Below are 57671 nucleotides of genomic sequence, written 5' to 3'. Positions count from 1 at the left end.
GGCACGGCGGTTGGGCAGGCCGGTCAGGGTATCGGTATCGGCCAACTGCCGCATTTCGTCACGCTGCTGGCGCAGATGGCCCAGGCTGCGGTTCAACGAGTACGCGGACATCATCAGGAACCAGGTTACCGACAGCTGCACGGCCTCGACCCTGAACTCCAGCAACAAGCGGCTGTCCAGCAGGTCGGCAAGCGGCATCAACAGCAATGGCACCAGCGCCACTACCCCATCCACCGCCTGGTAGTTGCCGCGCCGCATCGACAGCAAGCCAATCGCCATCGCCGCCGCGCACAGCAGTGCGAATGCCACATCCAGCCCCACAGACGCCGCCGACAGCAACGGCCGTGGCATCAGCGGAGTCATCGCCGCAATCACCGCAAACCCCACTGCCACCCACACCATCCATCGCCGCGACTGACGCCACACACGGCGACCGCCGCACATGCGCCACAGCACCCAGCTCATCACCGCGTAGCTCAGCGCCGAGATCGCCACCATCCATACCGGCGCTGCCCGCCCCACCGGCAGCCAGGGTTCGGGGTAGCCACTGAGCCCACTCAGCACTGCCTGCCATACCACCAGCAGCGCACACACCAGGGTGTAGATCAGAAAATCGCGGCCACGGGTAGTGATGAAGCCCATCAGTGCGGACAGCGCCAGCGCCAGCGCAATGGCAATGCAGGCGGTGCGGACCAGCAGCCGCGCGGTGTCGATCTGCTGCACCGGGCTGGGTGCGCCCAGGCGCACGGTGGGAATCCACTTCGCCTTCAACGGCGCTTCCCAAGCCACCCTGATCGGGTCCATATCGCCCTGTTTGGGTACCACCACCATGCCGATACCGGCACGGAAGCGGGAGTCGCGCGTGCGCGCATCCTGCATGTGCCCGCACACCATGCGGTCGCCGTGGGTGATCATCACTTCGCCGGCAAAAACGTTGAAGACATCCACCGCCTGCGGGGCACCGGACCAGCCACCCGCGGGTGCAGGGATGTGGACTTCCTCCTGCAGGTGCCGGGCGATGTCCGGCGTGCATTGACGCACCGGCGCCTGCTGATCGGTAGCGGCGCCCACCAACAGGAAATCCCGGTTCAACCGTGGCGACGCAGCGGATGCAAACACGGGCCACAGCAGCAGCAAGACGATCAGCCAGCCCATCGCTGCTGCGCCCCCCGACCTACGTGTCGCCAGTGCGTTCCCCGCCGCTTCCACCATCTTCATCCCTTCGCGTCCCCGACGCGACTTTGAGGATTATCGCAACAACCGAGGGACTAGGACATGTGAAGCACATCGCGGCTTCGGCTTATTGGCCTGCTGTCACCCAAGGACAACAAACAGACAAAAAAGCCCCGGCAGAGCCGGGGCTTTGTTCTGGCAAGGGCTGGATCAGCCGTTGCGCGGGCCGCGCGGCTTGAAGCCGTCACGGCGCGGGCCACCGGGGCGGACCGCCGGCTTGGGGCCTTTCTGGAAGCGCGGCTTGAACGCCGGGGCCGCAGAGCTGCTGCCAACGTCCTCGCCTGCCTCGACCTTGCGCATCTGCAACTGCTGGCCCGACACCCAGACCTTCTTCAGGTGCTGCAGCACGTCGCTGGGCATGTCGGCCGGCAGATCCAGCACCGAGTGACCATCATGGATGTCGATGCGGCCGATATAGCGGCTTTCCAGGCCCGCTTCGTTGGCGATGGCGCCGACGATGTTGGCCGGCTTCACGCCATGGGTGTGGCCCACTTCGATGCGGTAGGTCTCCATGCCGAACTCCGGCGCGCTGCGCGGCGGCATTTCACGACGCGGGCGCGACTCGAACTCACCTTCGCCACGCGGCGGACGCGGTGCGCGCTCGCCATCGTCGTGACGGGGGGCACGCTCGAAGCGCGGCTCGAAGCGCGCCGGACGCTCACCACGCTCACCGCGCTCGTCGCGACGGTGGAAGCCGCCGTCACGGGCCGGACGCTCGTTGCGCCCAGCTGCCGGCACATCACGGCGCTCACGCACCGGCGGGGTCAGCAGGAACGGGGTATCACCCTGCATCAGCTTGGCCAGCGCGGCAGCGATATCGATCGCCGGCACGTTGTTCTCGCCTTCGTAGCGCTGCAGCAGATCGCGGTAAAAATCCATGTCGCCGGCAGCCAGGGTCTGGCTGATACGGTCCATGAACTTGCTGACACGGTGATCATTGACCGCATCGACGGTCGGCAGTTGCATTTCCTCGATCGGCTGGCGGGTAGCGCGCTCAATCTGGCGCAGCATGCCCTTCTCGCGCGGGGTGACGAACAGGATCGCCTCACCGCTGCGGCCGGCACGGCCGGTGCGGCCAATGCGGTGCACATAGCTTTCGGTGTCGTACGGGATGTCGTAGTTCAGCACGTGGCTGATGCGCTCCACGTCCAGACCACGGGCGGCCACGTCGGTGGCAACCAGGATGTCGAGCTTGCCGTCCTTCAGCTGGGCAATGGTGCGCTCGCGCTGTGCCTGCTGCATGTCGCCGTTGATGGCGGCAGCGGCCAGGCCACGCGCCTGCAGCTTGCCAGCCAGCTCTTCGGTGCCAGCCTTGGTACGCGCGAAGATGATCATCGCATCGAAGGTTTCCACCTCCAGGATGCGGGTCAGCGCGTCCAGCTTGTGCATGCCAGCCACCCACCAGTAACGCTGGCGGATATTGGCCGAGGTGGTGGTCTTGGACGCAATGGTCACTTCCACCGGCTCACGCAGGTAGGTCTGCGCGATGCGGCGGATCTGCTGCGGCATGGTGGCCGAGAACAGCGCGACCTGGCGGCTTTCCGGCAGCTTCTTGAGCACGGCTTCAACGTCGTCGATGAAGCCCATGCGCAGCATTTCGTCGGCTTCGTCCAGCACCAGCGTCTTCAGCTCGGACAGGTCCAGGGTGCCGCGATCAAGGTGATCGATCACGCGGCCCGGGGTGCCAACCACGACGTGCACGCCACGGCGCAGGGCCGACAGCTGCTGGCCGTAAGGCTGGCCACCGTAAACCGGCAGCACGCGGAAGCCCGGCATCGAGGCCGAATAGGTCTGGAACGCCTCGGCGACCTGAATGGCCAGCTCGCGGGTCGGCGCCAGCACCAGCACCTGCGGCTTGGTGGCGGAAAGATTGATGTTGGACAGCACCGGCAGCGCGAAGGCGCCGGTCTTGCCGGTGCCGGTCTGCGCCTGGCCGAGCACGTCGCGACCTTCCAGCATGGCCGGAATGGTGGCAGCCTGGATCGGCGACGGGGTCTCGTAACCGACTTCGGCCACTGCCTTCATCACAGGCTCGGACAGGCCGAGATCTGCAAACAGCAGCGGCGCGGGGGTATCTTGGGACATGGGTAACTCCGGGGGCACCGCCGCGAACGGGCGGGCGAAAAGACGGATATTGTGCGCTCTAAAGCCCCCTGCTGTCGCGGGGTGCGTGTTTTCCGTTCAGCTGGCGAACACGGCAACAGCTCCGCCGGGCAGCCTGTTGCCCCCCGGGCAGCTACCATTTGGCGCACAATAGTGCCCGTTTTTACCGGCAATCACCATGCAAACCATCGATTTTGAGTTGGACCGCGAATACGTGGAACTGAAGCAGTTGCTGAAGCTGACCGACCTGGTCTCCAGCGGCGGCGAGGCCAAGATGATCATTGGCGAGGGCCATGTCACGGTCGACGGCGAGGTCGAACTGCGCAAGGCCTGCAAAATCCGCGCCGGCCAGCAGGTCGAACTGGGCGACGTGCGCATCCGCGTCCTGGCCGACTCCGCCGCCTGAGCCGGTTCGGCCCCCGCCACGCCGGCTAGGGCGTGGCCTGGGTCAGGTGGCCCGCAATCACTTTTCTGAACGGGGCAACGCTTTGGGCGACGCGCAACGCGGCGTCCCGTAGCAGGCGGGCCGGCCCGCGCCCATCGTTGTACAGGGCGGCAATGGCGTTGGTGGCCTCATACAACGGCCGGGTCGCCAGCCGGTGACCGCGCTGGTAGCGCGCCAGCAACGACTCGCCGCCGATATCCAGGCCCTTGCCTGCGGCCTCGCGCAGCAGTTGCGCCAACCGTTGCTGGCTCTGCAGGCCGAAGTTGAAGCCATGTGCGGTGACCGGGTGCATGCCTACGGCGGCATCGCCGATCAGCGCATAGCGGCTGGCCACGAAGCGATGGGCATAGACGCCTACCAGGGGATAGACGTGGCGGCTGCTGGCCGGCCGCATCTGCCCCAGGCGGCGTTCGAACATCGCCGTGACCTTGTCCCCGAACGCAGCCTCGTCCAGCGCAGCCAATGCCTGCGCCTGCTGCGGCGGCAAGGTGATCACCGCCGACGCCTGCTTGCCGGGCAAGGGCAACATCGCCAGCGTGCGCCCGTAGCCGAACCACTCCCAGGCCTCATTGTTGTGGGGGTGCTCGCACTGCATCCGGCAGACCAGCATCGACTTGCCGAAGTCGCGCATCTGCGCGCCTATGCCCATCATGCGGCGGGTGGCCGAGAAGCGGCTGTCCGCCGCCGCCACCAGCCGCGCCTGCAGGCAGCTCCCATCGCTCAGCGTGACCACGCTGGAGGCCGCCCCCGCCTCGATGGCAGTGACGCTGCTACCGTCGATGAGCTCCAGATTGGCCTGCCCCTGCACCGCTTCCCAGGCCGCACGGCGGATAAGGTGATTGGGCACCAGCCAACCCAACTCGGCAACGTTCTCGCGCTCGGCGGCAAAGCCCAGCGCAAAGGGCGAACTGCCATTCATGACCCTGGCGCTGCGCAACGAGGAAATCTCGGCCACAGGCAACTGCTGCCACAAGCCGATGCCCTGCATGATCTGGCGCGAGGCATGGGTCAAGGCAATCTCGCGCCCGTCAAACGCAGGATCGGCCAAGGCGGCACGCGGCTGCTGTTCCACCAGCGCCAGCGACAAGCCCGTGTCAGCCAGACTGCGGGCGAAACTGAGCCCCGCCGGCCCCGCCCCAACCACCACCACATCAACCTTGCGCATGCCTGCTCACTCCTGCCAGTTGCCGGGCAGCGTAGAGGGGCGCCAGTAAGGTTTCATTGATCCTGATCAGGCGCAGCGCAAATAAAAAAAGGCGCCTGACGGCGCCTTTCGTTCCCGTACGTGGGCGGGCTCAGTTGCCGGCGGCCGCCCGCAGGCTGTAGCCCGAGGCGCGCCAGACCTTGTCCTCATCCAGCCGGAACGAAACCAGCTCACGTACCGGCTGGGCGTTGTTGGCGAAGCGGGTGGGGAAACTGACGTTCAGATAGATGCCTTCAGGCACCGCCGCACCCGCCGGGTACTGCACACGGGTAATGGAAGGTTTGCCACGCGACACCAGCGCACCGAGCTTGGCGCGATCGGCGTTGACGTTGCTGGCGAACTGGTCACGGGTGACGGCCTTGCGGGCCACCGCCGATGCGCCGTCCCATACCGAAGCCGCCTGGTTGCCATCGACCAGCTGCGCCACGCGCTGCGCCGCCGCCGTCATTTCTGCGTCCTGACGCGCAACCTGCGCCTGCTGGGCGGCGCTCAGGGCTGGCGCCGCCGGACGGGCGGCAGCCGCTGGCGCGGCAGCGGGCGCCGGCGCCGGCGCGGGTGCAGGCTGCGCAGTGGCCTGCGCCATCACGGCACCGGCAGGCAGGCCCAGGGACAACATCAGCAACAGACAACTGGATCGCATGACTCACTCCGTGACGCTTTCAGTTGGTGGAGCCCAATCCAATCACGGATTTACGTGAATTGCATCACCTCTCGCGATCAATGTTTGGCGGCTGGCGCATTCAGCTGTGCGGCCGTCGAGGCGGCAGCGGCCGGTGCCGCAGCCGGCGCATTGCCGGCGGTTGCAGACGGCTCAGGCACCAGCATGGCGGTATCGATTTCGGACAACGGGCTTTCGTCCGGGCAGGTCTCGTCCGGGAAGCCAAATCGCTCCTTCAAGGCCTGGCCACAGCTGTTGACCGCTTCCAGATCGGCCCCTTCCACCTTGCAGTCACGGTCGAAGGCGATCAGGAAGGCGTCCTTGCGACGCACGAAATCATCGCCGCATTTGCGCATCTGCTTGATCCGCTCCAGATCGTCCTGCACGGCGTTGGTGCCGTCCAGGCCGTACTGCTTCAACTCGTCATTGGTCAGCACCCGCAAGCTGCGATTGGGCACGGTCATCATCAAATCAGCCACACCCACCGCCACGCCATTGCGCTGCAGGTAGTCCTTCACGTTGTCGTAGACCTCGTGCAGTTCCTTGTTCAACTCCGCGCGCGAGGTGGCGGTGGAACTGATGCGCATCATCCGATGGATGCCAACCTTGCCCGAGATCAAGCGGTTGTCGCCGGCCGCCAGCACGAACACGCAGGCGCTGTGGCAGATCGAGCCTTCACGCACCCAGATGGTCCAGCCGGATTCACCGATGTCATCACCGGCCACGATCGCCGCTTCGACCTGGCCGCCACTGGAATCCAGATCCAGGATCCGCTTGCTGATCTTCATCGCATCGGCCACCACCCCCAGCCGCGACACCAGCGCCGCAAAGGACGGGTTGATCTTGCCGGCGTAGCGCACCCGAACCAGGCCACGCTCCTTGCAAGGCTCCAGCGCGGCATCCAGGCTGGCGCGGTCCAGCGTGGTCAGCTCTTCGCCGTCGCCGTTCTCAGCAGCGTAATCGGTGCCACAACTGACCCAGGCCTTGCCGTTCTCCAGCACCAGCTCGGGCCAGGGCTTGTCCTTGGCGGGCAGCACCGGCGGCGGTGCCGGCGCATCGATCACATTGATCGACACCATGTGGTCGCCATCGGCCGCCAACGCCACGGCCGGATCGGCGGCCGGCTTGCTGGTCTGTTCCTGTGGATTGCAGGCAAGCAGCCCGACACATAACAACGGCGACCACCAGAACTTGGGCAACATGGAGAAAGATCAGGTCCGTGCAACGGCGCAGCGCCGGAAAGATGCACAGTCTAGTGCGCTGGACCAATGGCATCGCAACCTTTCCTGAACTAACCATTGGTTATCAGCATTGCTGTCCGAAAATGGCCAGTACCCACCCCGCACCGGGCCTAGACTTGGCACCATGCACAGCCTCCTGATGCCAGCACAGTCCCAATGCGAACAGGCCCGCCTGGCCCGCGACGCGCGCTTTGACGGCCTGTTCTTCACCGCCGTGCGCAGCACCGGCATCTACTGCCGCCCCGTCTGCCCGGCACCGCCGCCAAAGCCCGAAAACGTCAGCTACTACCCCAGTGCAGCAGCCGCCAGCGCCGCGGGCTACCGCCCGTGCCTGCGCTGCCGGCCCGAGCTGTCACCGGACGATGCCAACCTGCTGCATGACGAAACCCTGCACCGCGCGCTGGCCCTGCTCAACGAAGGCCTGCTGCAGGAGCAACCGGTCACCGCCCTCGCGGACGCGGTGGGACTGAGCGCGCGCCAGCTGCAGCGCTTGTTCGTCGCCCGGCTGGGCGCCACCCCGGCCCAACTGCACACCACCCGGCGTCTGCTGCTGGCCAAGCAACTGCTGACTGAAACCGCGCTGCCAGTGACCCAGATCGCCTTGGCAGCAGGTTTCAACAGCCTGCGCCGTTTCAACAGCGCCTTCCTGGACGGCTGTGGCATGCCCCCCAGCGCGCTGCGCAAGCAACACGGCGCGGTAGCCGGCGGCGAACCGGTACTGCGCCTGGCCTACCGGCCACCGCTGGATTTCCCCCTGATGCTGGCCTTCCTGCGCCGACGCTCGCTGCCGGGTATCGAATACATCGACGAACGCAGCTACCAGCGCGTGGTCCTGGCTAACGGCGTGGCCAGCCTGATCCGGGTCACCGCCGACCCCAAACGCCCGGAACTGCGCCTGCAACTGGGCACTACCGACCCACGCGCCATCCCCGGCATTGTTGCCAAGGTCCGGCGCGTGTTTGACCTGGACGCCGATCTCCGCACCGTCCATGCCACATTGGCGGCGGAGCCGCTGCTGGCTGCCGGCATCCAGCAACGGCCGGGATTGCGCATCCCCGGCGGCTGGGACGGTTTCGAGGTCGCCGCGCGCGCCGTGCTCGGCCAGCAGGTCAGCGTCGCTGCCGCCACCACCTTGGCCCGACGCCTGGTTGACCGTTTTGGCGAGCACCTGCCCGGCCTGCCGGACGGCCTGGACCGGCAGTTCCCGGCACCGGCAATCGTGGCCGAGGCCCCTCTGGAAAGTATCGGTCTGCCACGCACCCGTGCTGCAACGCTACGTGCGATCGCCCGCGCCTGCGCCGATGACCGATTGGATTTCAGCCGTGCGCAGACGCTGGAAAGCTTCGTGCAAAAAGCCACTGCCCTGCCCGGCATAGGCCCGTGGACGGCGCATTACATGGCCTTGCGAGCGATGGGCATGCCCGATGCCTTCCCCGCCGGTGACCTGGTCCTGCAACAGGTACTGGGCCAAGGCCAGCGCCTGAGCGAGCGCGAGACCGAGCGTCGCTCACAAGCCTGGCGCCCATGGCGCGCGTACGCCGTGCTGCACTTATGGCACCTTGCAGTGCCGGCGGAAAAGAAGAACCCCAAGATTGCAACGGAGGCCAGCGCATGAACACCCTGTACTACGACCGCTTTGACAGCCCCATCGGCACGCTGACCGTGGCCGCCGACGATAGCGGCGTGCGCCACATCCTGTTCGCCGAGAATCGCCACGACGCCAAGGGCCGCGAACACTGGCAACGTGACCCCGATGCGGTGGCCGAGCCCCGCCGCCAGTTGCTGCAATACCTGCGCGGCGAACGCCAGGATTTCCAGCTTGAGCTGGCCCCGGTCGGCACTGATTTCCAGCTGCAGGTCTGGCACACGCTGGCGCAGATTCCATTCGGCGCGACCTGGAGCTACCGGCAGCTCGCCGAGCGCATCGGCCGGCCGACCGCGACGCGTGCCGTAGGCGCCGCCAACGGTCGCAATCCCCTGCCGATCGTGCTGCCCTGCCACCGCGTCATAGGCAACAACGGCACGCTTACCGGTTTTGGTGGTGGGCTGCCGACCAAGGCCGCGTTGCTGAAGCTGGAAGGCGTGCCTACCGAAGGTGAGCGGGTAGCCGATCTGTTTGGCTGATCTGCCCAGCCTCCCGTCTGCGCATTGCTTGACCGGGCTACTGGGTCGATCAGCCCCGGGCAACATGCCGAAGGTTGTATTTGTACGGTCACCGGTGCGGCCTATCATGGCGCAATGACTTTCCTACGCATTTCGGCCACTGCACTGGCCTGCGCACTGCTTGCCGCCTGCGCCACGACGCCCTCCTCGCCAACCACTACCCAGGAAGTACCGCCCACGGTACTGATGATCTCCATCGACGGCCTGCGCGCGGACAAGCTCAGCCAGGCCGACAGCCCCAACCTGATGCGCCTGGCCCGCGAAGGCGTACGCAGCATCGGCATGCGCCCGTCCTACCCCGCGCTCACCTTCCCCAACCACTACACCCTGGTCACCGGTCTGCGCCCGGACCACCATGGCCTGGTGCACAACGCCATGAGCGCCGACGCCTTGGGCGAGTTCAAGGTCAGCGACCGTGCCGCCGTGCAGAACGCCGCCTGGTGGGACGGCGGCGAGCCGATCTGGGTGAGCGTACGCAAGGCTGGCTTCAAGAGCGCCACGTGGTCCTGGCCGGGCAGCGAGGCGCCGGTACGTGGCCTGCACGCCAACCAGTGGCGCATGTATGACGAAAGCGTGCCCTTGCCCGAACGCATGAACCAGGTACTTGCCTGGCTGCATGGCGAGCCGGACGCAATCAAGCCGCGTTTCGTCGCCACCTACATGGAGCAGGTCGACAAGGCCGGTCATGCGCACGGCCCGGACTCGGCCGAGTACACCGCAGCGGTGCAGCAGGTGGATGCAGCGGTAGGCCAATTGATCGATGGCATGCGCCGTGATGGGCTGCTTGATCGCACCAATGTGATCGTGGTTTCCGATCACGGCATGGCAACGGTGAAAGACGGCAATGCGGTCGCCATCGAGGACATGGTGTCGCCGGATGTCGCCAAGGTGGTGTCCGTCGGCCAGTCGGTGGGCTTCACGCCCTTGCCCGGCAAGCAAGCCGAAGCCGAGCGCGCCCTGCTGGGCGAGCATCCGCATTACCAGTGCTGGAACAAGGCTCAGCTGCCGCCGCGCTGGCACTATGGCAGCAACCCGCGTGTGCCGGCCATCGTCTGCCAGATGCAGGAAGGCTGGGATGCCATCACCCGCGACAACATCGCCAAGCGCCCGCCAGGCGATCGCGGCTCGCATGGCTATGACCCGGCCCTGCCGTCGATGCAGGCGGTGTTCGTGGCGCGCGGCCCGGCCTTTGCGCGGGGCAAGCAACTCAGCGCCTTCGACAATGTGGATGTCTACCCCTTGCTGACCCGCCTGATCGGCATCCCGGCCCAGCCCAACGATGGCGATCCGCAGGCCCTGCAACAGGCATTGCGCAGCGCCAAGTGAGTGCAGGAACGCTGTAGCCCGGGTAAGCGAAGCGCACCCGGGATTCCGCACCCGGGAATCCCGCGCACCCGGATCAAGACACAAAAAAAAGCGGCGCAATGCGCCGCTTTTTTCTTGCCACTGCCTGGCTGGATCAGCCGGCCTTGGCGACGGTCTTCTTGGCAACGGCCTTCTTGGCCGGGGCCTTGGCGACAGTCTTCTTGGCGACCGGCGCAGCTGCACCCACGGCCACCTTGCTCACGTGCGAACGCGAATTGCCGTAGCTGGCGTTGTAGCGCTTGCCCTTGGCGGTCTTACGGTCACCCTTACCCATGTCGTCAACTCCTTGGTTTGTAATCAGTTACCCCGTGCATGCACGGGTTTGGCGAGGCCGCAACAAGCGCCCTCGCACATGGACAGGAAGCCTACCATGCGCCCCTCAATGTGCGCAGCTGGCGTCATGCACATGCACATGGTTCAGCCGCAGGTTGACCACATGCGCCAACCCGACCAGCACACCGCCCACCGTCATCACCACGGCATGCGGGATACGCGAATGGTGCAGTTCCGGATGCAGCAGCCCGGCCCATAGCAGCAGCAGCCCCGGCACCAGCAGCAGCAGCGCAAACAACGCGCGGTGGCGCAGATAGCCCCAGATCAGGCTGAACAGGCCCAGCACGGTGACGAAGATGACGATGGTGGCTTCCACCCCCTCGCTCATCCAGAACGACAGGCCCAAGGCTGGCGCAACCGCCAACAAGGCCGGCAACAACGCGCAATGCACCGCACAGATCAAGGATCCGGTCGCACCAAAGCGATCGAGGAATTTGGGTAGTCCGGTGGATGGGGTGGGCATGACTTCCAGCAGGGGCGACGGAACGTTATGGAATAATATAACATAATCCTCGTCCCCGCCCGAACTGTCTGCGTCATTCCCCTTGCCGCCAACGGTTCAGCCTGCAACCTCAGTGATACACAGTAACAGAGAGACCATCATGCCCCTTCCCCGTCGCACCCAGCACCACCTGCTGTTCCTCGCCCTTGCCGCCGCCCTGCCTGCCGTCGCCAGTGCCGCCGATGACGACGCCGGGCAGAGCCACCACCTCACCGAACTGACCGCCGTAAAGGTCACCGCCTCGCCGCTGCAAGGTTCGGCCGACTCCCTGGCCCGGCCGGTGGAAGTGCTGGCCGGCACCGATCTGGACGAACACAAATCCGGCACCCTGGGCGATACCGTGGCCAAGTTGCCGGGCGTGCAGAGCACCTTCTTCGGTCCCGGCGTGGGCCGGCCGATCATCCGCGGCCAGGAAGGCCCGCGCGTGGCAGTGGTTTCCAATGGCGTCGGCAATATGGATGCCTCCACGGTCAGCGCCGACCACGCCACCAGCATCGAACCGTTCCTGGCTGATCAGATCGAAGTCCTGAAGGGGCCGGCCACCCTGTTGTTCGGCAGCGGCGCGATTGGCGGCGCGGTCAACGTAGTGGATGGCCGCATTGCCAGCGAGGTGCCGGACCGCCCGCTCAGCGGCCGCGCCGAGCTGCGTGGCAATTCGGTCAATGAAGAACGCAGCGGCATGTTCCGCCTGGATGGGGTCAGCGGCGACAATCTGGTCCTGCATGTCGATGGCCTGATCCGCAACGGCGATGACTACCGCATCCCCGGTTATGCGATCGACCCGCATGCACTGGACGCCGACGGCCATGGTGGCCATGACGCCGACAGCGACGAGCTCGGCACCCGCGGCCGCCTGGACAACAGCTCGGTGCGCACGCGTGCCGGCGGCGTCGGCGCGACCTGGTTCGGCGAAAGCGGCTACCTCGGCGCATCGCTGGGCACCTACCGCAGCAACTACGGCATCCCCAATGGCGCCCACGTGCATGCCGACGACGACCATGGCCACGATCATGGCGACGATGACCACGACCACGCGCATGAAGAAGAAGAAGGCGAAGAACACGACGTGCGCATCGACATGGTGCAGAACCGCTTCGACCTGAAGGGCGGCCTGTACAACCCGACCTCGTTCCTGAAGAGCGTGACCCTGCGCGGCGGCTACACCGACTACGAGCACACCGAACTGGAAGCCGGCACGCCCTCCACCCGCTTCACCAACAAGGGTTTTGAAGGCCGCCTGGAAGCGGTGCAGCAACCACTGGCCGGTTGGGACGGTGCCTTCGGCCTGCAGTTCGGCAATAGCGATTTTGGTGCGATCGGTGAGGAAGCCTTCGTGCCCGGCACCACTACCGACACGTTGGGTGCGTTCGTGCTGCAGGAGAAGCAGTTCGGCCCGTTCAAGCTGGAACTGGGCGCCCGCCATGACAGGGTCAAGCTGGATACTGACGATGCCCAGCGCAACCGCAGCTTTGGCGCGACCAACCTGTCCGCCTCGGGCATCTGGACCTTGAACGACACCTTCGACCTGCGCTTCGGCGTGGATGCGTCCGAGCGTGCACCGACCAATGAGGAGCTGTACGCCGCCGGCGCGCATATCGCCACGCGCTCGCTGGAAATCGGCAACGCCAACATGGACACCGAGCGCGGCCAACGCGTCGAGCTGGGGCTGCACGCGCACAACGAGCGTATCGATGTGCAGGCGGCGATCTACCAGACCAAGTTCAAGGATTTCATCTACCTCGCCGACACCGGCGTGGCCGAAGGTGGCCTTCCGGTACGCGCCTGGACCCAGAACGACGCCACCTTCAAGGGCGCCGAAGCCGAGGCAACCTGGCACATGATCGAAGGCCTGTCCGGTGACTGGGACCTGCGCGTGTTTGGTGACTATGTGAAGGCAGAGCTGGATGGGAGCGGCAGCCGCAACGTCGATATCGCCGTACCGCACGGTGATCATGCGCACCACTACAACGTCGAGCTGGCCAATGGTGGCTACCTGCCACGTATCGCACCTGCCCGCGTTGGCGCCGACCTGCACTGGTCGCTGGGCGGCTGGCGTGCCTCGCTGGGCGCGGTGCGCTATGGCAGCCAGAAGGATGTCGCGCTGAACGAAGAGCCCAGCAGCAGCTATACGTTGGTCGATGCCCACCTCGCTTACCGTTGGGATCGCAGCGGCGACAACAGCTATGAAGTATTCCTCGATGGCAGCAACCTGACCAACCGCGAAGCGCGTCCGCATACCTCGTTGCTACGTGACTATTCGCCGTTGCCGGGGCGAGGCGTGGCGTTTGGTATCCGCGCCTGGTTCTAAGCGGTGGCTGGCGACAACAATCAGGGCTGTTGCTTTGAGCTGTTGCTTTGAGCTGTTGCTTTGAGCTGTTGCTTTGAGCTGTTGCTTCGCTTTGAGCTTCAGCCTTTGCTGTCCCCTCTCCCGCCTGCGGGAGAGGGGTAGGGGTGAGGGCAAGCTTCTGCTTCCGCTCTTTGTTTCTGCTCTTTGTTTCTGCCCTTTAGCCTCTGCCCCCTACAAGCCGAGCACAGATGAAAGCCACCGCAAGGTGGCTTTTTTCGCTGACCAACTTGCGGAGAAGCGCATTTAAAAGTGCAAGAAGGGTGGATCAAAAGCGCCCCCCATCCGCCCTCCGGGCACCTTCCCCCGCAAGCGGGAGAAGGGACAGCCGAAGCCAAAGCCAAAGCCAAAGCAAGAGCAAGAGCCAAAGCAAGGGCCAGAGCAAGAGCAAAGACAAAGGCAAAGGCAAAAGCAAAAGCAAAAGCAGCAACAGCAACAGCAACAGCAATAGCAATAGCAACCGCATCAAAACCTGGCAGTCGCCACTCGCAATTACGTGCATATACACATAAACTCCGGCCATCGCCCTGCCGACGACGCCAATGCACACCCCCAGCCCCTGCACCTGCTTTCAACTGCGCCGCGCCGCGCGCCGTGTGTCCCAGGTCTATGACCGGCACCTGGCCGCCGCCGAGCTGAGCCTCAACGCCTATTCCATCCTGCGCCGCTCCAGCCAGCCCCGCCCGCTGGGCGAGCTGGCCGATGCGCTGGGCATGGATCGCACCACCCTCACCCGCAACCTCAAGCCGTTGCTGGAAGCAGGCCTGCTCAGCTCCGGGCCCGGCGAAGATGCGCGCCGCCGCGAGCTGCACATCACCGCCAGCGGCAAGCGTCGGCTGCAGAAGGCCTTCCCGCTCTGGCAACAAGCGCAGGAAGAAATCGAGACGCTGTTCGGCAGCACGCGTACGGCAGCGCTCAACCAGCAACTGGAAGCCCTGAACAATGTGCTGGAACAAGGGCTGCACGCATGAACAACACATCCCCCACACGGACGCCCTGGCTGCTCTTGCTGGCCGCCTCCAGCATCCTGATGGTGACCATGGGCGTGCGCCAGACCAGCGGCCTGCTGATCGACCCCATCCATGTTTCCACCGGCCTGGGCATCGCCCAGATCAGTTTTTCGCTGGCCATTGGCCAGTTCGTCTGGGGTGCGGTGCAACCCTTGTTCGGGGCGATGGCCGATCAACGTGGCCCGTTGCCGGTACTCATCGGCGGCGGCCTGCTGCTGGCGGTCGGGCTGGTGGCGGCTCCCCTGCTGCCCGGCGCCTGGGGGCTCAATCTCAGCTTCGGCCTGTTGCTCGCCGCAGGTGCCGGTGCCGGCAGCTTCTCGGTGCTGATCGGCGCCACCGCCTGGCGCATCCCCGCGCAGAAGCGCTCGATGGCAGCCGGCATCATCAACGCGGGCGGCTCGCTGGGACAGTTCCTGTTCGCACCACTGGTGCAGTTGTTGCTGAGCGCCTTCGGCTGGATCAAGACCGTGTATGCGCTGGCCTTCATCGTGGTGCTGTCGCTGCCGCTGGCCTGGCCGCTACGCAAGCGCGCCCCACGCAACAACGGGGCCGTCGACGGCGAGGCGCTGCGCCCGCAATTGCAGCGCGCGCTGCGCGACCGCAGCTACTGGTGCCTGCACCTGGGTTTTTTCACCTGTGGCGTGCATATCGCCTTCCTGGTGACTCACCTTCCGGGTGAAATCGCGCTGTGCGGGCTCTCCCCCAATGTGGCTTCGATCTCGATCGCGCTGATCGGCCTGTTCAACGTCGCCGGCAGCCTGATCATCGGCGCGCTCGGTGAGCGCTTCCGCATGAAGTGGCTGCTGTTCTGGATGTACCTCAGCCGCGCCGTGCTGATAGGCGTCTATCTGGTTTCGCCGCCCACGCCGATGACGTTCTATGTGTTCGCCGCTGCGCTCGGCTTTACCTGGCTGGCCACGGTGCCGCCGACGGCCGGTTTGGTCGGCAAGCTGTTCGGGCCTCGGCATATGGGCACCTTGTTCGGCCTGACCCTGCTCTCGCACCAGATCGGCGCATTCTTCGGCGCCTGGCTGGGCGGCGTGGCGTTGGAATATGGCGGCGACTTCAGCTGGATGTGGTACGCGGACATGCTGCTGGCCGTCGCGGCAGCGCTGGTCAACCTGCCCATCCGCGAGGCGCCGCTGCAGCGCAGGCTCGCCACCAGCTGAACCAAACGGCGCGCTGCAACGTGCTGTTTGATGCCGCCCATTGAAACCGGACACTTTTGTCCGGATCATATGCCGCATGACTTCCATTCGTTCCGATGCCGCCGCGCGTCGCGCCTTGCTATTGGACGCGGCCGACGCCGTGTTCGGCGAGCACGGCATCACCGCCCCGCTTGATCTGGTGGTGGAACGCGCCGGCGTCGGCCGCGCCACCCTGTACCGCAACTTCCCCGACCGCACTGCGCTGGTTGAAGCGCTGCTGCAACGAACCGTGGAGAAAATCGAGGCCCACCTGCAGGAACTGGGCGATCGCGACGACGCCTTGTTCGAGCTGATCAAGGGCATGGCACGGCGCATCGTGCATTCCCCCGCCCTGGCCGACTACTGGCGTGCGGTGGACCGCGACGACCCCGCCATCAAGGCGGCGCGCGAGCATATCCTCAAACTGTCGGCTCCGGCCCTGCAGCGCGCCAAGGCCGCCGGCCTGTGCCGGCCGGACCTGGAACTGGCCGATATCTCACTGATCTCCAGCATGCTGGGCGCGGCCCTGCGCGGGCGTACCGCCGAAGATCGCGCCACCCTCGCACGGCGTGCGATTGAATTGCTGCGTCCCGGCCTGTCCGCGCCGGTTTCGCCGGAAGCCAAATGAAACCGCTCAAACCCATTCCGGATTGGGAGGAACACGAAAAGCCCACCCTGCCCGGCTCGGCCTCGATGCCTTGGCACCCACCCTACCGGCGCGCGGCCTATGCCGCAGTAGCGGTGCTGGTTGCCATCACCGGCGGCCTGGGCAACGCGCTGATCAGCGCCAACCTGCCGTGGATCACCGGCCAGATGGGCCTGCAGGCCAGCGAGGCAAACTGGCTGGTCGCCGCCTATCTGATGGTCAACGTCAGTGCCAACCTGCTGGTGTTCAAGTTCCGCCAGGAGTACGGCATCCGTCTATTCGCCGAGATCGGCCTGGGCACATACGCTGCGCTGGCCGTGCTGCACCTGTTTGTCGGCAATACCACCACCACGCTGCTGGTACGTGCCGGCAGCGGCTTTGCCGGCGCTGCCTGCACTACCCTTGGCACGCTGTACATGCTGCAGGCACTGCCGCGCAAATATGTCGGCAACCTGCTGGTGATCGGCGTGGGCCTGTCGCAGCTGGCGGTGCCACTGGCCTGGCTGCTGTCGCCCAGCCTGCTCGACCATGGCGAGTGGCAGAACCTGTATCTGTTCGAAGCCGGCCTGGCGCTGTGTTCGTTCGCGGCGGTGGTGGTGCTGAAGCTGCCGCCCGGCATCCAGATCAAGGTATTCGAACGCAAGGATTTCCTCACCTTCGCCCTGCTCGCGCCCGGGCTGGCCTTGCTGGTGGTGGTGCTGAGCCAGGGCTATCTGCATTGGTGGTTCGATTCTCCCTGGCTGGGCTGGGCGTTGGCCACCGCCGTGGTGCTGATCACCGCTGGCCTGTGCATCGAGCACCAGCGCCGCAGCCCGCTGCTGCAGGTGCGCTGGCTGATGGGTCCGGTGATGCTGCGCTTCATCGTCGGCGCCTTCCTGATCCGCTTCCTGACCAACGAGCAGTCCTACGGGATGATCACGATGATGCGCACGCTGGGCATGGGGCCGGATCAAATGGCGCCCTTGTTCGGGGTGATCCTGATCGGCGTGCTGGTCGGCATCGCCGCCGGTGCGCTGACTTTCGGCCCCAAGGCGCTGATCCCCCAGCTGCTGACCTCGATCATCCTGCTGGGCACTGCTGCCTTCCTCGACCAGCACCGCACCAGCCTGGACCGGCCGATGGACTTTGCCCTCAGCCAGTTCTTCGCGGCGGTGGGCAGCGGCATGTTCATGGGCCCGCTGATGCTGATGGGTATCCGCCAGGCGATGGCGCGCGGGCTGGACCACATCGTGTCCTTCATCGTGATCCTGTCGCTGACCCAGAGCTTTGGCAGCCTGGCCGGCTCGGCCCTGCTCAGCAGCTACCAGTTGCACCGCGAGCACATCTATTCGACGGCGCTGGTGAGCCAGCTCAACCCCGCCGACCCGCAGGTGGCGCGCCGCCTGCAACTGCAGCAACAAGCCTACGCCCGCGTCATCACCGACCCGGTACAACTCAAGGCACAGGCCAGTGCCGCGCTGGCGGCGACCGCCAAACGCGAGGCCAATGTGCGGGCATTCAACGACGTCTTCGCACTCAGTGGCTGGGTGGCGATCTGCTTCCTGAGCTGGTTGTTGCTGGAAGTGACGTTGCGCAATCCACGTGTGAAACAGGTGATCCGGCGTGACCGCGCCGGCACCCAGAACCAACGGGCACAAACATGAGCAACAAGACCGAAACCGCTGCATCCACACCGGCACCGCCCCCGGTATCCAAGTACAACCGGCCCAGCCGCACCAGCGTGGTGGTGATGATCGCCGTCGCCCTGGTCGGGCTGACCCTGATCCTGCGTGCCTGGCAGCTGTGGCCATTCAACAGCCCGCGCATGCACACCGACGATGCCTATGTGCGTGGCCAGGTGACGGTGCTGGCGCCGCAGGTAAACGGCTATGTCACCGAAGTACTGGTCAGTGACTTCGACCACGTGAAGAAAGACCAGCCGCTGCTGCGCATCGACGACCGCATCTACCGGCAGAAGGTGGATCAGGCCCAGGCGTCGCTGGAAGACGCCCGCGCACAGTTGGCCAACTCCGACCAGAGCCAGGCGCAGAACCGCGCGCAGATCAGCTCGGCACGCGCCAACTACGCCGCCGAACAGGCCGAGCAGCAGCGCAGCCGCACCGAACTGCGGCGCTACGAAACCCTGGCTTCGCAGCAGCTGGTGTCCAACAGCGACCGCGACAAGCTGCGCTCGTCGGCGCAGGCGGCAACGGCAGGTGTGGCGCAATCGCAGGCCGCCATCCATATCGCCGAGGAGACCCTCACCTCCACCCAGGTCGCGCGCAAGGGCCTGGAAGCCAAGGTCGCCATGGCCGAAGCGGCGCTGGAGCTGGCCAGGATTGACCTGGACAACACCGTGATCAAAGCCCCGCGCGATGGCCAGGTATCGGAAGCCAGCGTGCGCCTGGGCCAATACGTGACCGCCGGCAGCCAGTTGCTGTTCCTGGTGCCGGACACGCTATGGGTCGTTGCCAACTACAAGGAAGGCCAGACCTGGAACATGGCCATCGGCCAACCGGCAACTTTCAGCGTGGATGCGTTCCAGGGCAAGAAGCTGACCGGCCACATCGAGCAGATCGCCCCGGCCACCGGTTCGGAGTTCTCGGTGCTCAAGCCCGACAACGCCAGCGGCAACTTCACCAAGGTGGTGCAACGACTGCCGATCCGCATCGCCATCGATCCCGACCAGCCGCTCGCCGCGCGCCTGCGCCCCGGCATGTCGGTGGTGGTTGAAGTAGATACGGCAGCAACACCCGCGCAGCAGCGATAAGCGCTAGGCGGTAGTGCCGAGCCATGCTCGGCAGAGGCTTTCCCAGCAAAAGCTGCCCTCACCCCAACCCCTCTCCCGTATGCGGGAGAGGGGCTAAAGACAAAAACTACCCCTCCCCAACCCTCCCCTTTGCTACGCAAAAGGGAGGGGGTGAAAACTGTAGTGCCGAGCCATGCTCGGCAGAGGCTTTCCCAGCAAAAGCTGCCCTCACCCCAACCCCTCTCCCGTATGCGGGAGAGGGGCTAAAGACAAAAACTACCCCTCCCCAACCCTCCCCTTTGCTACGCAAAAGGGATCGGGTGAAAACTGTAGTGCCGAGCCGTGCTCGGCAGAGGCTTTCCCGGTGAAGCCCTCGAACCACCCGCACATCCATCGCAGTAAAAGCCCGCCACGCGGCACAAGTACGGCCCAGAAACAACCGCATCCCAGCCAACCCCCGATTCAAAACGGACCACGCCGTCCTTCAACACAACGGCAAGGACTAACGCGCTAGGCTGTACCCAGTTCCCAGCCAGGAGAACCCGCGATGAAATCGATTCTGACCGCCGCCGTCCTGGCCGCGCTCACGGCCACCACCGCCAATGCCGCCGACACGCTGTACGCCGGTGGCCCCATCGTCACCGTCGACGACAAGCAGCCCAGCGCCGAAGCAATCGTGGTCCGTGATGGCCGCATCGCCTTTGTCGGCAGCCGCAGCGCGGCACGCGACTTCAGCCCGAACGCGCGGCAGATCGACCTGCAAGGACACACGCTGGTGCCGGGCTTTCTGGATGCCCACGGCCACGTCTCGGGCGTCGGCCTGCAGGCACTAGCCGCCAACCTGTTGCCCGCCCCCGATGGCGAAGGCAACTCGATTCCGGCGCTGCAGAAGATCATGCGCGAGTTCCGCGCACACCCCACCACACCCGAGGGCTACAAGGTGCTGATCGGCTTCGGCTACGACGATTCGCAGCTGACCGAACAGCGGCATCCAACCCGCCAAGATCTGGATGCGATTGCTACCGATGTCCCCATCATCCTGATGCACCAATCCGGCCATCTCGGCGCCTACAACAGCAAGGCTCTGGAGTTGGCCGGCATCACCGCCGACACGCCCAACCCGCCGGGTGGCGTGATTCGCCGCGAAGCCGGCGGCAACGTTCCCGATGGCGTGCTTGAAGAAAGCGCACACAGCCTGGCCTTGGCCAAGCTGATGCCAGCCATGACCGCTGAGCAATCGCTGGCCATGCTCGAGGCCGGGCAGGCCTTGTACATGAAGTACGGTTACACCACCGCGCAGGATGGCAAGACCGATGCCGGCACCTTGCAGCTGCTGCCCATGGCGGCGAAGGCCGGCAAGCTGAAGATCGACGTGGTGGCCTATCCCGATATCGAAGTGGCGCTGCACAACCCGGCCATGCAGGGCCCGTTCTATGGCCTGAACTACACCGATCACTACCGCATCGGCGGGGTGAAGATCAGCCTGGATGGTTCACCACAGGGCAAGACCGCGTGGCTGAGCAAGCCCTACTACAAGGTTCCCGCAGGCGAGAAGCCGGACTATGCCGGCTACCCCGCCTTCCCCGACGCCAAGGTCGACGATCTCATCAGCCAGGCTTGGGGCCATGGCTGGCAGGTGCTGGCGCATGCCAATGGCGATGCCGCCATCGACCAGCTGATCCATGCCGTGTCCGTCGCTGAAGCGAAGTACCCGGACAAGCATCTCGTGCCAGTACTGATCCACGGCCAGACGCTACGCAAGGATCAGGTCGGCGAACTGCGCCGCCTGGGCATTTTCCCGTCGCTGTTCCCGATGCACACCTATTACTGGGGCGACTGGCACCGCGACTCGGTGTTGGGGCCGGAACGCGCCGAAAACATTTCGCCGACGCAATGGGTACTGGATGCCGGCATGGTATTCACCTCGCACCACGACGCGCCGGTGGTGTTCCCGGATTCGATGCGGGTGCTGGATGCCACGGTCAACCGCGTGACCCGCAGCGGCCGTGTGCTTGGCCCCGAGCAGCGCGTATCGCCGGAAATTGCGCTGAAGTCCATCACCTTGTGGGCGGCGCGGCAATATGGCGAAGAGAGCAGCAAGGGCTCGATCGAAGTCGGCAAGCGCGCGGATCTGGCCCTGTTGTCGGACAACCCGCTGAGCATCGAGCGCAGCCAACTGCATACCATCAAGGTGCTGCAGACCATCAAGGATGGCGAAGTGGTTTACGAGGCAACGCCGACACCTTGAGCAGACTGGTTGGAGCCCAGGGCGTGAAGCTTACCCCCCCACCCCTCCCCTTTGCGGCGCAAAAGGGAGGAAACGTAGTGCCGAGCCATGCTCGGCAGGGGCTTTACCCTTAGCACTTAACGTCTTGGCAGCGGCCCGAGCCGCGAAGCCACGGCGATACCCGAAATGGACGGCGCATTGAGCTGGCCGAAGCAGGCACGGTGAGGGCTATCGGCTAACGGCTACCCTCACCCCAACCCCTCTCCCGGCGGGAGAGGGACTTTGACCATCAGCCTGGGCTTTGAGCTTCAGCCTGCGCAGTTCGCGCACAGGCCGTGCACTTCCAGCGTCTGCGCCTGCGGCTTGAAACCCAGTTCCTTGGCACGGGCTTCCAGTTGTCGGACGATGTCGCGGTCCTCCAGCTCCACCGCGCTATGGCAGCGGTCGCAGATCAGGAACGGCACCGAGTGCTGGTTGCTGCTGGGGTGATGGCAGGCGACAAACGAGTTGACCGAGGCCAGCTTGTGCACGAAGCCATTGGCCATCAGGAAATCCAGCGCGCGGTACACGGTAGGCGGGGCATCGGCGCCCACGCCCTTGCCTTCGCGCACCCATTCCAGCAGCTCGTAGGCTTTGACCGGCTTGCCTGCCTCGGCGATGAGGCGCAGCACGTTGGCGCGGATCGGCGTCAGCCGCAGGCCGCGCTCGCGGCACACCCGCTCGACCACCGCAACAAAATCCGCCGCGTCTTCAACGTGGTGGTGCGGGGCGGTACAGGAGTGTGCGTCGGTCATGGCTACCTCGTCGGAATCAGGCCGTTGGGATCTTGATGAGTGCGGCGTCGATGCGTTTCAAGGCCTCGTCGCGGCCGGCCAGGTACACGGTATGGGAAATGTCAGGGCTCACCTGGGTGCCGGTGATGGCCACGCGCAGCGGCTGGGCAACCTTGCCCATGCCGATTTCCAACTGCGCGGCCACGTCGTGCAGCGCCGCCGACACGCCTTCGGCGGTCCATTCAGCTGCGGCCAGCAACTCGCGCGCTTTGCCCAGCGGAACCTCGGCGCCGGCCTTGAAATGCTTGGCCACCGCGGCTTCGTCGTACTCGGTCAGCGGGGTGTACCAGACCACGGCCTTCTCGGCCATTTCCTTCAGGGTCTGCACGCGCTCACGCAGGGCGATGACCACGTCCACCGGTGCAGGGCCCTTTGCCAGGTCCAGGCCCAGCTTTTCCAACTGGTAGACCAGGTGTGGCGCAATGGATTCAGGCGTTTCGGTCTTCAGGAAGTGCTGGTTGACCCAGCCCAGCTTGGCCATGTCCAGGCGCGCGGCCTTGGAGTTGCAGTTGGTGACGTCGAACAGGTCGATCAGTTCCTGGCGGGTGAATATCTCCTGGTCGCCGTGCGACCAGCCCAAGCGGGCCAGGTAGCTCAGCAGCGCCTCGGGCAGGTAACCGGCGTCCTTGTACTGCATGACATCGGCCGCGCCGGTGCGCTTGGACAGCTTGGCGCCCTGCTCGTCCAGGATCATCGGCATGTGGCCGAACTTCGGCACCGGCGCACCGATGGCCTGGTACAGGTTGATCTGGCGCGGGGTGTTGTTGATGTGGTCATCACCGCGGATGACCTCATTGATGTTCATGTCCCAATCGTCGACCACCACCGCGAAGTTGTAGGTGGGGTAGCCATCCGGACGGAAGATGACCATGTCATCCAACTCGCTGTTGGCGATTTCGATGTTGCCCTTGATCAGGTCATCGAACAGCACGGTGCCGTCGAGCGGGTTCTTGAAGCGGATGACGCGGTTCGGGTCGTCCTTGTACGGCAGCTTGAGCTCGCGGGCGGCGCCGTTGTAACGCGGCTTCTCCTGCTTGGCCATGGCGGCTTCGCGCATGGCGTCCAGCTCTTCCTTGGTCTCGTAGGCGTAGTAGGCCTTGCCGTCGGCGATCAGCTGCTCGGCCACTTCCTTGTAACGGGCGACGCGGTCGGTCTGGTAGATCGGGCCCTCGTCATAGCCCAGGCCCAGCCAATCCATCGCCTCGAGAATGGCGTCGATGGCCGCCTGGGTTGAGCGCTCGCGGTCGGTATCTTCAATGCGCAGCACGAACTCACCGCCACGGTGGCGCGCCTCCAGCCAGCAATACAGCGCGGTGCGGGCGCCACCAATATGCAGGTAGCCGGTGGGACTGGGGGCAAAGCGGGTACGGACGGTCATGACGGGCGCAGAAGTGAGAATCGGGGCATTTTACCTCTTCCCCTGCTCCGGTGCCTTGAACCGGCTTCAGCCCTTGGCGCGCGGACCACAAGACACAGCAAGCGCCAGCGACCTGCAGCTCTAAGCCCCTCTCCCGTTCACGGGAGAGGGGTTGGGGTGAGGGCAGCTTCGGCTTCGGCTTCGGCTTCGGCCGTTGCCCTTGCTCCAGCCGTTGACTTACCGGGCCCCTTCCGCAGCGACGGAGCTGGCAGACAGGACCCCGCAGGGGCGACGCACAGGAATGTGCGTCGTTTTTCGACGAGACAGGGATGTCTCGTCGAAAAATCCTGCCAGTGCAGTGGACCCGCGCCGCGCAGCGGCGTGGGCGCGGAGGCAGGGTGTGCTTTCTTTTGGTTATCTTTTCTTTGCACAAGCAAAGAAGTGCTCTTCAACAGCCGAACGGCTGGTCAAAGTAACTCGCTCCCCGAAGGGGAGTGAAAGCTCTTGATCTTGCTGTTGCAACTGCTGTGAATAAGAGACTAGAGAGCCATCAATAGCCAGAGCCAAAGCTCCCCCCATCCGCCCCCCGCCTTCGCGGGGGCAGGCTCTTCGGGCACCTTCCCCCGCAAGCGGGAGAAGGGAGACATCGAGCATTGCTTGCTCTGCCCCAAAAGCAGAAGGGCCGCAATGCGGCCCTTCCTTCAAGCAAACCCAGCTAACTCAATTCTCCAACAACGGCTTGCGCGGGAAACGCTCCTCGCGCATCGCAGCGTTGTAGACAAACGACGCCACGATCGCCGCTGCCTGCTTCAGATCCTCCGCCTCGGCGTGGTCCCAGGTATCCAGATGGCTGTGATGCACATTGCTGAAATAGTCCAGACGATCCTGCACGAACTGGAAGCCCGGCAGGCCCACCCGGTCATAACTGATGTGGTCCGTGCTGCCGGTGTTGCGCGACACCACCGTGGTTGCACCCACATCGTTGAACGGCTTCAGCCACGCCTCGAAGATCGGCATCGCCGCCATGTTTTCCTGTGCATAGATGCCACGGAACCGGCCCGAACCATTGTCCATGTTGAAGTAGACCTGGAACTTGTCGTAATCACGCATCTTCTGCAACGGCCCGGTCGGCTCACGCAGCGATGCCGGCAATGCCTTCTGCGCCGCATCGGTCGGCTCCGGATAACGTGCGAAGTGCTGCGCCACATAGGCCTGCGAACCGATCAGGCCCTGCTCCTCACCACTCCACAAGGCCACACGGATGGTGCGCTTGGGCTTGGCACCCACCGCCTTGAGGATGCGCATCGCCTCCATCATCACCGCCACGCCTGCGGCGTTGTCGGCCGCGCCGGTGCCGGTGTGCCAGGAATCCATGTGTGCCCCCAGCATCACGATCTCGTCAGCCTTGCTGCTGCCGCGGATCTCGGCCAGCGTGTTGTGGCCCGGCTGGTTACTGTCATCGGTGAAACGCGCCTGCACGTCCACACGCAACTTGACGCTCTGCTTGTCCTTCAAGGCACGCACCAGCGGATTGAAATGCTCGGCAATCATCGCCAGCTCAGGAATGCCCACCGATTCACCGGCCTTGCGCGAGCCACCACCGGCCACGCGGATGATGCCGTTGTCCCAGCCGCTGATACTGATCGCTGCCAGTGCGCCCTCTTCGACGAAGAATGCATTGACTGCCTTGGCCAGCTCCTGCCGCTCGTTGTATTCCTTCACCCGCTTTGCCCGATCTTCATCGGCACTCTTGGGGATGGTGAACTGCTGCAGGCCTTCCAGCGAGGTGGCATCGTGCCGATGCGAGTCGGACTCGACTCCGCGCTTGTACTCGCGCGCATCGCCCAGCAGCAGGATCTTGCCGCGCAGCTTGCCCCGGTACTGATCCATATCCGACAGCTTCTTGATGTCGACCTGGATCAATTCGCCTTCCACCGGGCCATTGGTGCCTGGCGTCCACGCCTTTGGCAGCGCATGCAAGGGCTGTACGCGCTGGCCGAGCATCTCGACGCTGGCCGAGGTGAACTCCCAGCCACGGCCGAAATCATCGAACGCCTCGTCGTGCACGTTTACCAGGCCCCAATCGTTGAACCTGCTGCGGGTCCAGGCATTGGCCTGGGCCATGGCCGGCGAATTGGTCAGGCGTGGGCCGATGGATTCGGTCAGGTGACTGAAGGTGTCCATCACCTGCGAACGATGGAAGGCTTCCTGGCGGATCTTGCCCACCATGTCCAGATCCACCTGCTCAGCCGCCTGCGCTGTCGCGCCCACCGCCAAGCCCATGCACAACGCCAGCAAACCGCGCTTGATCACCACGTACCCCGGCCTTCGGCCAATCACGACAAAGCACCGAGTCTAGCCAGCCCGGCCCAGCCACCGAGCCCGCCAATGGTCATGGTTGGCCGGCACCGGCACACGATTCAATCGGCGCGCAGCACCACCGCCTGGGCCAAGGCCGGCTGCTGCTGGGCTGGCCAATCGCGGTCATTGGCCACCTGCGCCCGCCCGCGGCTGGCCTCAAACGCTGCAAAATCGAGGTCCGCGTAGGCCCAGAGCTGCGCTTCGCGGGTCTGCGCCAATACACCATCGGCAGGGAATCCCACGTCCATCGGCGCATAGATCGCTGCCTCGCCGGTGTTCACATCCAAGGCCGGGCTCCACTCGGCCAGCCCGGCGGTGACTGCCTGGGCAACGAACATGCGGTTCTCCAGCGCGCGCGCAAGACAGCCGATCCGTACCCGGGTTGCACCGGCCACGGTATCGGTGCAACTGGGCACCACCAGCAAGCGCGCGCCCGCCTCGTACTGGCGCCGTACCGGCAGCGGAAATTCGCTGTCGTAGCAGATCGCCACCGCCACCCGCACTCCGTCGATCTCGAATACCTTCAAGGCATCACCGGGATCGATCAGCCCGGTCTTTTTCTCGAAACCGGTCAGCTGCAGCTTGTCCTGCCACAGCTGCGTACCTTGCGGGGTGAACCAATCGCTGCGGTTGCGGTAGCGGCCATTGCCGGTGTCCAGCAGGAAGCTGCCGGCAACAACGTGCATGTCCAGCTCGCGCGCCAACCTTGAGAACAGCGCCAACCACGCTTGGCGGTACTGCTGGATGGCTGCCAACGACGCCGCAAGGTCACTGAATACAGGACGGCCAAAGCTGGCCGCCAATTCCAGCGACAGGTACTCGGGCAAGACCGCAATGCGTGCGCCCTGCGCTGCCGCTTCACCCAACACCTCGGCCTGGCGGGCGGCAAACGCATCAAAACTGGCGGGCGAACCGACGGGATAGCGGGCAACGGCAATTTTCATGCGACAGGCTCCAAACGGCGCGTCCAGAACGTCAGCGGATGCACGACATTGCCGTGGCCCACCTCGTCCCAGTTCAGCTGCATTGTCATACCTGGCTGGCGCAGATAGCCGCGCTTGTGCCAGAACACCGCATTGTCACGATGTCCGGCAGGCATGCGGGGGTCATCGCTGGTTCGGTCTACCGAGCAGAATGCCGTCAGCGCGAATCGCCCCAGCGCGCGCGCGTGGGCTTCGCGTGCATCGAAGAAAGCGTGGCCGATGCCGTGCCCGCGATAGTCGGGCAGCAGGACGGATTCGCCGAAGTAGAACACCTGCGCCGGGTCAATGCCTGCCAGCTCAAACGGCTTGCGGAAAGCAGGGCCGTCATCGAGCAAGGGCAAGCCTGTCGATGCCCCTACCACCGCGTCACCGGCGCGGGCGATTACGCAGACCGCATTCGGGGTGTTTGCGTAAGCCGCAAGATAATCGCGCTCGTAATCAAGGCTGCCTTGGTAGAGATAGGGCCAATCCTTGAACACCTGGATACGCAGGCGTGCAATGTCGTCCAGGTGCGGCAGCAATTGGCGGCCGCGCAGGGAGCGGGTGGTGAGGGTAGCGTGCATGGGCGCATTCTAGAGGTTGTTGGGCGGTGCCCCCTCTCCCCAACCCCTCTCCCGCAAGGGGAGAGGGGCAGAACCTGCAATTGCATCCTTCAGCATCCAGGGAACTTCGGTCGGTTGGCTGGGGAACCGCCAGGCACGCAACCCCAACTCACCGCCACCATCCATAGATCACCAACCTCTCCACCGGCAGCAGCACCAGCCAGGATCGACCATCCGCAGCCACCGCCGAATACCCACCAGCATGCCTCGCCGGCAATGCGTCCTGTCCAGGCGCCACAACGCCTGCATCATGCTGCACCGGCCCAAGCGCGGCAGCGAACGCAGAGAACTGCCAGGGCCCCTGCTCGAAATACCGCAGTCCTTTGCGCCGGATTGCCAACGCGGTGGACAAGGACAGGCGCAACGCCACCATCCCCTGCCCTGCTTCATCCCCGAACACGCTGCCCAGCAATACCTGCTCCACCTGCCCAGGCGACATGCCGAAATGCAGCAGCCCGCAGGTTTCGATACCCGCAGGCAACAAGCGCTGGGCGCGACGGTGGATCAATGCACGATTCATTGTTCGCTCCTCGCAGGGGCCGGGATGGAAAACCATCCCGCCCCTGCCGCCATTGATGCACTCAGCCCTGCCGCGCCACGGCACGGTTGCCCAGTTCGTACCAGTCCACCTTGCGGGTGATCCACATGATCGCGGCCAGGATGCCGAACAGCAGCAGCGAGCCCATCAGCAGCGCGTTGTTCTCCGAGATCAACAGCATGTACAGCACCCCGTACAACAAGGTCAGCATCGTCGCGAAGCCTGCGCCCCGCTTCCAACTGTGCAGCACGCCGCTGAGGTAGAAGCCCTGCAAGCCGATGCAGGCCGCAGCGGCAATCAGATAGGCCTGCCAGAACGCGATCTGCTCGGACAAGCTCAACAACAGCAGGAAGAACATGGCCAATGCCAAACCGACCAGCAGATACTGCAGCGGGTGGATCTTCAGCTGCTTGATCAACTCGAACAGTGCGAACCCAACGAACGTCAGCAACACAAACAAGATGCCGTACTTGCTGGCACGGTCCACCTGCGTATAAGTGTCCACCGGATCAACCAGCGTCACATTGAGCGCTTCCACGTTGGTTCCTTCTGTGCGGATCGCTTGGGTCAATTGCGCCTGCGCCGCCGAAGCCAACGAGGACACCGCCCACTCGGCCTGAAAGCCGCTGGCGTCGATATTGCGCTCGGGCAGGAAGCTGCCGCCAAACAAAGGGCTCTGCCAGCTCGAAGAGAGGTTGACGCGGGTGTCATCGCCAATCGGCGCGATGGCCAGCGTGCGGGTACCACCGAGCACCAGTTCCAGTTCGACCTTGCCCCCCTCACGCAATACGCCTTCGTTGGAATTCTGCAGCGGCGCCAGGTCCGCATGCAGGCCCTTGGAGGTTCCTTCCATTACCCCGGTCCCGGGCAGCAACTGCACTGCCCTGCCGTCTACCCGCAGGTTGGGGGTACCAACCAGGCCACGCACGTCGGAAATACCCAACGCCAGATAGGGGCGACCATAAACACGCCCTGCCACCGGAGCATAGGTGGCAACGGTGAACTCGGCCTGCAGCTTGCCCTCCCATTTGTAGACGGGCACCTTGAACAAACCCACCGACCGTTCGGACGGACGCATCACGCCCTGCACGTTCAAGCTCGCAGGCATCTGCAGGTCATAGCCATGCTCGGTACGCCATTCTGTCCGGCGCGGGCTATTGCCTTCCGCCGCCAGCTCGACCTCACGCTGCTGGGTCCACGGCAAGACCCGCACCGGACCGATCAGCGATTGCGCGCCAGCCCAGCTTTGCGATACCCGCTCCACCGCTTCGTTGCGGTAGCGCTCGCGCTCATTGATGGTGCTGCGGATAAGCAGCAAGGGAACCAGCAGAAGCAACACCAGCCCGCCGACAATGGCGAAGCGCAACAGCAGTTTGAGGGAAGTCATGTCCCGTTCTCGTGTGGAAACGGGAGCAGCTTGGCCCCGCCCCATGAGCAGGGTTTGTCGTCAGTTTGAAGCGAATGTGAAGTCAGCCGGGGGGCAGCAACAGCACGGCTTCGGCGCCGCCTTCTGGCCGGTTGTGCAGTTGCGCCTGACCACCGTGCAGGCGCGCGACCTCGGCCACGAACGGCAGGCCCAAACCTGAACTGCGCGGGCCATTGCCTGGCCGGCCCAGCGAATAAAAGCGCTCAAAAACCCGTTCCCGTGCGTACTCCGGCACGCCCGGCCCCTGATCGCGCAGGCGTACCTGCCACCCCTGTGCCTGCGGCGTTACCGCGATCTGGATGCGCCCACCCTTGGGCGAAAAAGCGATCGCATTGTCCAACAGGTTGGACAGCGCCTGCCGCAGCAGGAAGGGGTCGCCCTGCACGGCCGCATGTGGCGGCGAGACAACATCCAGTGCCAGTTCCGCAGCCTGCAGGCGCGGCGAGGCGTCCTCGGCCAGGGCAGCACACAGCTGCGCCAGGTCCACCTCGGTACGCCGCTGCAGCCAGCCGTGCTGCTCCACTTCAGCCAGGCGCAGCAATTGATCGATGGTTTCCGTCAGTCGCTTCTCCTGCTGCACGATGTTGCCGGCAAAGCGCTGCCGCTCGGCCTCGGGCAAGGGCTCCTGCAACAACTCGGCTGCACCGCGGATCGCCGCCAGCGGGCTCTTCATTTCGTGCGTCAGGGACTGCACGTACTGCTCCACGTAGGCCTTGCCTTCGAGCTTGCGGCGCATGGTTTCCAGCGCCTGGCCGAGCTCGCCGATCTCGTCACGCCGGCGCCGCGGCGGCGGCACCGGCTCGCCAGCGCTGACGGCCTTGGCATAGCGGCTCAAGCCACTGATGCCGCGTGACAACCACCAGGTCATCAGCAACCCGATCAATGCCGACAGGCCGATCAGCCATGCACCGCGGGCGACAATGGCGCGCTGGCTGGCAACGATGAAGGGGTCGATCGTGTCGTTGGGTTGCGCCAGCGTCAGTACCCCAATCAGGGTGCGCCCATCGGCAGGGTCGTAGACCGGGGCCGCCACGTGCATCACGGTCTTCTCCTGGTCACCCGGCGTCAGCGGACTGGAGCGCGCGCCATAGCGTCCCTGCAAGGTCAGGTGCACGTCGTTCCAGCGCGAGTTGTCGCGCCCCACATCCTGCCCGCGGGAATCGTAGATGACGATGCCCTTGGCATTGGTCACCGTCACCCGGTAATCGATGCTGCGCTTGGGAAAGCGCCAGACCATCGCCTTGGGATCGCGCCGCTGCGCGGTGGCCATCTGGCTGGCGAATGCGCCATCGGCAATACGCCCGGCCTTCAGATCCGGCGCCGCCATCACTGCCAGCACATTGGCCGCGTCCACCAGCGTGGATTCCATGGCCTGGCGCACGCCCGGCTTTACCTCGTTGACGAACACCCGCATCACGAAGAACGCAGCGATGCCGACGATCAGGAAAAAACCCAGGAACAGCTTGAGCCCGAGACGCATCAGGCCTCCAGCGCGTAGCCCAGGCCACGATGGGTGCGGATGGGGTCTTCCAGCGCGCCGGCCGCACGCAGCTTGGCGCGCAGGGTTTTGACATGGGTATCGATGGTGCGATCGGCGCTGTCGCTGGCGTGGTCCCAACCACGCTCCATCAACTGGGCGCGGCTGAGGATGGCACCGGGCCGTTGCAACAATGCCGCCAGCAACATGTACTCGTAACGTGTCAGGTCCAGCAACACGTCCTGGTAGCGGATGCGCAGGCCTTCACTGTCGACGGCAAACGCGCCGTGGACTTTCCAACCGCCCTCGCCCACAGGTGCTGCCTGGGTCTGCTGCGGTACACGGCGCAGCCTGGCCCGTACCCGTGCCACCATTTCGCGCGGCGAGAACGGCTTGGTCACGTAGTCGTCAGCACCAAGCTCCAGGCCGAGCACGCGATCGAATTCATCGTTGCGCGCGGTCAGGAAAATCACCGGCACCTGGCTGAAGGTACGCAACTGGCGGCAAACCTCGAAGCCACCCAGGTCGGGCAGGCCGACGTCCAGCACCACGACGTCGGCCTCCTGGGCACGCAGCAGGGCCAGCGCCTCGCGCCCGAGGGCGCAATGGCTGGCCTCGTAACCTTCGCTGCGCAGCGCATACAGCAAGGTGTCGGCAATGGCGGTTTCGTCCTCGACCACGAGGACCCGGGCGGGCTGTTCTGACATGGCGCCAGCATAGCGGGCCAAGGGCACATTCTGTGCGCTGGAACCGGGCCAGCACGTGCTCTGGCAACGCAAAGCCGCCGGGAACTGCGCGCACGCCTTACACTTCGCGCATGAACTATCGCCACGCCTTCCACGCCGGCAACCATGCCGACGTCCTCAAGCACATCGTCATGCTGGCGATGATCGACGCCCTCAAGCGCAAGGAATCCCCGTTCTTCGTGCTGGACACGCATGCCGGCCGCGGCCGCTACCTGCTGTCCTCCGAAGAAAGCAGCAAGACCACCGAAGCCGACGAGGGCATCCTGCAGCTGATGGCTACGCCGTCGCAGCCCGAGGTGGTGGAGCAGTACCTGCGCGCGGTGCAGGCCGACAACCCGGTCGGCGCCCTGCTGTCCTATCCCGGCTCGCCGTTGCTGGCTGCGCGCGCCCTGCGCGAACAGGACCGCATGGCCGCCTGCGAGCTGCAGAAGGACGAAGCGGCGGCCCTGAAGGAACTGTTCGCGCACGATCGCCGGGTACAGGTAGTCAACGGCAACGGCTATGAGTCCATCCGTGCCTTCCTGCCGCCGAAGTCGGGCGCGGACAAGATCGGCCGCGCCCTGGTGCTGATCGATCCGCCCTACGAGGCCCAGGACGCGGAGTACCCCCAGATCATCTCAACGGCCCGCGAGATCCTCACCCGGATGCCGCAGGCCCAATGCGCGATCTGGTACCCCATCAAGCAGCGCCGCACCCTGCAACCGTTCTTCCGCAAGGCTGCTGCCCTGCCGGCCAAGTCAGTGCTGGTTGCTGAACTGATGGTGCGGTCCGACGACTCGCCGCTGCGTCTTAATGGCAGCGGGATGCTGCTGCTGAACCCGCCCTGGCAGTTTGAACAGGTCCTGGCCCCGGCCTTGCCCGTCCTCAAGAAGCATATGGGCGAAACCGGGGCGTCGACCCGGTTGGAGTGGCTGAAAACCCCAGAGTGACGGTTTTCCGCCCTATTCAGCCACCGCTTTTGACCGCGTTCACAGAACCTATCACGCGCGGTGACAGAATCAGGCGACTTTGGAGGAAACGTAGTCATGGCTACCCGCAATCGCATGCCCCCGTGGCATGAAAACTTCAAGGCCCCGAGTGGCCGTGAATTGCTTATCCGCCCGATCCGTCCCGAGGATGGACCGCCGTTGCAGGGCGCCTTCGCTCTGTTCGGGCCGGAAGAGGTGCGTGACAAGTTTCTGCAGTCGGTTGAATCGCTGTCGGACGAGACGGCACAGCGCCTGACCCACCCCAACCCGAAGACCGAGATTGCCTTGGTCGCCGCCGAACCCCTGCCGCCGGGCGAGGCTGTTGTGGGGGCGGTGGCCCGCGCCTCGATCATCAGCGGCACGCGTGATGCTGAATACGCCATCCTGGTCAGCCGTTTCCTGGCCGGCCAGGGCTTGGGGCGCCAGCTGATGCGCAAGCTGGTGAAGTGGGCGCGCGGCAAGTACCTGGACCGCCTGTACGGTGACATCGCCCAGGACAATGAGCCGATGCTGCAGTTGGCTGCCTCGTTGGGCTTCAAGCAGGTTCCGCACCCGACCGGTGCACCGGGCCTGGTGCGCATGGTGCTGGAACTGGCGACCTGAGTGCGGGCTGCGGGAGCAATAGTGGAAAAGTGAAGATGCGTTGAAGAACGCACTCCCCTCTCCCCCGCGTATCCCGTTTCGTCCCGATCCTGCGCTATCGAACAAGAGCAGAAGCTGTCGCGGCTTCTGCTCTTGTCCTTTCTGCGCTCCGCCGAACATCCCGCACCTGCGCCAGCAACTTTCCCAACAACGGCGAGTAAAGCGCATCTGGTAAAATCGGCGGTTCATGGCGTCCATTACCTATCCCATTCCGCCGCTGCCGCGTAGCGGCCAGCTCCGCGCCTGGTGGCGCGCCCCGGCCTCCAGCAGCGCCCTTGCCTGGCACGTGGCCTGTGCCGCGCAGGCGCACGGCAAACCATTGCTGCTGGTCACCCGCGACAACCAGACCGCCAACCAGGCGGTGGCCGATCTGCAGACCTTGCTGGGGCCTGACAGTGCGCTGCCGGTGGTGCCGTTCCCGGATTGGGAAACCCTGCCCTACGATCAGTTCAGCCCGCACCCGGACATCATTTCGCAGCGTCTTGCAGCGTTGCACCGGCTGCCACAGCTGAGCTGCGGCATCGTCGTCGTGCCGGTGCAGACCCTGCTGCAACGCTTGGCACCGCTGAGTTACATCGTCGGCAGCAGCTTCGACCTCAAGGTCGGCCAACGCTTGGACATGGACGCGGAGAAGCGGCGGCTGGAAAGCGCCGGCTACCGCAACGTGGCGCAGGTGATGGACCCGGGCGATTTCGCCGTGCGCGGCGGCCTGCTGGATGTCTACCCGATGGGTGCGGATGCGCCCCTGCGGATCGAACTGCTGGATGAGGACATCGACTCCATCCGCGAGTTCGACCCCGAATCGCAACGGTCGCTGGACAAGGTGCAGGCCGTGAAGATGCTGCCGGGCCGCGAAGTGCCGATGGATGAGGCCAGCCTCAACAAGGTGCTGGGCACCCTGCGCGAGCGCTTCGACGTCGACACCCGCCGCAGTCCGCTGTACCAGGACCTGAAAGCTGGCGTACTGCCATCGGGCATCGAGTACATGCTGCCGCTGTTTTTCAGCAAGACGGCGACGCTGTTCGACTATCTGCCGGATGGTTTCCTGACCGTGGTGGGCACAGGCGTGGCCGAGGCCTCCGATGCGTTCTGGCTGCAGACCAACAGCCGTTACGAACAACGCCGCCACGATATCGAGCGACCGTTGTTGCCGCCGGATGAGATCTACCAGTCACCGGACAGCCTGCGCGAGCAGTTCAACAAGCAGCCGCGCGTGGAGATATGGGCTGCCGATCATCCGCGCATTGCCGAGGCGCAGGCGCTGGGTGACCAGCCGCTGCCGCCATTGCCGGTGGCCGCCAAGGATGCGCCAGCGGGACAGGCGTTGAAATCCTTCATCGCGCACTACCCCGGCCGCGTCTTGATCGCGGCCGATTCGCCGGGTCGGCGTGAGGCCTTGTTGGAGGTATTGCAGGCTGCCGAGTTGCGGCCCGAAGTTGTGGCCAGCTTCAACGACTTCCTCCCTGCCCCCCTTGGAGGAAGCAAGACCGCCCTCCCCCATGTACTCCGGGAGGGAGAGGGGCTTTCACGCTTCGCCATTACTGTCGCACCGCTGGATGACGGCTTTGCGCTCAGCGAACCGGCGCTGGCCGTGCTTACCGAGCGCCAGCTGTTCCCCGAGCGCGCCGGCCAGGCACGGCGCACGCGGTGTGCCGGGCGTGAGCCCGAGGCGATCATCCGTGACCTTGGCGAACTGACCGAAGGCGCGCCCATCGTCCATGAAGACCATGGCGTCGGCCGCTACCGCGGCTTGATCGCGATGGATGTGGGCGGCATGCCCGGCGAATTCCTGGAGATCGAATACGCCAAGGGCGACCGCCTGTACGTGCCGGTCGCGCAGCTGCACCTGATCAGCCGCTATTCCGGTGCCTCGGCGGAGACCGCGCCCCTGCATTCGCTCGGTGGCGAGCAGTGGGCCAAGGCCAAACGCAAGGCCGCCGAAAAAGTCCGCGACGTTGCGGCCGAGCTGCTGGAAATCCAGGCCCGTCGGCGCGCCCGTGCCGGCTTGGCGCTGGATATCGACCGCGTGATGTACGAGCCGTTCGCCGCCGGCTTCCCGTTTGAAGAAACCCCCGACCAGCAAGCCGCGATCGAAGCCACGCTACGCGACCTGCAATCGAGCCAACCAATGGACCGCGTGGTCTGCGGCGACGTGGGCTTCGGCAAGACCGAAGTCGCGGTGCGCGCGGCCTTTGCGGCCGCCAGCGGCGGCAAGCAGGTTGCCGTACTGGTGCCCACCACGTTGCTGGCCGAACAGCATTACCGCAACTTCCGTGATCGTTTCGCCGATTACCCGCTGCGCGTGGAAGTGCTGTCGCGCTTCAAGAGCACCAAGGAAATCAAGGCAGAACTGGACAAGGTGGCCGAAGGCACCATCGATGTGATCATCGGCACCCACCGCCTGCTGCAGCCGGACGTGAAGTTCAAGGACCTGGGCCTGGTCATCGTCGATGAAGAGCAGCGTTTTGGCGTGCGCCAGAAGGAAGCCCTCAAGGCGATGCGCGCCAACGTGCATCTGCTCACGCTCACCGCCACACCGATTCCACGCACCTTGAACATGGCCATGGCTGGCCTGCGCGACCTGTCCATCATCGCCACGCCGCCACCGAATCGTCTGGCGGTGAAGACCTTTGTCACCGCCTGGGACAACGCTCAGCTGCGCGAAGCCTTCCAGCGCGAACTTTCGCGCGGCGGCCAGTTGTACTTCCTGCACAATGACGTGGAAAGCATGGGCCGGATGCAGCGCGAGCTGTCCGAGCTGGTGCCCGAGGCCCGCATCGGCATGGCCCACGGGCAGATGCCCGAGCGCGAGCTGGAGCGGGTGATGCTGGACTTCCAGAAGCAGCGTTTCAACGTGCTGCTGGCCAGTACCATCATCGAATCGGGCATCGACATCCCGAACGCCAATACCATCATCATCAACCGCGCCGACCGCTTCGGTTTGGCGCAGTTGCATCAGCTGCGCGGTCGTGTCGGTCGTTCGCATCACCGCGCCTACGCCTACCTGCTGGTGCCGGACAAGCGCTCGATCACGCCCGATGCGCAGAAGCGCCTGGATGCGATCGCATCGATGGACGAACTGGGCGCCGGTTTTACGCTGGCAACCCACGATCTGGAAATCCGCGGTGCCGGCGAGTTGCTCGGCGAGGACCAGAGCGGGCAGATGGCCGAAGTCGGCTTCAGCCTGTACACCGAGCTGCTGGAGCGCGCGGTGCGCTCGATCAAGTCCGGCAAGCTGCCCGACCTGGATGCCGGCGAGGAAGCCCGCGGTGCCGAGGTCGAACTGCATGTGCCGGCGTTGATACCGGAAGACTACCTGCCCGACGTGCATACCCGCCTCACCCTGTACAAGCGCATCTCCAGCGCCCGCGACAGCGAGGCGTTGCGCGAACTGCAGGTGGAAATGATCGACCGCTTCGGCCTGCTGCCGGACCCGGTCAAGCATCTGTTCGCCATTGCCGAGCTCAAGCTGCAAGCCAATGTGCTGGGCATCCGCAAGCTGGAGCTGGGCGAGAACGGTGGCCGCATCGTGTTCGACTCCAAGCCCAACATCGACCCGATGGCGGTGATCCAGCTGATCCAGAAGCAGCCCAAGCTCTATCAGATGGATGGCCCGGACAAGCTGCGCATCAAGCATCCGCTGCCGGAAAGCGCTGATCGATTCAATGCAGCGCGTGCGTTGCTGACCACCTTGCATCCGGGTCGCGCCTGAAGTTAGCCATGTGAAATTTGCGTGAAACGGGCAAGCCGGGGAAAATGGCCGCCCCTAAGGAACGCAGCCGCCCCCACGGCTCCGTCAGCATGCAATCCATAAGCACCCCCGTAGGCCTGTCGCTCCCACCGAGCGACAGCTCCTGCGCCATTGACGTCCTGGCTGCCGCGCTGGACCAGCGCGACAGCTATACCGACCACCATTGCGACCGCGTTTCGCAGCTGGCCCTGGCAATGGGCCAACGCTGTGACCTGGACGAAAGCCGCTTGAACCACCTGGTGCTGGCTGCGCGTTTCCACGACGTCGGCAAGATCGGCATCCGCGATGACGTCCTGCTGCACCCCGGCAAGCTGGACGACACCAAGATGGCGGCCATGCGTAGCCATCCCGAACGCGGCGCGCGCCTGTTCGCCGCTACCGGCCGCAGCGACGCACTGGCCGTTGCCAAACTGATCCGCCACCACCATGAAGCATGGAACGGCAGCGGCTACCCGCACGGCCTGCAGGGCGAGGAAATCCCGCTTGAATCGAGGATCCTGACCCTCGTCGACGGCTATGACGCGATGACCTCCCAACGCCCCTACCGCGGTCCCATGTCGACCCAACGATCAATCGAGATACTTGCCTCCGAGTGCGGCAAGCTGATCGACCCGCGTCTGTTCGGCGAGTTCATGGGGCTGCTGCGCGGCGGCAGCAGCGCCGCTTAAAGCACCGGCGACATCATCGCCACCGCGTTCTGGGTCAAGCGGCTGTAGAACGGCCACGCCTGCACCTGCTGCAGTTCCAGCAAGCGCGATGCATCGAGGTAGCGTTGCTGGCGGTGCCGCACGTCGCCCACAACCTGCGGATCAGCGATCAGCAGGTTGTTCTCGAAGTTCAGCTCCAAGCTGCGTCGGTCCATGTTGGCCGAGCCCACCAGCGCTACCTCGCCATCCACGGTCAGCGACTTGGCATGCAGCAATCCCAGCGGATACTCGTATACCTGCACGCCACACTGCAGCAGGTCAGCGTAGGTACTGCGACTGCTCTGGCCGACCAGCCAGGAATCATTGCGCGCCGGGAAAATGATCCGCGTCAGCACGCCCCGCCGCGGTGCCGCGCACAGTGCACGCAGGATCGACTCGTCGGGTACGAAGTACGGCGTGGTAATCACCAGCTCGCGCCGCGCGGCATAGATGCAGGCCACAAACATATCGGCCATCGCATTGTGACGGGTGATTGGGCCGGTCTCGAATGCCATGGCGGTGGTAGTGCCCTCGCCTTGCAATGCACCACCCGCTGCGGCATAGCCATCCAATCCTGCCTCGCCCGACTCGGGTATCCAACCACTAAGGAACAGGTACTGCACCTGTCGCACCAGTGGGCCTTCGCAGCGCAGCAGCAGGTCGATCCAGGGCGCATAAGCCGGTTTTGGTTGGAACTCGGGATCGGCACAGTTCTGGCTGCCGCAAAAGGCGATGCGATTGTCGATCACCACGATCTTGCGGTGGTCACGCAGGTCCATGCGGCTGAACGCCATGTGCTGCAATCGATTGATATCGTCCAAGGTCTTGAGTTGGCGGACGCCGGCCTGCTGCAACTGCTGCCAGCGACGCCCCTTGATGAAGGCACGCGAACCCAGCGCATCCACCATCACCCGACAGTCCACGCCGCGTCGCGCTGCCGCAGCCACCGCATCGGCGACCTGCCCGCCTGCGCCGTCATCGAGCCAGATGTAGAAGGCAATATGCACACTTTCCGATGCCCGCTCGATATCCGCGACCAATGCCGCCATCGACGCGCGGCAATCATCCGCAGGATTGTCGCTCTCACCCATCACACCCAACAGCGCGATGCGGTTGCCCGACGTCGGATGGAAGCCATTGATCGACTGCGCCAGTGCGAACAAGGATGCGACATTGTCTTCCAGCACCGCCGCAGAAGGGTCCGACGAGCTGGCCTGTTCGATCAGCGTCATGTTCTGCCGCACACGCTGCAGGCGCCGTAGACGCGAGCGACCGATGCTGGTTTCGCCCAGCAGCAGATAGGCGATCACGCCGACAACGGGCGCAAGCATGATCACCGCCACCCACGCCGCGCGTGATGCCGGCGCCCGGTTGGGCCGGGTCAGGGCACGCGCTGCGGTCAACAGGTGCGCCACGAATATCACGACTGCGGTACCTGCCTGCAAGGGAGCGTGTACCCACGCCACATCAAATGACATGCCCATGTTTTCCACTCTGCCGGGAACACCCCATCCATAGCACGGTGATCGTTCACTGGGCGTGGGAGTGGCGATGCCTTCGCGTTCGGCTGGCCCCACCTCTTTGCCGTCATTCCCGCGAAGGCGGGAATCGCTCTGGCTTTGGCTCCATCTCTTTGCCGTCATTCCCGCGAAGGCGGGAATCGCTCTGGCTCTGGCCCCACCTCTTTGCCGTCATTCCCGCGAAGGCGGGAATCGCTCCGGCTCTGGCCCCACCTCTTTGCCGTCATTCCCGCGAAGGCGGGAATCGCTCCGGGTCTGGCTCCGCCTCTTTGCCGTCATTCCCGCGAAGGCGGGAATCGCTCCGGCTCTGGCTCTGGCTCCCCCCTTTGCCGTCATTCCCGCGAAGGCGGGAATCGCTCCGGCTCTGGCTTTGGCTCTGACTCCGGGCTATGCCCTGACTTCACAGCTTCCACGCCTCCGCCGTTGCTTCCGCTGAGCTGGGGCATTCAAACGATGCATACCGCGATATCGCTTCAATTTTTTGATCTATCGCAGGTGTTTACGACGGTTGGATCCGACATCGAACCGGGCAGCAAGATCAAGAACAACAACCAGAGCGATTCCCGCCTTCGCGGGAATGACGGCAGAAAGGCGGAGCCAGGGCCAAAACTAGAGCTAGAGCCAAAGCCGAAGCCAGAGCCAATGCCAGAGCGATTTCCGCCTTCGCGGGAATGACGGCATGAAGCAAGCCGCAAAGACTCAGGGCAAAAGCCAACGCAGGAACACAAGCCAAAGCAAAAGCAAAAGCCAAAACAAGAGCAAAAGCCAAAGCCAAAGCCAAAGCAAAAGCAAAAGCAAAAGCAAAGTAAGAGTAACAGCCTCCAAAACTCAAACTAAAACAAGCAAAAACCAAAAACCACAACCAAACAAAAACCAAAAGAAAAGCCCGGCGATGCCGGGCTTTTCTTCACAACCAATCAAACAGCAATCACACAAGCACAATCACCAGATAACAACCCGCTTGTCATCGGCGCGCACCATCGCATCACCGGCCTTGCACTGGAACGCGGCGGCATAGGCCGGCATGTTCGACGGCGTGCCGTTGGCACGGAAGTTGGCCGGCGCATGCGGATCGGTGTTCAGACGCACGCGCAGCTCGCCGTCAGTGAAATTGCGGCGCCATACCGTGGCCCAGTTCATGAAGAAGCGCTGGTCCTGGGTGTAGCCATCCACCGACACGTTGGCCTTCGGGTCTTCCTTCAATGCCATCTGCAGCGCGTCATAGGCAACGGTCAAACCACCAAGGTCGCCGATGTTCTCGCCCAGGGTCAGCTTGCCCTTGACGTTGACGCCCGGCAGCGACTCGTAGCCATCAAACTGCGCGACCAGCTTGTCGGTACGGCTGTTGAACGCGCTGCGGTCGGCATCGGTCCACCAGTTGTCGAAGTTGCCATTGGCAGCGAACTGGCTGCCGGAGTCATCGTAGCCGTGCATCATCTCGTGGCCGATGACCGCACCGATGCCGCCATAGTTCAGGGCCGGATCGGCCTTGGCGTCGAAGAACGGCGGCTGCAGGATGGCGGCCGGGAATACGATTTCGTTCTTGGTCGCGTTGTAATAGGCATTCACCGTCTGCGGGGTCATGCCCCACTCGGTCTTGTCCACCGGCTTGCCGATCTTGCCCAGCACGTAGCGGTAGTTGAACGCCTGCGCGGCCTTCACGTTGCCCAGGTAGCTGTCGCTGCTCGTGGTCAGGCCCGAGAAGTCACGCCACTTGTCCGGGTAACCAATCTTGGGAGTGAAGCTGGCCCACTTCTCCAGCGCCTTCTTCTTGGTGTCCTCACCCATCCACGGCAGGGTTTCCAGGCGGGCCTTCAGCGCCACCGACAGGTTTTCCACCAGGTGCTGCATGGCCACCTTGGATTCGGCCGGGAACACCGCGTCCACGTACAGCTGGCCCAGTGCTTCACCCATCGAACCGTTGACCGTCTCCAGCACGCGCTTCCAGCGCGGCTGCATTTCCTGCTGACCACGCAGGGTCTTGCTGAAGAAGTCGAAGTTGGCCTGTTCGAAGTTCTTGCTCAGGTACGGTGCGGCGTTGTCCACGGTGTGGAAACGCAGGTAGGCCTGCCAGGTGGAGGCCGGCACGTCGGCCAACATGGTGTTCAGCTCGTTGAAGAAGCCCGGCTGCGCCAGCGAGAACTTGTCCTTGGCCGGCACCTGCAAGGTATCGAACAGCGCGGTCCAGCTGAAATTCGGGGTCTGCTTGTCGGCATCGGCGGCGCTGACCGGGTTGTAGCGCTTAGCCGGGTCACGCAGTTCGATGCGCGACAGCGAGGCCTTGGCCAGACGGGTTTCAAACTCCATCACCGCCTTGGCCTGGTCCTTGGCCTGCGCGGCATCGACGCCGGACAGGGTCAGCAGCTGCTCGATATAGGCAACGTAGGCGTCGCGGATCTTGGCCTGTGATGCATCGAAGTAATAGCCCTTCTCCGGCAGGCCCAGGCCACCCTGGCCAACATAGGCAATGACATTGCCCGAGTCCTTGAAGTCCGGGCTGGCGTTCAGCGAGAACAGGAAACCATTGCCCTGCGCATAGGCATCACGCAGATAGCCAGAGATGGCGGCGGTGTCGTTCAGTGCGGCAATCTTGTCCAGCTCCGGCTGCAGCGGCTTGATGCCGGCGGCCTCGATGGCAGCCTCGTCCGAGCCGGTCTTCCAGATGTCGCCGATCTTGGCTTCGTTGGAACCGGCCGCAGCCTTGCCGGCGGCAGCCTGTTCGACCAGCGCATGCTGCACTTCCAGCGAGCGCTCGCGCAGTATCTCGAAGCTGCCCCAGGTGGTCTGATCGCCCGGCACCGGGTTGGCCTTGAGCCACTTGCTGTTGACGAAGCCGTTCAGGTCGGCACAGGCCTGCACCGACGGGTCCACATCCGCCGCGTTGAGCGAAATCAGCTGGGTCTTCAGCTGCGACTGGTCGAAGGCGACCTTGGCTTCGGCAGCAGGTGCCGCAGGGGCATCGGTCTTGCCGCAGGCGGCCAACGACGCAGCGATGGCAACCGTCAGGGACAAGGGGACAAGCTTGTTGAACGACATGGATATCTCCGACCAAACAGGAAAAGGGCGCACGCAATTGGCGACCCAACCCTGGAGACTAATACATCAATGGATACCGGCGGACCCGCCGAAGGTCACGTTGCCACGGCGCACTCGCCACCCCGCTGCCGAACGAGGCATCCTCGAATATGTGATGCTGCGCGCACATCCTGCCGCAGCCATGGCAACGACAACCGCTAAGGTGAAGCATGTGCAACGGCCGGGGGGGCCGTAGATGAAGTCACTTGCCGATATCCAGTTGCTGTCCATCGTCAGCGCCGTCGTCTGCATCGGCATTTCCGTTGGGTTTTCACTGCTTCTGCTGGTGCTTCCACGCCGACCGGCCCTGTGGGCGTGGTCTACCAGCCTGTGGCTCACCGCAGCGGCCATGGTGTTGTTGTGCTTTTTCCAGGATGCCTCGGACGGCGTGGTGTTCGCCGCCCTCAGCCTGCTGGCGCTCTTGGGATCGGTGCTGCTGCTCAAAGGCACCGCCCTGCACATCGAACGCCCGCTCCCGGTATGGCAACCGCTGCTGGTGATGGGCACGTTCATGTCCCTGATCACCGCCGACGTATTGCTATGGCATACCAGCACACTGCGCATCATGTTGTTCAGCTGGGCAACCATGGTCCTCAACGGATGGATCGTGCTGATGCTGTTGCGGCGTACCCCACCGGAGTTGAAGCTCAGCTATCGCCTGGCGGCCGCCGTATTCCTGGTCAATCTGCTGTTGGCCCTGCCGGGCATGCTTGGCGGCGACGCAGATGCCCCTGTCGATGGGCAGGGCAATATCGCGCAACTGGTGATCATCTGCCTCGGCCTGATCCTCGCGTTGGCACAGTGCTTTGCCCTGATGCTGCTTGTCGTCGAAAAGATGCTTGTGGAGTTGCATCACAAGGCCACCCGCGATGGACTGACCGGGCTGCTCAACCGGGCAACGCTGATTGATCGCGGTTTACGTGCATTGACCAACTGCACGCGCGAAGGCAATGCCTTCAGCGTACTCATCATCGACCTGGATCATTTCAAGAAGATCAATGACGGCTGGGGACATCTGTCCGGTGATGCCGTACTCAGGCACTTTGCGGCCGCCGCGCAGCACGTTGCTCCTGCCGCCAACAATCTGATCGGACGCTATGGCGGCGAAGAGTTCGTGCTGATGCTGCCTGCCGCCGATACCGCCGAAGCACAGGCAATCGCCGAACAACTACTGACCGCTGCGCGCACGGCACGCGTGTGCGCGACCACCGGTGAACTGGGCTATACGATCAGCATCGGTATCAGCGGTACCGCAGGTGGCGCCACGCTGGAACAATTACTGCTGCAAGCCGATAGCGCCCTCTATCAGGCCAAGGCCGCCGGCCGCGACCAGGCACGACTGGCAGCCTGAGCGGAAACTCACAGCGGCGCCGCTCAATCCACCCGCAACCGCGAACCAATCACCGCTACGCAGGCCAACAATGCCGCAGCGATCAGGAAGGCAACCGAGAGCGACCAGTGCTGGGCGATGAAGCCGATGGCGGCCGGGCCCAGCAACACCCCCGCATAGCCCAACGTGGTGACGGCGGGAATGGCGGCACTGGCCGGCATGCGCGTCTGTCGGCCGGCCAGGCTGAACATCACCGGCACGATATTGGCGCAGCCGATGCCGACCAATGCATAACCCATCATCGCCACGGCAAAACTGGGCACCAGGGTGGCCAGAACAAAGCCGCCGCAGGCCAACAGCCCGCCGGCCAACACCGCCTTGCTCGAACCCAACCGATTGACCACGCTGTCACCGAACAGCCGGGCGCAGGTCATGGCGATATTGAACGCCACAAATCCCCACCCCGCATGCGCGAGCGCAACGCCGCGCACCTCATGCAGGAACACCGCACTCCAATCCAGCATCGAGCCTTCGGCCAGAAAACTGATGAAGCACACCGCGCCAATCACCACTACCACGCCACGTGGCAAGGCGAAACTGGATTCTTCATGCGGGGCACGCTCACTGCGCCACCAGCGGGCCGATCCTGCCGTGATCACAATCACGCCGGTCGCGACCACCAAGGACGCCAGCAATGCACTGGCCCCTGACGACAGCAGCAGTGCGACCAGCGCCGCGCCGCTCAGGGCGCCAATGCTGTAGAAGGCGTGGAAGCCGGACATCATCGCGCGGCCGGATTCCTTCTCCACCACCACGGCCTGGATGTTCATCACGCAATCCATCGCACCAATGCCGGCGCCGAACACCAGCAATGCGATACCGATGCCCAGCGGTGTGGACGCGGTCGCCAGCACCGGCAGCATGACCACCATCATCACCACGGTCAGCAGCATCACCGGCCGGCAACCACGTCGCGCGGCCAGCATGCCCGCCAGGGGCATCGACAGCAGCGACCCCAACCCCAAGCATAGCAACAGCACGCCCAATAACGCATCGTCCAGCCCTGCCCTGGCCTTGGCGAACGGCACCAGCGGTGCCCAGCAGGCGATGGCAAAGCCCGGTATGAAAAACGCCGCGCGCGTGGAGATTTGCTCGCGTGTCTGCAACATCGTCGAATCAGGCATCAGTGCGGCTTAGGTAAACGCAATCGAGGCAACAGCCTATGCGGCAGGCGCGTGGACGCCAAGCGCCACGCGCACATACGCGACTCAATGTACCGTCGCGCGCGGGTTGGGCAGCAAGGCAGCAACGATGCCCAGCAGCGGCAGGAACGAAATCACCTTGTAGACCCAGATGATGCTGGTGTGGTCAGCCAGCACACCCAGCACCGCAGCACCCAGCCCACCCATGCCAAATGCGAAGCCGAAGAACAGCCCCGACACCGTACCGATACGACTGGGCATCAGCTCCTGTGCGTACACCAGGATCGCCGAGAACGCAGAGGACAATACGAAGCCGATGATCAAGGTCAGCACCGTGGTCCATTGCAGGTTGGCGTAAGGCAACATCAGCGCGAACGGTGCCACGCCCAGGATTGAAGCCCAGATCACCGGCTTGCGCCCGATGCGGTCACCCAGTGGGCCGCCGATCAAGGTGCCCGCCGCCGACGCCGCCAGGAAGCCGAACAGATGCAACTGCGCGCTCTGCACCGACAACTCGAACTTCTGGATCAGGTAGAAGGTGTAATAGCTGCTCAGCCCGGCGATGTAAAAATACTTGCTGAAGATCAGCACCAGCAGCACCGCAATCACCCAGGCCACGGTCTTGGGCGGCAACAGGTTTGCCGGTTTGGCGGCCGCCCTGGGCTGCGCGGCGCTGGCCAGCAGATGCTGCTGATACCAGCGGCTCACATAGGTCAGCAGGCCGATGCCCAGCAAGGCGGCGCAGGCAAACCAGGCCACGCTGCGCTGGCCGTTCGGCACGATCACCGCTGCCGCCAACAGCGGACCAATCGCGGTACCGGCGTTGCCACCGAGCTGGAATACCGACTGCGACATCCCGTGCCGACCACCGGAAGCCAAGCGCGCGATGCGCGAGGATTCCGGATGGAAAACCGCCGAGCCGATACCCACCAGCATCGCCGCCACCAGCACCGTGGCGAAGTTGGGCGCAAATGCCAGCAACAACAGCCCGCACAAGGTGGATGTCATACCCATCGGCAGTGAATACGGCGCCGGACGTTTGTCGGTACGCAAGCCGATCAGCGGCTGGAACAGGGAGGCCGTCAGCTGATAGGTCAAGGTGATCAGGCCAACCTGGGCAAAGCTCAGATGGAACTGCCCTTTGAAGATCGGGTACAGCGCCAGAATCAGCGACTGCATCATGTCGTTGACCAGATGCGAACTGCTGATGGCAGCAAGCACGCCAACGGCTACCGGGCGACGCTGTGGGGACGGTGCAGCAGTGATCTCAGGAGCCGTGGATGACATGGGGGGAACCGGCGAATCGTGGGGACGGTAGGCATGGTAGATTCAAGCACCCCGCCCATCCTGCGCGATATGGTCATGCATCTGCTCGAAAAGGACATTGCCAGCCGCAAGGGCCGACGCCTGCCCTTGCCCGCCGGGCCAGACACCGCCGTGTACTGCAAGGCGCGCGACTACACCGCCACCACGCTGATCCCCCTGCACCATCACCCCGACCGTCACCAGCTGGTCTATGCCGAAACCGGCGTGCTGGTAGTGCGCGCCGGCATGGGCCGCTGGGTGGTGCCCAGCACGCGCGCGATCTGGATGCCTGCCGGTGTCGGCCATCAGGTGCATTGCATCGGTACGGTGCAGATGCGCAGCCTCTACATCCTGCCCCGCTACATGCCGCAGGCACCGGCAGCACCGTCGGCAGTGTCCATCACCCCGCTGCTGGCCGCCTTGATCCGCGCCGCCGCGGTGATCGCTCCGTCCTATCAACCCGACTCCCGCGATGGACGCTTGATGCGCCTGATCCTGGACGAAGTGCAGACCCTGCCGGTACTGCCGCTGCACCTGCCCGAGCCCACTGACCCGCGCCTGCGGCAGATCGGCCGCAAGCTGGAACGGCATCCCGATGATGCCTCCACCTTGCAGGACTGGGCCACGCGCCTGCAGGTCGACGTCAAGACCATCCAGCGCCTGTGTGCGCGCGAGTTGGGCATGACCTTCGGCCAGTGGCGCCAGCAGGCACGGCTGCTGCGCGCATTGGAGCGGCTGGCGGTCGGCGAGAAGGTGATCGATGTGGCCATGGCGCTGGGTTATGAAAGCCCCAGCGCTTTCGCCACCATGTTCAAGCGTCGCTTCGGCCTGAGCCCCAGCCAGTTTTTCCGCTAGCCCCGCACCTCCTGTACAAGCGCCAGGCCTGATCTTGCTGGCGGGTACTGCGTCATTTTCGCTATGCTCATTGCCAGCCCGTTCGGGAGTACTCCCAGCGGGCTTTTTTGTTGTCGCAACGATACTTCTGGAAGGGAAATGGCTGGAAACGTAAAGCTTGACGATTTGAGTGAGATCGCCGGTTTCATCGGCGCAGCGCTTGTGGATGGTGACAGCGGCATGGCCTTGGGCGTACTCGGCGGAGGCCCGATCAACATGGAGGTTGCCGCCGCAGGCAACGCCGACGTGGTCCGCGCCAAGCGCCGCGTCGCCAACGCGCTTGGCCTGACCGAGGTGGTGGAGGACATCCTTCTCACCCTGTCCAAGCAGTACCACCTGATCCGCCCGCTGGAGGGCAACAAGGATCTGTTCCTGTACGTGGTACTGGACCGCAACCGCGCCAACCTGGCGATGGCACGCCACGAACTGAAGAGCTTCGAGAAGACGCTGGACTTCAAGTAAGCCCGGACGCATTGCGCTGCTCAGGAAGCCCGGCAAGATGCCGGGCTTCTGCGTTGTGCAACCGCGCGCCAGCCATGCGTACCTGTTTGGGGCGGTGTCAGGCCCGGGGCTGGGAATGCGGAGCTCGCGTTACCTTCCCGTTTGGCGTGCGACGCACTTCACGGCTTACGTCGCTCCTGCACACGAAGCCTGCCACCTGCAGCCTGGTCGTTCGAGGCTCGCAGATAGCGCTGCCCATCGAACTCGAACCCAAGCACCCCACCCAGCCCGTCACCCAGGAACTGCAGTGGCTCAGGTGCTGCCAACGGGCCGTCCTGGGCAGCGAATAGATCCGGCGCGGCGGGTTTCAAGGTCCGCTCCAGTGCCCCCAGCCGGAGCGCCAGTCCGCCATCGGCTGCGATCACCTGCGCTGTCACCGGCAGCTGCGCCGCTCGGTAGTGGCCGATATAGGCCGCCGTACTGGCCGGTTGCCAATGCCACCCCTGCCAACGCGGATCCTCTTGCGCCTTGCGCTGCCGTGCCTGTGCGCCAGACAGCTGCTCGGCAACGCGCTGCGGGTACACCTGCTGCCGCGTCGCAGCCCATTTACCGGCATCCGGATGGTCGACCAGGTACTGGAAGAACTGCACGACGGTGCGCGAGGTCAGCCAGCCAGTGGCATTGTCCGAATTGGAAAACACGCCGATCCCCACACCCAGGTCCGGCGAGAACGCCATCATGCTGCGTGCGCCGGTATAGCTGCCGCCATGGATATAAAGCGTATGTCCTTCGAAGTCACATACGTTCCAGCCGTAGGCGTAGCCGTTGCATGGCAGCTCGTAGGCATTGCGCGCCTTTGGGTCTACCTGCGCGCCGATGCGGTGCGCGGCCTGCAAGCCGGTGGCCAGCAGTTGTGACGACAACGCTGCGCCCAGCTGCAGACGCAGCCAACGCCCCATGTCGCGTGGCGAAGTCATCATGCCGCCGGCCGCATGCATGATCCCGTCGGGTTTGGGCGCGACAAGCCGCCAACCCTGCGCGTCCCCCAGCCATTGATGGTTGAACACCACCTGCCCCGGCTCGAAGCGGGAAGTACGGGTCGAGGTTTCGTGCAGCTGCAACGGTGTGAACACAAGCGCCTGCAACCAGTCCTGCCATGCGCGACCGGTGCGCTGCTGCAGGATCGCGGCATAGATGTTGTAGCCAAGGTTGTCGTAGTCGAAACCCTCAGCACGCCTGCTCGCGAATTGCTGCAGCAGCTGCGGATACAGCGCCGGATCAGGACTGCCGATATACGCCTCCAGCGTGGTAATCGCATCGGCACTCAAGGGAACGCGGTGATTGAGCAGGTCCGCCAAGGTCCATGCCGCGGGATCGACGCCCGCTGGCAACTGCAGCTGCGGCCAGTGGTCGGCCAGGGTGCTGTCCAGGCGCAGCACGCCTTGTTGGTCCAGAAGCTGGGCCAGCAGCCCCATATAGGATTTCGTTTGTGATGCGATATACATCGGGGTGGACATTGTCAGCGGCGCTGCCGTGGCCGCATTGCGTTGCCCACGCGTGTAGCCGAGCAGTTGCTGCTCGCGATCGACGACCACCACGGCATAGCCGGGGCCCAGCTCCGGAATACCATCCAGGAACGCAGCCAGCTCGCGCGCCGCCTGTTCCGGGGTTGCCGCGGATGCCGTTGCCGCGGCGCCCATGCAGGCGGGCAGCAATAGCAGCGACAGGATGTTGCGTAGATACATGGGCTGACTCCGTGACTGACCGCTTGCACGATGCGTCAACGCTGCCCGGCAAGTCTTGAACGGATTGAACCTGCTCATGCCTGCAGCAGCGCGCGCAACCGGGCTGGGGTCAAGCCACTGTGCGCCCGGGCAATGCGACTGAGATGGGATTGGTCGGCAAACCCGGCACGCTGTGCCACATCGGCCAGCGCGTGACCCTTTGCCAACAGTGGCAATGCCCGCTGCAACTGTGCACGTGCACGAAACACCGACGGCGCGCAGCCCATCCAGCGTGCAAAAGCACGCGCAAAATACACCGGATGCACGCCAACCTCGCTGGCCAGTTCGGCCAAGGGCAGGGTCTGCTCCTGCAGGCGCTGGCAACTGCGTGCAAGCCACCGTGGCGCCACGCCTGCCGGGCGCTCGCTGCTGGCCGCCATGCTGGCCAGCAGCTCCCACAGCCGGCTATCGATCTCGCTCTGGCCCAGCTCGCCGGCAAACAACTCCGACAACAGTGTTCGTCCACTGCGCAGCGCCGGCTGCAGGTCACCGCCACGCCATTGCCACGCCTGACCGATGCCGAGGTTCTTCTGCAGGTCGAACGCGGCCGGCAAGTCGACACCCAGCATCAACGCACCGGCGGGGCCGTAGTCATTGGCATGCATCAGCCCGGCGTGTTTCACGCCCAGTGCCGGGACGGCCAGGCGCTCCTCGCCGCGCGACGTCTGCTCCTGCAATGTGCCCAGCAGCAGCAATGAAAGTTGATGGCAGTGATGTGCATGCCGTTGCATGTGCTCGCCAGGCGCGTACCAACTTACCCGCGCAGACAGACGCTCACCATCGAACACCCGACGCCGGACTGGCGCCTGTGTTGCGTCACTGCGATATCGGGCTGACGGCAAGGGCATGAATTGGCGCAGGCACGGAACTGACCGAAGTCTAGACACATCACGCGGCAGCGCACCTGCCGTTGGTCGGGGTGCCGCATACCGGGAACGGACGCTGCCAGCGCCCCATTCCCGGCCCTGTACAAGGCCTTGTTCAGCCCTTTGGCGCGGCCAACAGGTACTTCAGCCCATGCATGAAGCCACGTGGTGCAACGCTGAGATGGTCCTCGTCATTGAGCACATCCAATTTCAGCGCCAGTGCCTGGCCACCACGCGCGCCCAGCAAACCGATCATGCGCTGCGCATCGGCCACCATGTCGGCTTCGCCGCCATGCTGCACCGATTCGTACTCCCCCACATACATGTAGGCCCGCACTGGCTGCTCGGCCGGCTTGGCGGCCGCGGCCAGGCGGCGCTCCATCTCGTGCTTGTCAAACCAGTACGACGGACTGCCGAGGATATAGCCGCTGAACAACTGCGGCCGCTCCAGCAGCACCTGGGTACCCAGCAAGGCCCCATAGGAATGGCCCAGGAACATACGACGGGTTTCGTCCGTGCGGTAGCGCGTGGCCACGAATGGCAGCGCCTGGGTCTCCAGATAGGCGATGTAGTCGCTGGCGCCACCGTGCACGGCGTCGGCTGGCGAACCGCTGGGGCCCTTGCTTGTTGGGGTGTAGTCACGGCGGCGACTCTGCATGCCGCCCTCGCCCTTGGCATAGGACAGGCCAACCAGGATGAAGTCGTCGATCTTGCGCCCTTCGACATTCAGGCGCCGCGCCATCTGCCAGACCAGCGGGAAGGCATAGTCGGCATCGGTGACATAAAGGACCGGGTAGCGCTTGTCGGGGTTATCGGCGTAGCCGGCCGGCAAGGCCACAAACACCTGGTAGCCGCGGCCACTGACCGGATCAGGTACGTCCCAGACTTCACTGCCCAGCACTTCATAAGGGCTGCCTTCGCCGCGCTGCACGCTTGCGGCTACAGGCTTTGCAGCAGCCGCTTCTGGTGTGGCGTTGGGTGCAGCCTCGGGAGCGGCACTACAGGCGCTCAGTACCACCATTGCCATCACCGACATCATCCATTTGCTCAAGCAGACACTCCAGTCATCGTGATCAGTCCCCGATGATGGCACGGCCCAGCACGCATCCGAAGACTGCTTCTCCCAATTGCATGCACGCTGTGGAGCAGTTCAGTCGCCGCCGTCGAAGCGCGCAAACCGTTGATTCCTTTAGGACGACACACTACTGTCGGCTTTCTGTCGTGTCGTCGATCGAGGTTGTCCGGCAGCCTGCTCGCTAGGCTAACATCGTCAGGAACGCGCCATGGAAGATGAAACAGTGAAGATCGACGGAAAGCGGATCAGGCAACTGCGCGAAGTCCGCGGCTGGTCGCAGGAGCACCTGGCCACGCTCTGCGGCTTGAGCGTGCGCACCGTCCAGCGTCTGGAAGCCGAGGGGAGTGCCTCGCTTGAGTCGCGGATGGCAGTTGCGTCGGCGCTGGGGGTTTCGGCAGGGGACCTGCTTGCTGCCCCCGCTGCCGACACTCCGCTTGCAGTCGCCGCGGCGCCCATCGCGCGTGGCAGGCGTAGCGAGAACCTTGCATTGGGCTTCGCGTTGCTGGTGATTGCGCTGTTGTACGGCGGCTACAACGTCGGCAAGGATCTGGCGGTGCGTGACAACGCACGCTGCGCCGCCACCCCCGCCCAATGCCAACGCTGAGCGTGCGGCCGAGACGCGGTTCACCTCACCGATGATTCCCGTAGCCCGGGTAAGCCCAGCGCACCCGGGGCTGTTGCCGTGCGATCCTAAAGCTGTCGATCCCTGCTCCCGGGTGCGCTGCGCTTACCCGGGCTACATTGACGGCGCTGAACCGGCTTCTTCCTGATCAGCTTGCAGCGTTGCCAGGGACTGGCGCAATCGCCGTTTTGCGGCGCATGCCGCTGCTACAAAAAATCCGATGCCAGTATTCCGGCATCGGATTCGGATTGTCTGGCGGCTTGAACAGCCCCCATCAGCGCGTACGCTGTTTACAGCGAATTACTTACTTGGCCTTGCCCTGGTTGGCCACGGCCTCGGCCGCCTTCTTTGCCGCTTCCGGGTCGCCCAAGTAGCGGAACGACTTGACGGTCAGGTCGTCGTTCAACTCGAACAGCAGCGGAATGCCGGTCGGGATGTTGAGCTCAAGGATTTCTTCCTTGCTCACGTTGTTGAGGTACTTGTACAGCGCGCGCAGCGAGTTGCCGTGGGCGGTGACCAGCACGGTCTTGCCGTCCTTCAACTGCGGGGCGATGGCGTCGTGCCAGTACGGCAGCACACGGTCCAGCGTGGTCGCCAGCGACTCGGTGGCCGGCAGCGCGTTGCGGTCCAGGCCGGCATAGCGACGGTCGTGGATCGGGTGGCCCGGATCGGCAAGGTCCATCGGCGGCGGCGGGATGTCGTAGGAACGACGCCATACCTTGACCTGCTCCTCGCCGTGCTTGGCGGCGGTCTCGGCCTTGTCCAGGCCCTGCAGGCCACCGTAATGACGCTCATTCAGGCGCCACGACTTGTTGACCGGCAGCCAATCCTGGCCCAGCTCGGCCAAGGCCCCCTGCAAGGTGTGGATGGCACGCTTGAGTACCGAGGTGTGGGCCACATCGAACTGCAGGCCTTCTTCCTTCATCAAGCGGCCAGCGGTAGCAGCTTCCTGGCGGCCCTGTTCGGTGAGGTCCACGTCCACCCAGCCGGTGAAGCGGTTATCGAGGTTCCACTGGCTCTGGCCATGGCGCAACAGCACGAGTTTGCGGGTCACTGCGGAGTTCTCCGGGTGTGGGGAAGGAAGACGGCGATTGTATCCCCTTCACGTCGTTTGCCGACCTTTGGGGCAGCCCACTCTGCCGGCAGATTGGTTGCAGGCGCGACCGTCCTGCCCCGGGATGGCGGTACAGCGCGCTACCCGCACCGGAACAACAATCCATTCTTCCGCTGGTCACTTCATCGATGCAGCGGGCATGTCATCCTTGAACCCTGAGCCACGCAACCAGGAGCACCGCCCCATGACCACGATCATCAGCCCACGCGTCCACGACCTTGGCGGCTTCCAGGTACGGCGTGCGGTACCCACGCTGCAGGCGCGCAGCGTAGGCTCGTTCGTGTTCGTGGACCACATGGGCCCGGCCATCTTCAGCCCCGGCCAGGGCATCGATGTGCGTCCGCATCCGCATATCGGCCTGGCGACCGTTACCTTCCTGTGGTCAGGGCAGATCGGTCATCGCGACACGCTGGGCTCGGAGCAGATCATCCGCCCGGGTGACGTCAACTGGATGACCGCAGGGCGTGGCATCGCCCATTCCGAGCGCACCCCGGCTGCCGCACGCGAGCATGACCAGAGCCTGCACGGCATGCAGACCTGGGTGGCGCTGCCCAAAAGTCACGAAGAGACCGATCCGGCCTTTTTCCACTTCGGCGCGGACCAGTTGCCGCAACAGCGCCGCGATGGCGCATGGCTGCGGGTGATCGCCGGCCGTGCCTACGGTGAGGAATCGCCCGTGCAGGTATTCGCCGACACCTTGAATGTAGCGATCGACCTTGCGCCCGGCGCCGAGATCGACCTGGATACCTCGCACGTGGAGCGCGCGCTCTACATCCTGGAGGGCGATGCGCAGCTCGATGGCACCGACATCCCTACCCAGCACCTGGTCATCCCTGACGCCGGGGCCCGTGGGCGTCTGCGCGCCAAGACACCGGTCAAGGCGATGCTGATGGGCGGCGAACCGCTGGATGCACCGCGCCACCTGTGGTGGAACTTCGTATCCAGTTCCAAGGAGCGCATCGAGCAGGCGAAGGACGATTGGGAAAACGGCCGTTTCGGAACCATCCCCGGCGATGACAAGGAGTTCATCCCGTTGCCGCGTTGAAGTCGGGCTGTACCTATTGCCAGACATGCTGTCTGCGCACCGGTTAACGATTTAAATACGCACTTGCCAGTGTTCTGAGTGTATTTTCCCCACACCCGTTTCGGGGTAATTCTGGGGTAATAGATCATGAGCATGGGAAAGCGCCTGGCTGCCGAGTTCCTCGGCACCTTCTGGCTGGTACTGGGTGGTTGCGGCAGCGCAGTGCTGGCTGCGAATTTCGGCGGTGACGGCAACCCGCTGGGCATCGGTTTCGTGGGTGTCTCGCTGGCCTTCGGCCTGACCGTGCTGACCGGCGCTTATGCGTTCGGCCATATTTCCGGTGCGCACTTCAACCCGGCGGTGAGCATCGGCCTGTGGGCCGGCGGTCGCTTCTCCGGCAAGGATCTTGTGCCCTACATCGTGGCGCAGGTGCTGGGCGGCTTGTTCGCCGGCTTCATCCTGCTGCAGATCGCGCAGGGCAATGCCAACTTCCTGATCGACGGCAGCAAGGCCGGCGCCTTCGCCAGCAATGGCTACGGCGCGCTGTCACCGGGCGACTACACCGTCGCGGCGGCGTTCCTGTGCGAGGTGGTGCTGACCGCGGTGTTCCTGATCGTGATCATGGGCGCCACCCACGGCCGCGCCCCGGCCGGCTTCGCACCGATCGCCATCGGCCTGGCCCTGACCCTGATCCACCTGATCAGCATCCCGGTCACCAACACCTCGGTAAACCCGGCACGCTCCACTGCCGTGGCCGTGTTTGCTGGCGCGGGCGCCCTCAGCCAGCTGTGGCTGTTCTGGGTTGCCCCGATCCTGGGCGCGCTGATCGGTGGCGTCGCCTACAAGTGGTTGGGCAGCGACAAGTAAGCTCCGCTGTGAAGCCATTGCGAAAACGGCCCCTCCCGGGGCCGTTTTTTTTGTGACTGCGCCTACGCTTTGCATCTGTGGCGGCTTTTGTAATACCGTCAGCGGGTGGCCAGGCGCATGGGGATATGCGCACCCGGGCAAGGAGCCTCAGCAACCACCTGCCACAAACAACGTTCAGAACTCGAATTCGACTGCCATCGTGCCGCCCTGCGGACGATGCTTCATGGGGATTACGTAGTGAAGACTGTCCGTAGCGTTTCCGCAGCCGTGCTGCTCGCCATCAGCAGCGCCGTCCTGGCCCAACAGGCCGAGCAGTGCCCCACCTTGCCCGCTGACGCCGGCCTGCATTGGGAACAACAGACCCAAAGCGACTTCATTGTCTGCAAGGCCGCCACCAGTGACGGACGCACGGTCCTGAACATGATGCTGACCGCCCGCGACCCCGATATGTCGTTCAACCGCTCCCTGCGTGCGGAAAAAGGCAGCTTCGGTGGCGAAGCCATGTACTGGTACAAGCTGGACATGGGTGGCCGCGACCTGCCCGGGCTGGAGTCGCGCCGCATCACCGTGGTCAAACTGGACAAGAACCGCTTTGCCCAGATCTGGATCGACGCCGCCGACACCGGCGAACTGGGCAATCTTCAGAACCTGACCCAGGCACTGAACCTGTCTTCGTCCGCGCTGGCCGGGGGCCGCTGACCCCACCGCCCGTCCTGATTACGGGACGACGCGGATGGAATTGGCTGGATCAGATCGACGGCGTCTTATGGGTCGCTTTCAAAAGCGACCTTCCTGATAGTCGATGAAAGCCTGCATCAATTCCTGCCGGGTGTTCATCACGAAAGGCCCGTGGCGCACCACCGGCTCACGCAGCGGGCGCCCGGCCACCAGGATCAGGCGTGCGCCCTGCGCGCCAGCTTGCAGCGGCAGCGTATCGCCGGCACCCAGCACCGCCAACTCATGCTGGCCGACGCTGCGCGCGTCCTCCGCATCGCCCAACAATGCCTGGCCCTCGAAGACGTAGGCAAAAGCGCTATGTCCTTCCGGCAATGCCACCTGCCACTGGGTACCGGGCTGTAGCGCCACGTCCAGATACAGCGGTTCGGTGGCGGGCTGTTGGATCGGCCCCTGCACCTGCCCAACCGTGCCGGCGATGACCTTCACCTGCACGCCCGGTACCGGTTTGATCAGCGGAATGCGCTCAGGTGCGAACTCCTGATAGCGCGGCGCAACCATCTTGTCGCGCGCCGGCAGGTTCACCCACAGTTGGAAGCCGCGCATGCGGCCAGACTCCTGCTCGGGCATCTCCGAGTGCACCAGCCCGCGGCCGGCGGTCATCCATTGCACACTGCCCGGTGTCAGCAGGCCTTCGTTGCCGTGGTTGTCCTTATGCCGCATGCGCCCGTCGAGCATGTAGGTGACGGTCTCAAAGCCACGATGCGGGTGATTGGGAAAACCGGCAATGTAGTCCTCGGCGCGATCGGTACCGAATTCGTCCAGCATCAGGAATGGATCCAGGTCCGGCAGCGCCGGGGTACCGATCACGCGGGTCAGGCTGACCCCCGCCCCATCGGAAGTAGGCATGCCCTTCATGGTGCGCAAGACGGTGGCGTACGGCTGACTGCTCATGGCTATCTCCTGGCGATACGGCTGACAATGCGGGCGCCATGCGGCTGCGGCAACCGCCATGGTCGCAACCCATCGTTGCGGACACGGTAGCGCCGCAGGCCATAACCCACCCGTAGTCAGGTCGGCCCGGGAATCGTCCTAAGACCAAAGTCGCAGACACTTGGGCAGTCCTGCACATTGACCCTTGACCGGCATGGGTAGACCCTTGACCCCATTCCCCCGCGAGGCCACTCGATGAAAGGTTTCTCCAAAGCCGGATGGGCGCTACTGTCCCTGATCGGCGCATTCTGTCTGGGCGTCGTGGCACTACGCCGCGGCGAGCACATCAATGCACTGTGGATCGTGATCGCAGCGGTATCGCTGTATCTGGTCGCGTTCCGCTACTACGGCCTGTTCATCGCCAACAAGGTGCTGGGCGTCGACCCCACCCGTGCCACCCCTGCGGTCCTCAACAACGATGGTCTGGACTATGTGCCGACCAACAAGCACGTCCTGTTCGGCCATCACTTCGCCGCCATTGCCGGCGCCGGTCCGCTGGTTGGCCCGGTACTGGCTGCACAGATGGGCTACCTGCCCGGCACGCTGTGGCTGATCGCCGGCGTGGTGCTGGCCGGCGCGGTGCAGGATTTCATGATCCTGTTCATCTCGACCCGCCGCAACGGCCGCTCGCTGGGTGACCTGGTGCGTGAGGAAATGGGCCAGGTGCCCGGCACCATCGCCTTGTTCGGCGTCTTCATGATCATGATCATCATCCTCGCGGTGCTGGCGATGATCGTGGTGAAGGCACTGGAGGGCAGCCCCTGGGGCATGTTCACGGTGATCGCAACAATGCCGATTGCCATCCTGATGGGCGTGTACATGCGCTACATCCGCCCGGGCAAGATCGGCGAGATTTCGGTCGTCGGCCTGATCCTGCTGCTGGCTGCCATCTGGTATGGCGGCAAGGTTGCTGCTGACCCGGTGATGGGCCCGATGTTCACCTTCACCGGCATCCAGATCACCTGGATGCTGATCGGTTACGGCTTCGTCGCCGCCGTGCTGCCGGTGTGGCTGCTGCTGGCCCCGCGCGATTACCTGTCCACCTTCCTCAAGATCGGCACGATTGTCGGCCTGGCGATCGGCATCCTGATCGTGATGCCGGAACTGAAGATGCCGGCGCTGACC

Annotated in this window: 48 protein-coding genes and 1 pseudogene (1 of these 49 running past the window's edge); 23 read left to right on the top strand and 26 right to left on the bottom strand. The window is 64.4% G+C overall.

Annotation, left to right across the window (positions count from 1 at the left end):
• Positions 1 to 1218 carry the 5' portion of a diguanylate cyclase gene (locus tag RT460_RS10460; protein ID WP_313318891.1) on the bottom strand. The gene continues 468 nt to the left of window position 1, outside the view, so 1218 of the gene's 1686 nt are visible here — the first part of the coding sequence; its start codon is at positions 1216 to 1218; its stop codon lies beyond the left edge, outside the window.
• Positions 1219 to 1383: 165 nt separating this feature from the next.
• Positions 1384 to 3318, bottom strand: coding sequence for a DEAD/DEAH box helicase (locus RT460_RS10455; protein WP_313318890.1), 1935 nt, complete (start codon positions 3316 to 3318; stop codon positions 1384 to 1386).
• 196 nt (positions 3319 to 3514) lie between these two features.
• On the opposite strand from RT460_RS10455, the gene RT460_RS10450 reads away from it, so the two are divergent.
• A complete protein-coding gene (locus RT460_RS10450) occupies positions 3515 to 3742 on the top strand; it encodes an RNA-binding S4 domain-containing protein (RefSeq protein ID WP_313318889.1) in 228 nt (75 codons plus the stop codon).
• A 25-nt stretch (positions 3743 to 3767) separates the two neighbouring features.
• On the opposite strand, the gene ubiM is transcribed toward RT460_RS10450, so the two are convergent.
• From ubiM to RT460_RS10435, 3 genes are all read right to left on the bottom strand, one after another.
• The gene (gene ubiM, locus RT460_RS10445) at positions 3768 to 4946 is read right to left on the bottom strand and encodes a 5-demethoxyubiquinol-8 5-hydroxylase UbiM (RefSeq protein WP_313318888.1); all 1179 of its coding nucleotides are present in this window, start codon (positions 4944 to 4946) and stop codon (positions 3768 to 3770) included.
• A gap of 130 nt (positions 4947 to 5076) precedes the next feature.
• Positions 5077 to 5625, bottom strand: coding sequence for a DUF4019 domain-containing protein (locus tag RT460_RS10440; protein ID WP_313318887.1), 549 nt, complete (start codon positions 5623 to 5625; stop codon positions 5077 to 5079).
• 77 nt (positions 5626 to 5702) lie between these two features.
• Entirely contained in the window at positions 5703 to 6845 is a 1143-nt protein-coding gene (locus RT460_RS10435; RefSeq protein WP_313318886.1) for a hypothetical protein, read from the bottom strand.
• Positions 6846 to 7008: 163 nt separating this feature from the next.
• Between RT460_RS10435 and RT460_RS10430 the strand changes: the two genes are divergently transcribed.
• From RT460_RS10430 to RT460_RS10420, 3 genes and pseudogenes are all read left to right on the top strand, one after another.
• Positions 7009 to 8499 (top strand): AlkA N-terminal domain-containing protein, encoded by a 1491-nt coding sequence (locus RT460_RS10430; protein WP_313318885.1) that lies wholly within the window; start codon positions 7009 to 7011, stop codon positions 8497 to 8499.
• Positions 8496 to 8966 (top strand): annotated as a pseudogene (locus tag RT460_RS10425) (methylated-DNA--[protein]-cysteine S-methyltransferase); the annotation flags it as partial. The gene RT460_RS10430 and the pseudogene RT460_RS10425, both read left to right, overlap by 4 nt.
• A gap of 156 nt (positions 8967 to 9122) precedes the next feature.
• Complete coding sequence (locus RT460_RS10420; protein ID WP_313318883.1) at positions 9123 to 10373, top strand: ectonucleotide pyrophosphatase/phosphodiesterase; 1251 nt, start codon at positions 9123 to 9125, stop codon at positions 10371 to 10373.
• Between the two features lie 133 nt (positions 10374 to 10506).
• On the opposite strand, the gene RT460_RS10415 is transcribed toward RT460_RS10420, so the two are convergent.
• Both RT460_RS10415 and RT460_RS10410 read right to left on the bottom strand, forming a co-directional pair.
• The gene (locus tag RT460_RS10415; RefSeq protein WP_293708723.1) at positions 10507 to 10686 is read right to left on the bottom strand and encodes a 30S ribosomal protein THX; all 180 of its coding nucleotides are present in this window, start codon (positions 10684 to 10686) and stop codon (positions 10507 to 10509) included.
• Positions 10687 to 10791: 105 nt separating this feature from the next.
• Positions 10792 to 11208 carry a MerC domain-containing protein gene (locus RT460_RS10410; protein ID WP_313318882.1) on the bottom strand — a complete coding sequence of 139 codons (417 nt, stop codon included), beginning with the start codon at positions 11206 to 11208 and terminating at the stop codon, positions 10792 to 10794.
• A 139-nt stretch (positions 11209 to 11347) separates the two neighbouring features.
• Here RT460_RS10410 and RT460_RS10405 point away from each other — a divergent pair, with 139 nt between their 5' ends.
• The 7 genes from RT460_RS10405 (at position 11348) to RT460_RS10375 (ending at position 21410) form a co-directional block, all read left to right on the top strand.
• On the top strand, positions 11348 to 13555 hold the full coding sequence (locus tag RT460_RS10405) for a TonB-dependent receptor (RefSeq protein ID WP_313318881.1): 2208 nt from the start codon (positions 11348 to 11350) through the stop codon (positions 13553 to 13555).
• A 578-nt stretch (positions 13556 to 14133) separates the two neighbouring features.
• Positions 14134 to 14562 carry a MarR family winged helix-turn-helix transcriptional regulator gene (locus tag RT460_RS10400; RefSeq protein WP_313318880.1) on the top strand — a complete coding sequence of 143 codons (429 nt, stop codon included), beginning with the start codon at positions 14134 to 14136 and terminating at the stop codon, positions 14560 to 14562.
• Positions 14559 to 15770: an MFS transporter gene (locus tag RT460_RS10395; protein WP_313318878.1), complete on the top strand. Its 1212-nt coding sequence runs from the start codon at positions 14559 to 14561 to the stop codon at positions 15768 to 15770. The genes RT460_RS10400 and RT460_RS10395 overlap by 4 nt, the downstream gene beginning before the upstream one ends.
• A gap of 76 nt (positions 15771 to 15846) precedes the next feature.
• Entirely contained in the window at positions 15847 to 16416 is a 570-nt protein-coding gene (locus RT460_RS10390) for a helix-turn-helix domain-containing protein (RefSeq protein ID WP_313318877.1), read from the top strand.
• On the top strand, positions 16413 to 18077 hold the full coding sequence (locus tag RT460_RS10385; RefSeq protein WP_313318876.1) for an MFS transporter: 1665 nt from the start codon (positions 16413 to 16415) through the stop codon (positions 18075 to 18077). The genes RT460_RS10390 and RT460_RS10385 overlap by 4 nt, the downstream gene beginning before the upstream one ends.
• The gene (locus tag RT460_RS10380; RefSeq protein WP_313318874.1) at positions 18074 to 19183 is read left to right on the top strand and encodes an HlyD family secretion protein; all 1110 of its coding nucleotides are present in this window, start codon (positions 18074 to 18076) and stop codon (positions 19181 to 19183) included. Before RT460_RS10385 ends, RT460_RS10380 begins: the two co-directional genes overlap by 4 nt.
• Before the next feature lie 526 nt (positions 19184 to 19709).
• The gene (locus tag RT460_RS10375; RefSeq protein ID WP_313318873.1) at positions 19710 to 21410 is read left to right on the top strand and encodes an amidohydrolase; all 1701 of its coding nucleotides are present in this window, start codon (positions 19710 to 19712) and stop codon (positions 21408 to 21410) included.
• 287 nt (positions 21411 to 21697) lie between these two features.
• Here RT460_RS10375 and RT460_RS10370 read toward each other — a convergent pair whose 3' ends face one another.
• The 9 genes from RT460_RS10370 to creB form a co-directional block, all read right to left on the bottom strand.
• A complete protein-coding gene (locus tag RT460_RS10370; protein WP_062166516.1) occupies positions 21698 to 22183 on the bottom strand; it encodes a Fur family transcriptional regulator in 486 nt (161 codons plus the stop codon).
• 16 nt (positions 22184 to 22199) lie between these two features.
• The gene (gene gltX / locus RT460_RS10365) at positions 22200 to 23600 is read right to left on the bottom strand and encodes a glutamate--tRNA ligase (RefSeq protein ID WP_313318871.1); all 1401 of its coding nucleotides are present in this window, start codon (positions 23598 to 23600) and stop codon (positions 22200 to 22202) included.
• 699 nt (positions 23601 to 24299) lie between these two features.
• Entirely contained in the window at positions 24300 to 25892 is a 1593-nt protein-coding gene (locus tag RT460_RS10360; RefSeq protein WP_313318870.1) for a M20/M25/M40 family metallo-hydrolase, read from the bottom strand.
• A 107-nt stretch (positions 25893 to 25999) separates the two neighbouring features.
• Positions 26000 to 26884: a carbon-nitrogen hydrolase family protein gene (locus RT460_RS10355; RefSeq protein WP_313318869.1), complete on the bottom strand. Its 885-nt coding sequence runs from the start codon at positions 26882 to 26884 to the stop codon at positions 26000 to 26002.
• A complete protein-coding gene (locus tag RT460_RS10350) occupies positions 26881 to 27486 on the bottom strand; it encodes a GNAT family N-acetyltransferase (protein ID WP_313318868.1) in 606 nt (201 codons plus the stop codon). Before RT460_RS10350 ends, RT460_RS10355 begins: the two co-directional genes overlap by 4 nt.
• Before the next feature lie 148 nt (positions 27487 to 27634).
• A complete protein-coding gene (locus tag RT460_RS10345; RefSeq protein ID WP_313318867.1) occupies positions 27635 to 28045 on the bottom strand; it encodes a hypothetical protein in 411 nt (136 codons plus the stop codon).
• 61 nt (positions 28046 to 28106) lie between these two features.
• Complete coding sequence (gene creD, locus RT460_RS10340) at positions 28107 to 29450, bottom strand: cell envelope integrity protein CreD (protein WP_313318866.1); 1344 nt, start codon at positions 29448 to 29450, stop codon at positions 28107 to 28109.
• An 82-nt stretch (positions 29451 to 29532) separates the two neighbouring features.
• The gene (gene creC, locus RT460_RS10335; RefSeq protein ID WP_313318865.1) at positions 29533 to 30969 is read right to left on the bottom strand and encodes a two-component system sensor histidine kinase CreC; all 1437 of its coding nucleotides are present in this window, start codon (positions 30967 to 30969) and stop codon (positions 29533 to 29535) included.
• Positions 30969 to 31673 (bottom strand): two-component system response regulator CreB, encoded by a 705-nt coding sequence (creB, locus tag RT460_RS10330; protein ID WP_313318864.1) that lies wholly within the window; start codon positions 31671 to 31673, stop codon positions 30969 to 30971. The genes creC and creB overlap by 1 nt, the downstream gene beginning before the upstream one ends.
• 110 nt (positions 31674 to 31783) lie before the next feature.
• Between creB and rlmJ the strand changes: the two genes are divergently transcribed.
• The 4 genes from rlmJ to RT460_RS10310 all read left to right on the top strand — a co-directional run bounded on the left by rlmJ (position 31784) and on the right by RT460_RS10310 (position 37741).
• Positions 31784 to 32641, top strand: coding sequence for a 23S rRNA (adenine(2030)-N(6))-methyltransferase RlmJ (rlmJ, locus tag RT460_RS10325; protein WP_313318863.1), 858 nt, complete (start codon positions 31784 to 31786; stop codon positions 32639 to 32641).
• Between the two features lie 96 nt (positions 32642 to 32737).
• Positions 32738 to 33283, top strand: a complete 546-nt coding sequence (locus RT460_RS10320; RefSeq protein WP_313318862.1) for a GNAT family N-acetyltransferase — start codon at positions 32738 to 32740, stop codon at positions 33281 to 33283.
• Positions 33284 to 33509: 226 nt separating this feature from the next.
• Positions 33510 to 37034 carry a transcription-repair coupling factor gene (gene mfd / locus RT460_RS10315; RefSeq protein WP_313318861.1) on the top strand — a complete coding sequence of 1175 codons (3525 nt, stop codon included), beginning with the start codon at positions 33510 to 33512 and terminating at the stop codon, positions 37032 to 37034.
• Between the two features lie 89 nt (positions 37035 to 37123).
• A complete protein-coding gene (locus tag RT460_RS10310; protein WP_313318860.1) occupies positions 37124 to 37741 on the top strand; it encodes an HD domain-containing phosphohydrolase in 618 nt (205 codons plus the stop codon).
• On the opposite strand, the gene cls is transcribed toward RT460_RS10310, so the two are convergent.
• The 3 genes from cls to RT460_RS10295 all read right to left on the bottom strand — a co-directional run bounded on the left by cls (position 37738) and on the right by RT460_RS10295 (position 42315).
• A complete protein-coding gene (gene cls, locus RT460_RS10305; protein ID WP_313318859.1) occupies positions 37738 to 39237 on the bottom strand; it encodes a cardiolipin synthase in 1500 nt (499 codons plus the stop codon). The genes RT460_RS10310 and cls overlap by 4 nt on opposite strands.
• A 580-nt stretch (positions 39238 to 39817) precedes the next feature.
• Positions 39818 to 40156, bottom strand: a complete 339-nt coding sequence (locus RT460_RS10300) for a hypothetical protein (protein ID WP_313318858.1) — start codon at positions 40154 to 40156, stop codon at positions 39818 to 39820.
• 65 nt (positions 40157 to 40221) lie between these two features.
• Positions 40222 to 42315, bottom strand: a complete 2094-nt coding sequence (locus RT460_RS10295) for a M13-type metalloendopeptidase (protein ID WP_313318857.1) — start codon at positions 42313 to 42315, stop codon at positions 40222 to 40224.
• Between the two features lie 235 nt (positions 42316 to 42550).
• On the opposite strand from RT460_RS10295, the gene RT460_RS10290 reads away from it, so the two are divergent.
• Positions 42551 to 43705, top strand: coding sequence for a GGDEF domain-containing protein (locus tag RT460_RS10290; RefSeq protein ID WP_313318856.1), 1155 nt, complete (start codon positions 42551 to 42553; stop codon positions 43703 to 43705).
• Positions 43706 to 43728: 23 nt separating this feature from the next.
• On the opposite strand, the gene RT460_RS10285 is transcribed toward RT460_RS10290, so the two are convergent.
• Positions 43729 to 44853, bottom strand: a complete 1125-nt coding sequence (locus tag RT460_RS10285; RefSeq protein ID WP_313318854.1) for an MFS transporter — start codon at positions 44851 to 44853, stop codon at positions 43729 to 43731.
• Positions 44854 to 44952: 99 nt separating this feature from the next.
• On the bottom strand, positions 44953 to 46173 hold the full coding sequence (locus RT460_RS10280) for an MFS transporter (protein ID WP_313318853.1): 1221 nt from the start codon (positions 46171 to 46173) through the stop codon (positions 44953 to 44955).
• Positions 46174 to 46248: 75 nt separating this feature from the next.
• Between RT460_RS10280 and RT460_RS10275 the strand changes: the two genes are divergently transcribed.
• On the top strand, positions 46249 to 47046 hold the full coding sequence (locus RT460_RS10275) for a helix-turn-helix transcriptional regulator (protein ID WP_313318852.1): 798 nt from the start codon (positions 46249 to 46251) through the stop codon (positions 47044 to 47046).
• 138 nt (positions 47047 to 47184) lie between these two features.
• Positions 47185 to 47547, top strand: coding sequence for a roadblock/LC7 domain-containing protein (locus tag RT460_RS10270; protein WP_313318851.1), 363 nt, complete (start codon positions 47185 to 47187; stop codon positions 47545 to 47547).
• 158 nt (positions 47548 to 47705) lie between these two features.
• On the opposite strand, the gene RT460_RS10265 is transcribed toward RT460_RS10270, so the two are convergent.
• The 3 genes from RT460_RS10265 to RT460_RS10255 form a co-directional block, all read right to left on the bottom strand.
• Positions 47706 to 49271: a serine hydrolase domain-containing protein gene (locus RT460_RS10265; RefSeq protein WP_313318850.1), complete on the bottom strand. Its 1566-nt coding sequence runs from the start codon at positions 49269 to 49271 to the stop codon at positions 47706 to 47708.
• Between the two features lie 74 nt (positions 49272 to 49345).
• The gene (locus RT460_RS10260; RefSeq protein WP_313318848.1) at positions 49346 to 50041 is read right to left on the bottom strand and encodes an AraC family transcriptional regulator; all 696 of its coding nucleotides are present in this window, start codon (positions 50039 to 50041) and stop codon (positions 49346 to 49348) included.
• Between the two features lie 250 nt (positions 50042 to 50291).
• A complete protein-coding gene (locus RT460_RS10255) occupies positions 50292 to 51197 on the bottom strand; it encodes an alpha/beta hydrolase-fold protein (RefSeq protein WP_313318925.1) in 906 nt (301 codons plus the stop codon).
• Between the two features lie 262 nt (positions 51198 to 51459).
• Between RT460_RS10255 and RT460_RS10250 the strand changes: the two genes are divergently transcribed.
• Positions 51460 to 51855 carry a helix-turn-helix transcriptional regulator gene (locus RT460_RS10250; RefSeq protein ID WP_313318847.1) on the top strand — a complete coding sequence of 132 codons (396 nt, stop codon included), beginning with the start codon at positions 51460 to 51462 and terminating at the stop codon, positions 51853 to 51855.
• Between the two features lie 322 nt (positions 51856 to 52177).
• Here RT460_RS10250 and gpmA read toward each other — a convergent pair whose 3' ends face one another.
• Positions 52178 to 52927, bottom strand: a complete 750-nt coding sequence (gene gpmA / locus RT460_RS10245) for a 2,3-diphosphoglycerate-dependent phosphoglycerate mutase (protein ID WP_313318846.1) — start codon at positions 52925 to 52927, stop codon at positions 52178 to 52180.
• Between the two features lie 244 nt (positions 52928 to 53171).
• On the opposite strand from gpmA, the gene RT460_RS10240 reads away from it, so the two are divergent.
• The 3 genes from RT460_RS10240 (at position 53172) to RT460_RS10230 (ending at position 55577) form a co-directional block, all read left to right on the top strand.
• Positions 53172 to 54032 carry a pirin family protein gene (locus RT460_RS10240; protein WP_313318845.1) on the top strand — a complete coding sequence of 287 codons (861 nt, stop codon included), beginning with the start codon at positions 53172 to 53174 and terminating at the stop codon, positions 54030 to 54032.
• Between the two features lie 126 nt (positions 54033 to 54158).
• Positions 54159 to 54878 carry an aquaporin Z gene (gene aqpZ / locus RT460_RS10235; protein WP_313318843.1) on the top strand — a complete coding sequence of 240 codons (720 nt, stop codon included), beginning with the start codon at positions 54159 to 54161 and terminating at the stop codon, positions 54876 to 54878.
• 237 nt (positions 54879 to 55115) lie between these two features.
• The gene (locus RT460_RS10230; protein ID WP_313318842.1) at positions 55116 to 55577 is read left to right on the top strand and encodes a hypothetical protein; all 462 of its coding nucleotides are present in this window, start codon (positions 55116 to 55118) and stop codon (positions 55575 to 55577) included.
• A gap of 78 nt (positions 55578 to 55655) precedes the next feature.
• Here the strand turns inward: RT460_RS10230 and RT460_RS10225 are convergent, their stop codons facing one another.
• Positions 55656 to 56513: a pirin family protein gene (locus tag RT460_RS10225; protein WP_313318924.1), complete on the bottom strand. Its 858-nt coding sequence runs from the start codon at positions 56511 to 56513 to the stop codon at positions 55656 to 55658.
• A 228-nt stretch (positions 56514 to 56741) separates the two neighbouring features.
• Here RT460_RS10225 and RT460_RS10220 point away from each other — a divergent pair.
• Positions 56742 to 57671 (top strand): carbon starvation CstA family protein (locus tag RT460_RS10220; RefSeq protein ID WP_313318841.1); only part of this gene is annotated, 930 nt, incomplete at its 3' end.

The organism is Stenotrophomonas sp. (assembly GCF_032061965.1).
In the GTDB taxonomy this organism is placed as follows: domain Bacteria; phylum Pseudomonadota; class Gammaproteobacteria; order Xanthomonadales; family Xanthomonadaceae; genus Stenotrophomonas.
The sequence above is the reverse complement of the archived record's forward strand: the minus strand, read 5'-3'. Positions and strand labels throughout refer to the sequence as shown.

Excerpts from the sequence above, each read along its gene's own strand:
- creD (WP_313318866.1), bottom strand. The coding sequence starts at position 29,450 with ATGACTTCCCTCAAACTGCTGTTGCGCTTCGCCATTGTCGGCGGGCTG.
- aqpZ (WP_313318843.1), top strand. The coding sequence starts at position 54,159 with ATGAGCATGGGAAAGCGCCTGGCTGCCGAGTTCCTCGGCACCTTCTGG.
- RT460_RS10385 (WP_313318876.1), top strand. The coding sequence starts at position 16,413 with ATGAAACCGCTCAAACCCATTCCGGATTGGGAGGAACACGAAAAGCCC.
- creC (WP_313318865.1), bottom strand. The coding sequence starts at position 30,969 with ATGCGTCTCGGGCTCAAGCTGTTCCTGGGTTTTTTCCTGATCGTCGGC.
- RT460_RS10255 (WP_313318925.1), bottom strand. The coding sequence starts at position 51,197 with ATGGTGGTACTGAGCGCCTGTAGTGCCGCTCCCGAGGCTGCACCCAAC.
- RT460_RS10265 (WP_313318850.1), bottom strand. The coding sequence starts at position 49,271 with ATGTATCTACGCAACATCCTGTCGCTGCTATTGCTGCCCGCCTGCATG.
- RT460_RS10345 (WP_313318867.1), bottom strand. The coding sequence starts at position 28,045 with ATGAATCGTGCATTGATCCACCGTCGCGCCCAGCGCTTGTTGCCTGCG.
- RT460_RS10390 (WP_313318877.1), top strand. The coding sequence starts at position 15,847 with ATGACTTCCATTCGTTCCGATGCCGCCGCGCGTCGCGCCTTGCTATTG.
- RT460_RS10320 (WP_313318862.1), top strand. The coding sequence starts at position 32,738 with ATGGCTACCCGCAATCGCATGCCCCCGTGGCATGAAAACTTCAAGGCC.
- RT460_RS10260 (WP_313318848.1), bottom strand. The coding sequence starts at position 50,041 with ATGCAACGGCATGCACATCACTGCCATCAACTTTCATTGCTGCTGCTG.
- RT460_RS10410 (WP_313318882.1), bottom strand. The coding sequence starts at position 11,208 with ATGCCCACCCCATCCACCGGACTACCCAAATTCCTCGATCGCTTTGGT.
- RT460_RS10405 (WP_313318881.1), top strand. The coding sequence starts at position 11,348 with ATGCCCCTTCCCCGTCGCACCCAGCACCACCTGCTGTTCCTCGCCCTT.
- RT460_RS10295 (WP_313318857.1), bottom strand. The coding sequence starts at position 42,315 with ATGTCGTTCAACAAGCTTGTCCCCTTGTCCCTGACGGTTGCCATCGCT.
- RT460_RS10455 (WP_313318890.1), bottom strand. The coding sequence starts at position 3,318 with ATGTCCCAAGATACCCCCGCGCCGCTGCTGTTTGCAGATCTCGGCCTG.
- mfd (WP_313318861.1), top strand. The coding sequence starts at position 33,510 with ATGGCGTCCATTACCTATCCCATTCCGCCGCTGCCGCGTAGCGGCCAG.
- RT460_RS10440 (WP_313318887.1), bottom strand. The coding sequence starts at position 5,625 with ATGCGATCCAGTTGTCTGTTGCTGATGTTGTCCCTGGGCCTGCCTGCC.
- RT460_RS10290 (WP_313318856.1), top strand. The coding sequence starts at position 42,551 with ATGAAGTCACTTGCCGATATCCAGTTGCTGTCCATCGTCAGCGCCGTC.
- RT460_RS10375 (WP_313318873.1), top strand. The coding sequence starts at position 19,710 with ATGAAATCGATTCTGACCGCCGCCGTCCTGGCCGCGCTCACGGCCACC.
- RT460_RS10285 (WP_313318854.1), bottom strand. The coding sequence starts at position 44,853 with ATGTTGCAGACACGCGAGCAAATCTCCACGCGCGCGGCGTTTTTCATA.
- ubiM (WP_313318888.1), bottom strand. The coding sequence starts at position 4,946 with ATGCGCAAGGTTGATGTGGTGGTGGTTGGGGCGGGGCCGGCGGGGCTC.
- RT460_RS10370 (WP_062166516.1), bottom strand. The coding sequence starts at position 22,183 with ATGACCGACGCACACTCCTGTACCGCCCCGCACCACCACGTTGAAGAC.
- rlmJ (WP_313318863.1), top strand. The coding sequence starts at position 31,784 with ATGAACTATCGCCACGCCTTCCACGCCGGCAACCATGCCGACGTCCTC.
- RT460_RS10310 (WP_313318860.1), top strand. The coding sequence starts at position 37,124 with ATGCAATCCATAAGCACCCCCGTAGGCCTGTCGCTCCCACCGAGCGAC.
- RT460_RS10380 (WP_313318874.1), top strand. The coding sequence starts at position 18,074 with ATGAGCAACAAGACCGAAACCGCTGCATCCACACCGGCACCGCCCCCG.
- RT460_RS10450 (WP_313318889.1), top strand. The coding sequence starts at position 3,515 with ATGCAAACCATCGATTTTGAGTTGGACCGCGAATACGTGGAACTGAAG.
- RT460_RS10240 (WP_313318845.1), top strand. The coding sequence starts at position 53,172 with ATGACCACGATCATCAGCCCACGCGTCCACGACCTTGGCGGCTTCCAG.
- creB (WP_313318864.1), bottom strand. The coding sequence starts at position 31,673 with ATGTCAGAACAGCCCGCCCGGGTCCTCGTGGTCGAGGACGAAACCGCC.
- RT460_RS10280 (WP_313318853.1), bottom strand. The coding sequence starts at position 46,173 with ATGTCATCCACGGCTCCTGAGATCACTGCTGCACCGTCCCCACAGCGT.
- RT460_RS10430 (WP_313318885.1), top strand. The coding sequence starts at position 7,009 with ATGCACAGCCTCCTGATGCCAGCACAGTCCCAATGCGAACAGGCCCGC.
- RT460_RS10415 (WP_293708723.1), bottom strand. The coding sequence starts at position 10,686 with ATGGGTAAGGGTGACCGTAAGACCGCCAAGGGCAAGCGCTACAACGCC.
- RT460_RS10395 (WP_313318878.1), top strand. The coding sequence starts at position 14,559 with ATGAACAACACATCCCCCACACGGACGCCCTGGCTGCTCTTGCTGGCC.
- RT460_RS10270 (WP_313318851.1), top strand. The coding sequence starts at position 47,185 with ATGGCTGGAAACGTAAAGCTTGACGATTTGAGTGAGATCGCCGGTTTC.
- RT460_RS10355 (WP_313318869.1), bottom strand. The coding sequence starts at position 26,884 with ATGAAAATTGCCGTTGCCCGCTATCCCGTCGGTTCGCCCGCCAGTTTT.
- RT460_RS10275 (WP_313318852.1), top strand. The coding sequence starts at position 46,249 with ATGCATCTGCTCGAAAAGGACATTGCCAGCCGCAAGGGCCGACGCCTG.
- cls (WP_313318859.1), bottom strand. The coding sequence starts at position 39,237 with ATGTCATTTGATGTGGCGTGGGTACACGCTCCCTTGCAGGCAGGTACC.
- gltX (WP_313318871.1), bottom strand. The coding sequence starts at position 23,600 with ATGACCGTCCGTACCCGCTTTGCCCCCAGTCCCACCGGCTACCTGCAT.
- RT460_RS10250 (WP_313318847.1), top strand. The coding sequence starts at position 51,460 with ATGGAAGATGAAACAGTGAAGATCGACGGAAAGCGGATCAGGCAACTG.
- RT460_RS10350 (WP_313318868.1), bottom strand. The coding sequence starts at position 27,486 with ATGCACGCTACCCTCACCACCCGCTCCCTGCGCGGCCGCCAATTGCTG.
- RT460_RS10400 (WP_313318880.1), top strand. The coding sequence starts at position 14,134 with ATGCACACCCCCAGCCCCTGCACCTGCTTTCAACTGCGCCGCGCCGCG.
- RT460_RS10435 (WP_313318886.1), bottom strand. The coding sequence starts at position 6,845 with ATGTTGCCCAAGTTCTGGTGGTCGCCGTTGTTATGTGTCGGGCTGCTT.
- RT460_RS10420 (WP_313318883.1), top strand. The coding sequence starts at position 9,123 with ATGACTTTCCTACGCATTTCGGCCACTGCACTGGCCTGCGCACTGCTT.